Annotated in this window: 53 protein-coding genes, 6 tRNA genes and 1 other RNA gene (1 of these 60 cut by a window edge); 29 read left to right on the top strand and 31 right to left on the bottom strand. The window is 57.1% G+C overall.

Annotated features, from left to right (window positions below; genetic code table 11):
- Positions 1–283: 283 nt before the first annotated feature.
- From B3797_RS11450 to B3797_RS11490, 9 genes are all read right to left on the bottom strand, one after another.
- Complete coding sequence (locus tag B3797_RS11450) at positions 284–1048, bottom strand: DUF4123 domain-containing protein (RefSeq protein ID WP_311791129.1); 765 nt, start codon at positions 1046–1048, stop codon at positions 284–286.
- Positions 1045–3432, bottom strand: a complete 2388-nt coding sequence (locus B3797_RS11455; RefSeq protein WP_311791130.1) for a type VI secretion system tip protein VgrG — start codon at positions 3430–3432, stop codon at positions 1045–1047. Before B3797_RS11455 ends, B3797_RS11450 begins: the two co-directional genes overlap by 4 nt.
- Before the next feature lie 211 nt (positions 3433–3643).
- Positions 3644–4135 carry a type VI secretion system tube protein TssD gene (gene tssD, locus B3797_RS11460; RefSeq protein WP_311791131.1) on the bottom strand — a complete coding sequence of 164 codons (492 nt, stop codon included), beginning with the start codon at positions 4133–4135 and terminating at the stop codon, positions 3644–3646.
- A 6-nt stretch (positions 4136–4141) separates the two neighbouring features.
- Positions 4142–5845, bottom strand: coding sequence for an OmpA family protein (locus tag B3797_RS11465; RefSeq protein ID WP_311791132.1), 1704 nt, complete (start codon positions 5843–5845; stop codon positions 4142–4144).
- The gene (gene tssL, locus B3797_RS11470) at positions 5842–6534 is read right to left on the bottom strand and encodes a type VI secretion system protein TssL, short form (protein ID WP_311791133.1); all 693 of its coding nucleotides are present in this window, start codon (positions 6532–6534) and stop codon (positions 5842–5844) included. Before tssL ends, B3797_RS11465 begins: the two co-directional genes overlap by 4 nt.
- Complete coding sequence (gene tssK, locus B3797_RS11475) at positions 6531–7871, bottom strand: type VI secretion system baseplate subunit TssK (protein ID WP_311791134.1); 1341 nt, start codon at positions 7869–7871, stop codon at positions 6531–6533. Before tssK ends, tssL begins: the two co-directional genes overlap by 4 nt.
- Before the next feature lie 11 nt (positions 7872–7882).
- Positions 7883–9430, bottom strand: a complete 1548-nt coding sequence (tssC, locus tag B3797_RS11480) for a type VI secretion system contractile sheath large subunit (RefSeq protein WP_311791135.1) — start codon at positions 9428–9430, stop codon at positions 7883–7885.
- 30 nt (positions 9431–9460) lie between these two features.
- A complete protein-coding gene (gene tssB / locus B3797_RS11485) occupies positions 9461–9955 on the bottom strand; it encodes a type VI secretion system contractile sheath small subunit (RefSeq protein WP_311782840.1) in 495 nt (164 codons plus the stop codon).
- An 847-nt stretch (positions 9956–10802) separates the two neighbouring features.
- Positions 10803–11654, bottom strand: coding sequence for an AraC family transcriptional regulator (locus B3797_RS11490; protein ID WP_311791179.1), 852 nt, complete (start codon positions 11652–11654; stop codon positions 10803–10805).
- Positions 11655–11856: 202 nt separating this feature from the next.
- Between B3797_RS11490 and B3797_RS11495 the strand changes: the two genes are divergently transcribed.
- A complete protein-coding gene (locus tag B3797_RS11495) occupies positions 11857–12756 on the top strand; it encodes a DMT family transporter (protein WP_311782842.1) in 900 nt (299 codons plus the stop codon).
- A gap of 35 nt (positions 12757–12791) precedes the next feature.
- Here B3797_RS11495 and B3797_RS11500 read toward each other — a convergent pair whose 3' ends face one another.
- A complete protein-coding gene (locus B3797_RS11500; RefSeq protein ID WP_084882889.1) occupies positions 12792–13028 on the bottom strand; it encodes a hypothetical protein in 237 nt (78 codons plus the stop codon).
- A 275-nt stretch (positions 13029–13303) separates the two neighbouring features.
- Here B3797_RS11500 and B3797_RS11505 point away from each other — a divergent pair, with 275 nt between their 5' ends.
- Positions 13304–14524: an L-lactate MFS transporter gene (locus B3797_RS11505; RefSeq protein WP_311791136.1), complete on the top strand. Its 1221-nt coding sequence runs from the start codon at positions 13304–13306 to the stop codon at positions 14522–14524.
- A gap of 120 nt (positions 14525–14644) precedes the next feature.
- Here the strand turns inward: B3797_RS11505 and B3797_RS11510 are convergent, their stop codons facing one another.
- The 5 genes from B3797_RS11510 to B3797_RS11530 all read right to left on the bottom strand — a co-directional run bounded on the left by B3797_RS11510 (position 14645) and on the right by B3797_RS11530 (position 18573).
- The gene (locus B3797_RS11510; protein WP_311791137.1) at positions 14645–15520 is read right to left on the bottom strand and encodes an SMP-30/gluconolactonase/LRE family protein; all 876 of its coding nucleotides are present in this window, start codon (positions 15518–15520) and stop codon (positions 14645–14647) included.
- Between the two features lie 464 nt (positions 15521–15984).
- On the bottom strand, positions 15985–16266 hold the full coding sequence (locus tag B3797_RS11515) for a hypothetical protein (RefSeq protein ID WP_311782845.1): 282 nt from the start codon (positions 16264–16266) through the stop codon (positions 15985–15987).
- Between the two features lie 248 nt (positions 16267–16514).
- Positions 16515–17318 carry a hypothetical protein gene (locus B3797_RS11520; protein WP_311782846.1) on the bottom strand — a complete coding sequence of 268 codons (804 nt, stop codon included), beginning with the start codon at positions 17316–17318 and terminating at the stop codon, positions 16515–16517.
- Between the two features lie 10 nt (positions 17319–17328).
- Positions 17329–17781, bottom strand: coding sequence for a universal stress protein (locus tag B3797_RS11525; RefSeq protein ID WP_311791138.1), 453 nt, complete (start codon positions 17779–17781; stop codon positions 17329–17331).
- 6 nt (positions 17782–17787) lie between these two features.
- Positions 17788–18573: an IclR family transcriptional regulator gene (locus B3797_RS11530; RefSeq protein ID WP_311782848.1), complete on the bottom strand. Its 786-nt coding sequence runs from the start codon at positions 18571–18573 to the stop codon at positions 17788–17790.
- A gap of 146 nt (positions 18574–18719) precedes the next feature.
- On the opposite strand from B3797_RS11530, the gene B3797_RS11535 reads away from it, so the two are divergent.
- From B3797_RS11535 to ypdK, 3 genes are all read left to right on the top strand, one after another.
- Entirely contained in the window at positions 18720–20324 is a 1605-nt protein-coding gene (locus B3797_RS11535) for an MFS transporter (RefSeq protein ID WP_311791139.1), read from the top strand.
- 4 nt (positions 20325–20328) lie between these two features.
- Positions 20329–21357, top strand: a complete 1029-nt coding sequence (locus B3797_RS11540) for an HlyD family secretion protein (RefSeq protein WP_311791140.1) — start codon at positions 20329–20331, stop codon at positions 21355–21357.
- 199 nt (positions 21358–21556) lie between these two features.
- Complete coding sequence (ypdK, locus tag B3797_RS11545) at positions 21557–21628, top strand: membrane protein YpdK (RefSeq protein WP_120458224.1); 72 nt, start codon at positions 21557–21559, stop codon at positions 21626–21628.
- Positions 21629–21668: 40 nt separating this feature from the next.
- Here the strand turns inward: ypdK and alaC are convergent, their stop codons facing one another.
- Positions 21669–22904 (bottom strand): alanine transaminase, encoded by a 1236-nt coding sequence (gene alaC / locus B3797_RS11550; protein ID WP_311791141.1) that lies wholly within the window; start codon positions 22902–22904, stop codon positions 21669–21671.
- A gap of 118 nt (positions 22905–23022) precedes the next feature.
- Entirely contained in the window at positions 23023–23547 is a 525-nt protein-coding gene (locus tag B3797_RS11555; protein WP_311791142.1) for a GNAT family N-acetyltransferase, read from the bottom strand.
- A gap of 263 nt (positions 23548–23810) precedes the next feature.
- Between B3797_RS11555 and B3797_RS11560 the strand changes: the two genes are divergently transcribed.
- Positions 23811–25502: a sensor histidine kinase gene (locus B3797_RS11560; RefSeq protein WP_311791180.1), complete on the top strand. Its 1692-nt coding sequence runs from the start codon at positions 23811–23813 to the stop codon at positions 25500–25502.
- A complete protein-coding gene (locus B3797_RS11565; protein WP_120458197.1) occupies positions 25499–26224 on the top strand; it encodes a LytR/AlgR family response regulator transcription factor in 726 nt (241 codons plus the stop codon). Before B3797_RS11560 ends, B3797_RS11565 begins: the two co-directional genes overlap by 4 nt.
- Before the next feature lie 83 nt (positions 26225–26307).
- Here the strand turns inward: B3797_RS11565 and glk are convergent, their stop codons facing one another.
- Together glk and B3797_RS11575 are read right to left on the bottom strand one after the other, a co-directional pair.
- On the bottom strand, positions 26308–27273 hold the full coding sequence (gene glk, locus B3797_RS11570) for a glucokinase (RefSeq protein WP_120458196.1): 966 nt from the start codon (positions 27271–27273) through the stop codon (positions 26308–26310).
- A 157-nt stretch (positions 27274–27430) separates the two neighbouring features.
- Entirely contained in the window at positions 27431–29083 is a 1653-nt protein-coding gene (locus B3797_RS11575) for a thiamine pyrophosphate-binding protein (RefSeq protein WP_311791143.1), read from the bottom strand.
- A 217-nt stretch (positions 29084–29300) separates the two neighbouring features.
- On the opposite strand from B3797_RS11575, the gene mgrA reads away from it, so the two are divergent.
- Together mgrA and B3797_RS11585 are read left to right on the top strand one after the other, a co-directional pair.
- A complete protein-coding gene (gene mgrA / locus B3797_RS11580) occupies positions 29301–30290 on the top strand; it encodes an L-glyceraldehyde 3-phosphate reductase (protein ID WP_311791144.1) in 990 nt (329 codons plus the stop codon).
- A 170-nt stretch (positions 30291–30460) separates the two neighbouring features.
- Complete coding sequence (locus tag B3797_RS11585) at positions 30461–30802, top strand: DUF2502 domain-containing protein (protein WP_311782856.1); 342 nt, start codon at positions 30461–30463, stop codon at positions 30800–30802.
- Positions 30803–30831: 29 nt separating this feature from the next.
- Here B3797_RS11585 and B3797_RS11590 read toward each other — a convergent pair whose 3' ends face one another.
- Both B3797_RS11590 and B3797_RS11595 read right to left on the bottom strand, forming a co-directional pair.
- Complete coding sequence (locus B3797_RS11590) at positions 30832–31425, bottom strand: NAD(P)H-dependent oxidoreductase (protein WP_311791145.1); 594 nt, start codon at positions 31423–31425, stop codon at positions 30832–30834.
- A 142-nt stretch (positions 31426–31567) separates the two neighbouring features.
- Positions 31568–32806, bottom strand: coding sequence for an Nramp family divalent metal transporter (locus B3797_RS11595; protein ID WP_311782858.1), 1239 nt, complete (start codon positions 32804–32806; stop codon positions 31568–31570).
- Between the two features lie 368 nt (positions 32807–33174).
- On the opposite strand from B3797_RS11595, the gene B3797_RS11600 reads away from it, so the two are divergent.
- The 5 genes from B3797_RS11600 to B3797_RS11620 all read left to right on the top strand — a co-directional run bounded on the left by B3797_RS11600 (position 33175) and on the right by B3797_RS11620 (position 38911).
- Complete coding sequence (locus tag B3797_RS11600) at positions 33175–34365, top strand: NupC/NupG family nucleoside CNT transporter (RefSeq protein WP_311782859.1); 1191 nt, start codon at positions 33175–33177, stop codon at positions 34363–34365.
- A 287-nt stretch (positions 34366–34652) separates the two neighbouring features.
- Positions 34653–35738 carry an LLM class flavin-dependent oxidoreductase gene (locus B3797_RS11605; protein WP_311791146.1) on the top strand — a complete coding sequence of 362 codons (1086 nt, stop codon included), beginning with the start codon at positions 34653–34655 and terminating at the stop codon, positions 35736–35738.
- Positions 35738–36718, top strand: a complete 981-nt coding sequence (locus B3797_RS11610; RefSeq protein ID WP_311791147.1) for an ABC transporter substrate-binding protein — start codon at positions 35738–35740, stop codon at positions 36716–36718. The genes B3797_RS11605 and B3797_RS11610 overlap by 1 nt, the downstream gene beginning before the upstream one ends.
- A complete protein-coding gene (locus B3797_RS11615; RefSeq protein ID WP_311791148.1) occupies positions 36715–37305 on the top strand; it encodes a cysteine dioxygenase in 591 nt (196 codons plus the stop codon). Before B3797_RS11610 ends, B3797_RS11615 begins: the two co-directional genes overlap by 4 nt.
- Positions 37298–38911: a rhodanese homology domain-containing protein gene (locus B3797_RS11620; protein ID WP_311791149.1), complete on the top strand. Its 1614-nt coding sequence runs from the start codon at positions 37298–37300 to the stop codon at positions 38909–38911. Before B3797_RS11615 ends, B3797_RS11620 begins: the two co-directional genes overlap by 8 nt.
- Before the next feature lie 118 nt (positions 38912–39029).
- Here B3797_RS11620 and B3797_RS11625 read toward each other — a convergent pair.
- Positions 39030–39105 (bottom strand) — tRNA-Ala (locus B3797_RS11625).
- A 45-nt stretch (positions 39106–39150) separates the two neighbouring features.
- Positions 39151–39226: transfer RNA gene (locus B3797_RS11630), tRNA-Ala, on the bottom strand.
- 353 nt (positions 39227–39579) lie between these two features.
- On the opposite strand from B3797_RS11630, the gene B3797_RS11635 reads away from it, so the two are divergent.
- Together B3797_RS11635 and B3797_RS11640 are read left to right on the top strand one after the other, a co-directional pair.
- A complete protein-coding gene (locus B3797_RS11635; RefSeq protein ID WP_311782864.1) occupies positions 39580–40368 on the top strand; it encodes a formate/nitrite transporter family protein in 789 nt (262 codons plus the stop codon).
- A gap of 110 nt (positions 40369–40478) precedes the next feature.
- The gene (locus B3797_RS11640; protein ID WP_311791150.1) at positions 40479–40832 is read left to right on the top strand and encodes a YfeC-like transcriptional regulator; all 354 of its coding nucleotides are present in this window, start codon (positions 40479–40481) and stop codon (positions 40830–40832) included.
- Positions 40833–40868: 36 nt separating this feature from the next.
- Here the strand turns inward: B3797_RS11640 and gltX are convergent, their stop codons facing one another.
- On the bottom strand, positions 40869–42284 hold the full coding sequence (gene gltX / locus B3797_RS11645; RefSeq protein ID WP_311791151.1) for a glutamate--tRNA ligase: 1416 nt from the start codon (positions 42282–42284) through the stop codon (positions 40869–40871).
- A 271-nt stretch (positions 42285–42555) separates the two neighbouring features.
- On the opposite strand from gltX, the gene B3797_RS11650 reads away from it, so the two are divergent.
- The 6 genes from B3797_RS11650 to B3797_RS11675 all read left to right on the top strand — a co-directional run bounded on the left by B3797_RS11650 (position 42556) and on the right by B3797_RS11675 (position 43626).
- Positions 42556–42631 (top strand) — tRNA-Val (locus tag B3797_RS11650).
- A 38-nt stretch (positions 42632–42669) separates the two neighbouring features.
- Positions 42670–42745: transfer RNA gene (locus tag B3797_RS11655), tRNA-Val, on the top strand.
- A gap of 41 nt (positions 42746–42786) precedes the next feature.
- Positions 42787–42862 (top strand) — tRNA-Val (locus B3797_RS11660).
- Positions 42863–42866: 4 nt separating this feature from the next.
- A tRNA-Lys gene (locus tag B3797_RS11665) sits at positions 42867–42942 on the top strand.
- Between the two features lie 44 nt (positions 42943–42986).
- Positions 42987–43120, top strand: a non-coding RNA gene (locus B3797_RS11670) — RtT sRNA.
- Between the two features lie 158 nt (positions 43121–43278).
- Positions 43279–43626: a FlxA-like family protein gene (locus B3797_RS11675; protein ID WP_311791152.1), complete on the top strand. Its 348-nt coding sequence runs from the start codon at positions 43279–43281 to the stop codon at positions 43624–43626.
- Here the strand turns inward: B3797_RS11675 and B3797_RS11680 are convergent.
- Entirely contained in the window at positions 43623–44543 is a 921-nt protein-coding gene (locus B3797_RS11680) for a LysR family transcriptional regulator (protein ID WP_311791153.1), read from the bottom strand. The genes B3797_RS11675 and B3797_RS11680 overlap by 4 nt on opposite strands.
- Before the next feature lie 95 nt (positions 44544–44638).
- On the opposite strand from B3797_RS11680, the gene B3797_RS11685 reads away from it, so the two are divergent.
- On the top strand, positions 44639–45649 hold the full coding sequence (locus B3797_RS11685; protein WP_311782869.1) for a bile acid:sodium symporter family protein: 1011 nt from the start codon (positions 44639–44641) through the stop codon (positions 45647–45649).
- Between the two features lie 27 nt (positions 45650–45676).
- Here B3797_RS11685 and B3797_RS11690 read toward each other — a convergent pair whose 3' ends face one another.
- The 3 genes from B3797_RS11690 to zipA all read right to left on the bottom strand — a co-directional run bounded on the left by B3797_RS11690 (position 45677) and on the right by zipA (position 49046).
- Positions 45677–45895, bottom strand: coding sequence for a DUF3820 family protein (locus tag B3797_RS11690; protein ID WP_120458179.1), 219 nt, complete (start codon positions 45893–45895; stop codon positions 45677–45679).
- 1 nt (position 45896) lies between these two features.
- The gene (ligA, locus tag B3797_RS11695; RefSeq protein WP_311782870.1) at positions 45897–47915 is read right to left on the bottom strand and encodes an NAD-dependent DNA ligase LigA; all 2019 of its coding nucleotides are present in this window, start codon (positions 47913–47915) and stop codon (positions 45897–45899) included.
- A gap of 66 nt (positions 47916–47981) precedes the next feature.
- The gene (gene zipA / locus B3797_RS11700; RefSeq protein ID WP_311791154.1) at positions 47982–49046 is read right to left on the bottom strand and encodes a cell division protein ZipA; all 1065 of its coding nucleotides are present in this window, start codon (positions 49044–49046) and stop codon (positions 47982–47984) included.
- A 218-nt stretch (positions 49047–49264) separates the two neighbouring features.
- Between zipA and cysZ the strand changes: the two genes are divergently transcribed.
- The 6 genes from cysZ (at position 49265) to crr (ending at position 54224) form a co-directional block, all read left to right on the top strand.
- On the top strand, positions 49265–50032 hold the full coding sequence (gene cysZ, locus B3797_RS11705; RefSeq protein ID WP_311791155.1) for a sulfate transporter CysZ: 768 nt from the start codon (positions 49265–49267) through the stop codon (positions 50030–50032).
- 142 nt (positions 50033–50174) lie between these two features.
- A complete protein-coding gene (gene cysK / locus B3797_RS11710; RefSeq protein WP_311791156.1) occupies positions 50175–51146 on the top strand; it encodes a cysteine synthase A in 972 nt (323 codons plus the stop codon).
- Between the two features lie 15 nt (positions 51147–51161).
- The gene (locus B3797_RS11715; RefSeq protein WP_311791157.1) at positions 51162–51356 is read left to right on the top strand and encodes a hypothetical protein; all 195 of its coding nucleotides are present in this window, start codon (positions 51162–51164) and stop codon (positions 51354–51356) included.
- Positions 51357–51533: 177 nt separating this feature from the next.
- A complete protein-coding gene (ptsH, locus tag B3797_RS11720) occupies positions 51534–51791 on the top strand; it encodes a phosphocarrier protein Hpr (RefSeq protein ID WP_007889063.1) in 258 nt (85 codons plus the stop codon).
- Between the two features lie 159 nt (positions 51792–51950).
- Complete coding sequence (gene ptsI / locus B3797_RS11725; RefSeq protein ID WP_311782874.1) at positions 51951–53678, top strand: phosphoenolpyruvate-protein phosphotransferase PtsI; 1728 nt, start codon at positions 51951–51953, stop codon at positions 53676–53678.
- A 42-nt stretch (positions 53679–53720) separates the two neighbouring features.
- Positions 53721–54224, top strand: a complete 504-nt coding sequence (gene crr, locus B3797_RS11730; protein ID WP_033753703.1) for a PTS glucose transporter subunit IIA — start codon at positions 53721–53723, stop codon at positions 54222–54224.
- Positions 54225–54304: 80 nt separating this feature from the next.
- Here the strand turns inward: crr and B3797_RS11735 are convergent, their stop codons facing one another.
- From B3797_RS11735 to cysM, 3 genes are all read right to left on the bottom strand, one after another.
- Complete coding sequence (locus tag B3797_RS11735) at positions 54305–55672, bottom strand: ATP-binding protein (protein ID WP_311782875.1); 1368 nt, start codon at positions 55670–55672, stop codon at positions 54305–54307.
- Complete coding sequence (locus B3797_RS11740; RefSeq protein ID WP_311782876.1) at positions 55669–56349, bottom strand: response regulator transcription factor; 681 nt, start codon at positions 56347–56349, stop codon at positions 55669–55671. Before B3797_RS11740 ends, B3797_RS11735 begins: the two co-directional genes overlap by 4 nt.
- 167 nt (positions 56350–56516) lie before the next feature.
- Positions 56517–56707, bottom strand: partial view of a cysteine synthase CysM gene (cysM, locus tag B3797_RS11745; RefSeq protein ID WP_311791158.1) — the 3' end only. 691 nt of this gene lie beyond the right edge of the window; the window shows 191 of its 882 coding nt (coding positions 692–882); the start codon falls outside the window, past its right edge — the gene reads right to left on this strand; it ends in the stop codon at positions 56517–56519.

Raw genomic sequence — 56707 nt, forward strand, 5'->3', positions numbered from 1 at the left:
GCGTCGTCTTCCGCAAAAGGATTGCAGCCGGTCAGCATCAGTAATAAAAGCAATGCCGGTAAAAGCCTGATAGTCATTTCAAAGTCCCTTTATTTAAAAATTTAGCTGACAGGAAATTTGTTTTCCTGGTTATTCCTGTCGTAAATTTTTATTAGCCTTATTTAATGAAAGAACTTAACAGAACGCCGATTCCAATCGAAATACTACTTATTGCCACCTCTATTTTTTACAAATATAACAAAAGACACCCCGCCTTAAAAATAAGACTAAGATAAAATGTTGTTCACTTTGATTGACATAGATAGTTACAGACCCAGGCATAACGATCTTTCTCTAAAAGAACACCTTGATTAGTTGCAGCAAGCATGGCCTCAAAGCAGGCACTAAATTCAGCTTTTTTTCCTGGAAAAATACCTTCTGGTAATACTTGGTCGGATAGAAAAACCTTCGCATCGCAAAGACACATTAGCATTTCAAACTGTTTATCGTTAAAAACTATCTTCTGTGGCTTTTCATTGCCTGACATATTATCTTGACCAGTAAATATTTCCGGCTCACCATCCTCATTCATCCAGCTCCAGCAAAGCACAGGTGTATGAAGTTGGTTCTGCTGAGTTTCATCAAGTATATGCGTAAATAAATAGCGCAATATCCGCGTATCCCAAAAGCGAAATATCCCTTCACGCATTTCATGACTGGCACTCACACAACTTCCCAGCCATGAAGAAAGCTCTGAGAATGGCCATGACGAACAGATAGCCAGTAACGGTGCGGTAAGATAAACGTTACGAGCAAGATCGTATAACCACATTACCTGCTGATCTTCGTTTAAATCAATACGCATTAGCAGGGGAGCATCCTCAAGAAAGATATTCTCTGGTAAGCCTTCATAAAGAGAATGCCATTCTAACTCAGGAAACAAAAAGTCAAATGCAGGGATAACTGAAAAACTCAGACCACACTGATCAACAATAATATCGATATATTCCAGCCCCATCTGCCGGCAGTTTTCCTGGACTTTATCAAGCCAGCAATTTACCTCTCTCATGAGTTATTCTCCCTTGGTACGAAACCCTGCGCCCTTGCCTGCGCTCTTTCTAAACACTCTTTGCAAACAGATGATGGCAACTCAGGTAATGCAAAGTCTTCACTTGCTGGCCCCTGAAGATCATGTTGTCCTTTTAAACTTATTTTCCCCGGCCCATGAATCTCAATCTCTCCCTCAGGAGTAAGCCGTATATAAGCCCCGCCACATCCAATCGTAATGCCATTTTTCGACGTAATTTGTAAATGTCCCTGTGTAGACTGGACAGTAATATCTTTTAGAGATTTCAGGGCCAGCGTATCTGCATGCGATTCAATGGCCAGTGGCCCTTTTGCAGAAACCAGACGCATTCCTTCCTGTTGTGCCAGCATAGATACCGCTTTACTGGCATTCACCGCGTGTCGTTGCGCCGTAGTTATATTTACCTCACCCAGACTTTGTAGATAGAGGCCTTTCCCACTATGGAGTAACGTAGCTTCCGCAGAGACGGCTGAAAAACCTTTTGGGGCAGAGAGTAAAATAGTGGGTTCATTTAGCTGGCTCGTCCCCTGTACAAGTTCTTTCAGTGAGTTCGCATCAGGTGAAAAGTTGTGGTGCGTCTGTGTAATGTTTCCCCACGCCGTAACCTGATTAACGGCACCTTTTAACAGGCTAATGGCTGAGGCCATCTCCAGCACATCGCCCTGCGCCTTCGTCTGACCATCTGCGCTGATAAAGATGCCCTTCTGCGCTCTTATGGCGCCCCAGGCATCAGTGCGTAATTCAAAGCCCTCGCCCCGCTTCTGCCGCTCTGCATCCACCAGATGTCCCAGGTTAAGCTGGCTTTTACCTCCATACTCCGTTGAGATTTTGACGTGCTCTTTTTCCCGCGTATCGTCGAGCCGGATTTTGTTATTCGCCGGGGTGCGCAGCACGTTGCGCTTATAGTTGCGGATGGTGACGTGATCCGGGTGCGCTGAGTCATGCAGCACACCGGCAATGTAGGGGCGATCCGGGTTGCCATCCTCAAACCCTATCGCTACTTCTGTGCCTGCCAGTAACGGCAGGTGCAGGCCGTAAGTGTCTCCGGCATAGGGCCGCGACAGGCGCACCCACAGGCTCTCGAATCCGCTTTTCCACTCATCCCGGTCAAACAGCATATTCACCCGATAGCGTCCGTCCCGGTCGATATGCGCGTAGCTGTCGTTCTCTGTGGTGCTGGTCACTCGCGCCGGCAGCGTGCCGGCCATCACGGGACGTGGGCCAGGCTCCGGACGGAAGCTATAGGTTGGGCTGTCCGGGATCCCGCTCAGGTAAACTTCCAGGCCCCGGTCACGGCGGGCACGACTGCTAAGCCCGGTGATAAGCATGCCACTGCTGAAGGCCTCGGCAACTTCGTAGCCGCCGGTAATTTTCAGCACCTGCCCCGGAGACAGCGTTGGGCAACTGGTAATGGCGGTCAGTCTGGCCTGGCCATTCAGATAACGTTCGTGGCGAATCCGCGCGTAAAACGTGCCGGTCTCTGGCGCAGGGTTGCGGTCATAAGCGTCGCCCCGCGTCAGGTAGTTGTCGGCGTAGTGGTAGGCATCGCCGTAGGTTGTGGCGTCCTCTCCGGTAACTTCCGCCTGGCCGTCCATCTCCTCGGTCGCCAGCCGATAGTTATAGTCGCGTGTGCTCACCTGCTTCGGTACTACCCTGTGATGACATTTCATCCCCCAGACAGAATCCATCCCCGCTGAGTGCTGGCCGGACGGTGGTACTGACGGCAGAGTCAGCCCTCTCTTATAGCTCGCCTGGCTGTCGTAAAATTCCACTACGTCGATGTTCAGCCGCGTGTCGGTAGTGAAGCGGAACCAGATGCCCACCTCACCCAGTAGACGGGTGATGAATGCCAGATCCTCCTCCCCGTACTGCATCACCTGCTCCCGGCGCGGATACGTCTGCGCCAGCGAAAAGAGAAAGTCCTGCCCGCGCATCCCGTGGCGCTCGCGCAGGATCTTTTCCACGATTTGCGGCACTGACATGTCCTGATAGATAGCGTTCTGACGAGAGCGATCAAGCAGCGCCAGGCGCGGCTGTAAAGTCAGGGCGTAGTGCGTCTCATCTTTTGACGTGCCGAATCGCTCAAAGCTGGTCACCACGCCCTGCACTACCCGCAGCGGCTGTTGAAGGCTGTCGCCGGAAGCGGGCGAAACCGGCGCCTGCAAAGTCAGCGAGGCGGGCTTCATCAGCATCATTTTCTGGCTGATAGCGTGGTCGGGAGACGTGAACTCAATGCGGTAGCGGAAGGGCTGGCTCAGGGCTTCCTCACCTTCAAAAGCGAGTATGTCCAGTAAAGAGGCGCACTCTTTTACCGTCAGCAGGTGGTGGTTATGGCTGAAAAGAAGGGAGAGTGGAGTGGTTGTCATGTTCATTCCTTGAATAAAATGCGTACGCGCGGATGCTATACGCCGTATTCGAGCAGATCTTCCCGTGTTATCGCCGCGGCAGTCGGACACGCTACCGCCCGTCGCCGCAGCCCAGACGCATCGGGTCAGATTTTCAGGATATTTTTGGCCGGAAACCCGCGACGCAGGCGTCCGGCGAAAAAGCGGGCAGGTTGCCCTGCCCGCAGCCGAGCTACGCCGTAGCGCGTTCGTTCCAGGAATCGGAATGAATGATGTTGCCGTCTTTGTAGGTCCAGGTGATTTTTTCGTAGCGCAGCTCAACCAGTTCCAGATGGTTATGCTTCTCGTAGGCGGGGTTTTTTACGTCATACATCACCGGGTTGACCTTCACGACCTTCACGTTTTCGAGTTTGGTATTGAAGTACTCCACTTCCTGGCCCGCATCATCAATGCAGTACCACTTAAACTCCGCCGACGTCAGGGTCTGGCCGGTAGTTACGGCCTTATAGAGGTAAGGGCTGGATGAGTCGGTCTCCTTGGTGAACTTGAAAGGGGTATGGATGCGCGTACCGGTCAGCTTGCCGGTATTGTTGTCAGTCGGGATATAGATGTTGTGCTCCTGTCCAAGCACCTCAATGCTGCCCTCACGATCCTGCACGTCCACTGAACCTTTAATGTCCGCGCCGCCGTCATCCTTCAGCCACAGATAAACAGGAATTGCCATAATGATTTACTCCGTTTCATGGTTGTTAACGCCGTCCTCCGACGACGCCTGGGGGGGATCTGACACCAGACAGGCGTCTGCCTGTGGCACCAGACTGATTTCGACACGACGGTTGAGCGCGCGCCCTTCCGCAGTGTTGTTGTCGGCCACCGGGCGGCTGTCGCCGTAACCCTGCACCGCAAAACAGCTCTCCGGCACGTCGCCGGTGTCTCGCATCCAGCCGCGTACCGCTTCAGCGCGCTTCAGGGAGAGCGCCTGGTTTAATTTGGGGTTACCGGTGTTATCAGTGTGTCCCGCTATCACTATCAGCCAGCCGGGTCTGGCCTTGATATCGACCAGGGCGTTCACCAGCACTTTCGTCGATCCGGGCCGCAGCTCGGCTTTGCCGGGATTAAACAGAGAGAGGCTATCGAGACGCACAATGGTGGGATGCGGCGCAGGTTTCGCAGCAGGCGCAGGTGATGCAGGCGGCACGTATGAGCGGATGGCGTTCAGCAGCGGTTTGTACAACCGTTCGCCATGATAAAGCCCCAGACTCAGGCGGATCGGCTCGCCGTTACGCGCCCACAAGTCCAGCTGCGCCGCATCCTGGCGCAGTTGCTCAACGGCCGCGCGTTTCGCGTCGAGATCATCCATCGCGATACGGTTGTAATACCGGATATCAGCGCTCACCCGTTGCAGAAGCTGGTGATTATTCCAGCCGCTGCTGCATAGCGCGGCGGTTGCAGCCAGGATAAAAAGCGTGAAGCCAGCTCGCCATGCGCGCTGCCACGACGTTATCCCCTTCCCTTTTGGAAGCAGCGGCAAAATAAAGTCAGGCAGCGCAGTCTGTAGCGGCGGGTGATTTACGGCTGGCTGCCAGCCCGCGGCCTGCGCGATTGCTGTGCGCTGTTGCAGCCAGTTCGTCCAGAGAGAAGATGGCAATACATCCGGGCGATACGGTTCAATTCGACAAAGCATCGCCGCGGGCGTCAGGCTCGGAATATCGGGATGCGGCTCGGTAAACCGCGCCACGATATGCTGGCGGAACCACGCCGTCAGGCTGTTCATCAAGACCTGTTGTTCTATTTCCACTGTGCTGCCAGTAGCGATCCACGGAGCGACAGAGGATGAAAGTTGCCCCTCACGCCAGACGTGGCTACCTTCTTCGGGGGTGGTGCTGAGCCAGATCGTCTCATTCACCATCCGCATGCCCACCAGGCCATGCAGTATCAGCGGCACGCTTTGCCTTGTGATGCGTCGCAGCCGGGCAAATTGCCAGCGCAGCGCCAGCAGATGGCTGGTCAGGCGATCCATATCAGCGTGCTGCTGAGGCGAAACGGTAATCATCACCGACAGCTGGCGTCCCCACTCGGGCCGCTGTCGCAGCAGCTGCTCAACTGCCTGATCCAGCGCCTGGCCGTCACGTATCTGGATCCAGCAGCCTCGCGACGAGGTTATGACGGGCGCCTTATCTGGCCAGCTCTGTGCCAGATCGCCACAAACCAGCACCACTGGCTGCCGGTACGCCGCGTCCGGCAGCGCGGAGAGGTCGCTGCTCGCCAGCGACTGCTGACGCCTGGCCCAGAACCATGCCGCGCCTGCCAGCAGCCAAATGACCAGCAACAGGCAATAAGAGGCGCGGTGGGAGAGCGGCAAAAAAGCCAGGCAAACCAGGCTGGCCAGTACGGCGAACCACAGCGCCAGGATACGATGCTGTGTCGCACTCATTTCATCGCCCCGGCTGGCAACAGCGCGATCAGGATGTGATCGAGCCAGTAATCAAGCCCCAGCCACAGCATTCCCAGCAGCAGAACGCCAAGACCGATACGTGCTGGCCAGGCCGCCAGCCAACCGCCAAACCGGCGTCTGGTTCGGGATGGAGCGAGGATCGGTTCTGCCTGTTGATACCTGAAAGGCTTAACGCGTTTGCTTAAGGCGTTTATCAGTTTTACGCGTTCAGGATCGTCAGGCCGGGAGTATTCGCCGAGAAACCCCAGCAGCATGACCCGATGAAAACAGGTGAGTACGGCCAGGTTTGATGCGGGATCGCGCAGCGCTTCTCGCATACGCTCGCACAGCTTGTCGCCAGCCTCCATCGTGCCGAGGAAATGTCCCTGTAGCGGGATGTCATACCATTGCAGGCAGGCATCATCCTGTACGCCGCGCCCTTTCACCACCTCGTCAAGCAGCGCACACTGAGCGTAGAGAATATGTTGACGGCTTACTTCATCCAGCCCGGCCGCTTGCAGCGACTCCTGAACGCGCGCCACATCCTCCACGCAGCGCTCCCACAGCAGACGGCCCTCTCCTTCGTTGATTTTCAGGCCGTGACGCAGGCCGATCGCTTGCAGCCAGGTATCTTGTAGCAACGCATCAATATCAACGGGCGCAACGGCTCTGTTTTTGCTTTCATTCATGTTCTCAGCACCGCAAAAAGTTCAAGTTCAGGATCGCCCAGCGTGCCCGGCATATAGAACATGCAGGCGCCGCTCTCCAGCATCTCCCGGGCAGCGGGGTGCGACAGATCGAGCATGAAATATTGATTCTCCAGACGCAGCGGAATGGCGGCTGGCACATGATGAAGGGGCTTGAGCGGGATCCCCTGACGGGACGCGTTCACCAGGCTGGTGACATAATCGGGACTGCCGATCTTGCACTGCCGTGGGAACTGCTCCTGTACCTGAGCGGCAGGCAGCGGAGAACGTACTGAAAGGTAGTAATCCGCACCTTCGCGCAGGCGTGGATCGTGCAGCCGGGCAAGCCACTGGCGCATTCGCTTGTCATGCTCCAGCTCAATCGCCACGACGCGCGACGGCAGGCTCGCTTCAAGCAGATCGTTCAGCAGATTAAACAACGGCGGAAAGACGCTGTTCAGCTGGGTATGCTGCCAGAGGGGGATCGCACTGGTCTGGTGCTCCAGCGAAAAGGTCAGCAGGCTGCCCGCCAGCCGCGCCAGTTCCGGGTAGAGACGTTCTGGCGCGCTTTGCGGACAGCGCTGAAACAGACCCAGCACCGGTTCGGCGCTGTTTAAAGCATTCAGCAGCCAGAACAGAGAAACGTCCGCCACGGCAAAATCCGCCATACGTTCATTGCTCTCGCGGCGCATCGCCATCAGTCGGCTAAGCCGCGCGCGCAGCTGCGTCATAAGCTGATCAAGATGAGCGACGAGCCAGCCGCTGCTGCTAATCGTCAGGAGCGGCGGTAAAAACGTGTCATCCAGCGTCCAGCTACCCTGAGAATCCTGTTGCAGCCGCGCAACCGGGCAGGTCAGATATTCGCTGTTATCCTGGTGCGCAAATCGCAGCGTCAGCTCCGGCTGCATAACAGCGATTTGCTGATTGTCATCGCCGAAAAGATTACGAATATCCCGCCAGCGCTGGCGATAGCGCACCGGCCGTTCCGCCACCTGATCAGGCTTCAGACAGTTGCCACCGTTGGCGCGCATCAGCGGTAGAGCCAGCACTACAATAGCGTTATGCGCGGCGTCATCCAGCGGAAGCGCGGGCGGCAAGGCATCCGCATTGTTCGTATCAATCAGCGTGCCGTCCTGAAAGCGCAGATGCAGATGCCGGGCCTGTAAACGGCCCAGCTTCAGCATCTCGGTTTCAAAAGAGGAAGCGATGATGCCCCAGGGATGACTAAGCCCCATCTGCGCAATACATTCCGTTGTCCAGGCCGCATAAGCGGCCTGCTGCTGAAAATGCTGGGGCGAGATCAAAATGCCTCTTCCCCACAGCGGTTGTTCTGTTTTCACCTTTTACCGCCTTACGCTTTCGCCTTCGGCATCTGAGAAACCAGCGACAGATTGACGTCCATGCCTTCTACCTGGAAGTGCGGCACCGCATACAGCTTCACGCGGAAGAAGCCGGGATTGTCCTCGATATCTTCCACCACCACTTTTGCGTCGCGCAGCGGGTGCGAGGCCTGAAGTTCATCGCCCGGATCGGTCATTTCAGTGACCAGGCTGCGCACCCAGGTGTTGAGCTCAAGCTCCAGCAGGCGGCGATCTTTGGTGGTGCCGATGTTTTCCCGCTGGATCAGCTTCAGGTAATGAGCAATGCGTGACAGCAGGAAGATGTAAGGCAGGCGCGCATTGATACGGCTGTTGGCGGTCGCGTCAGCGGTATCGTAGATCGCAGGTTTTTGGGTAGAGTTCGCCGAGAAGAAGCAGGCGTAGTCGCGGTTCTTGTACCAGGAGAGCGGGATAAAGCCAAGGTTGGCGAACTCAAACTCCCGGGTTTCCGGGATCATTACCTCTGATGGGATCTTGACCTGGTTGCCGGTGCCGAGATCGTAGAGATGAATCGGCAGATCCTGCACTGCGCCGCCCGCCTGCGGGCCACGGATCTGTACGCACCAGCCATTGTTGATAAAGCTGCGCACCATATTGGCGGCGAAGGCAAACGAGGCGTTGGTCCACAAATATTTGTCGTGATCGGGGCCTTTGACCTCCTCGACATAGTTAAAGCTGCGCACCGGGATGGTATCGGGGCCATATGGCAGACGCCCCAGCACGCGCGGCATCACCAGTCCGATATAGCGAGAGTCGTCAGTTTCGCGGAAAGATTTCCACTTAATGTATTCGGCGCGGTCAAAGTAGTTGCCGATATCCTTAATGGCTGCCACCTCTTCCATTGACTCTTTCAGGAAGAATTTCGCGCCAGCGGAGCCAATAAATGGCATATGCGCGGCGGCGGCGACTTTGGAGATATTGCGTAGCAGCGCGACGTCCTGCGCGGAGGCGTCAAACTCCCAGGCGGAGATCAGCGCGCCGATGGGTTCGCCGCCCGGCGTGTCGTACTCCGCTACGTAAGTTTGCAGATAGAGTCCGCTCTGGACAATTTCCGGGCTGTCCTCAAAGTCTCGCCGCAGATCCTCTTTAGAGAGATCGAGCAGCTCGATTTTTACGTTCTGACGAAAATCGGTTTTGTCTACCAGCGACTTTACGCCGCGCCACAGCGACTCCACGGCCTGGAAATCTTCATGATGCATCACCGCATCAAGCTGACGGCTAATCTGGTAGTCCAGCTCGGCGATATGGTGATCGATCAGGGTTTTATCCAGCTTCCTGACGGTTGAGCCTGCTTTGCTCAGGCACTCCAGAAAAACCTGCATGCCGGCGGTCAGACGTTCATCGGCGGTAGCGTCAGACATGGCTTGCGCATCCTGCCAGATATCCAGCGCGCTCAGTTTTGAGACGGGGTTTAAATTGATTTTCCTGAACAACGAAGCGTAAACGCTGCCCGCTTCCGGACGCTCCTGCACCAGGCTTTCGCCGCCAGCCGCATTTTCATTTTGAAGAGTCATAAGCATTCCCTTTCATTCATTAACTTGTTGATGCCGTTAAGCCTTCGGTGCCAGTGCTGACAACTCGCTGCGTAGTTCCGCGCTCAGCGCCGGGTCGAGCAGGATTTTTTCCAGCTCTTTACGGAAAGCCTGGTTATCCAGCAAATTCGCTTTCAGATCGCGGAGCAGATTACGCATCGCAAGCATCGCTTTAAGCTGTGGGATCTGCCGCGCCACCTGCTCCGGCGTAAAATCTTTCATATCCCGAAAACCCAGGTGGATATTCTCCTCGCTGCCGTCGTTAGCCAGCGTATTCTTAATGGTGAGATTCACTTTTGGAAAATATTCAGAAAGCGCGCTGTTAAAGTTGTTTTTATTTACGTTTATTTTCTTCCGCTCCGATAATGGCGCGGTTTCCTGACCATGACTAAAATCGCCTGCAATCAGTAACTTCAGCGGTAATTCCGTCTTTTTAGTTGCCCCGCCCGTATGGAGATCGAGCTTAAGGTTAATACGTGCTTTAGGCACTTCGCTCTGGAAGCTATCAGCCATTATTCTGTTCCTCATTGAATTGCTATTTGACAGGGATCGCAATGCTTTTGCAGCCGAGATAATAGAGCAATGAATCTCCAGGAATCAAACCACCAAACATTTAACCCGTTATTAGAAACTATTAAATGTTTTGCACACGAAGTTAATAAAAAGTTATTAGCCCGGAGAGATTACCTGACCACTTTAAAACTTCTGCTTAGCGCTCTGACCTGCAAAAAAGACCCTGATTAAAACCCTGCCGCATTGCGCTTTACTTACTGAAATAAATAGAAAAATACCACTGTACAGGTAAGCAGATACGCCCCACCACTCGTTGCTAACCAGCAGATTCTTTCCAGCCAGGATTAAGGGGCTCCCTCTTATAAAATAAGCCATAATTTGAAGTTACCTGAATCAATAACTTATTATCAGTCGCGTCCATGACCGACCAAAAGCCATCACAAACGGAAAACTCATTGCCAAAAGACAATCATTTTCCCGCTTCGGGATAATAAATATTGCAAAATGAGAATGCAAATATTCAGACAGCTACACTCTCTTTAAGTTCGAGCTGTAATTTGAATGGATATTTTTCTATCTGCAAAATGCTATTATTCCGCATGTATAAAGAAAGGCGGACGAAAGGATAACGTTAAGAATAAGAAATATATTTAACCCACCCAGCTTCAGAATATAATGATTCTATGCGTTTTTATCTGGCAAGAAGGCTAACGGGTTTTGTTAAGCGTTGAATTAATTTCGTTTTTCTGAACAGGGGAATATCAGTTTAAAGGCTACTCTCGGCGGGATTACCCTTCTCAGGCGTTATATCCGCCCTGCTCAGAGTTCAGAAAGAATAGCGTCCGGCTTATACGCCACGCTGGCTGTTGCGATAGACCGAAGGCGAGACGCCATGTATCTGCCTGAAGCGGTTGCTGAAATGGCTGGGCGAATGAAACCCGCAGCTGAAAGCGATAGCCGTCAGAGAGAGCGAATTGTCTGCCAGCATCTCTTTTGCGCGCTTCATGCGACGCCGCATCACATACTGATGCGGCGCTTCGCCCAGCGAATGGCGAAACATACGCGCAAAGTGAAACTCGCTCAGCGACGCCTGCTGGCTAAGCTGCGCCAGCGTCAGCGGCTGATCGAGGTGCGCTTCAATAAAGGCCAGCAGATGACGCAGCACAGCAGGCGCCAGACCGCCCCGCGTCTGCGGCGCGCGCCACCGCACATCGCTGTAATGCTGTAGCAAATGGGTCAGCAGCAAGGTCGAGGCGCTGCTCAGCATGAGCTGATTGGCGGGCTGTGCCCAGTCGCAGCTGAGCAGAAAATGACGATAGAGTTGCGTAATGCGATCGTCGCTGGCAAATACCTTCTCGTGCAGCTGAAGGTGCGCCGGGCTGCGGTCCCATATCTCTTCCGCCATCTGGCGCAGATGCGCTTCAGTACAATAGAGATGAACAAATGAGAGATCGGAACGCAGATCCCAGGTGGACTCCACGCCAGACGGCATCAGGCAGAAGCGATCCGGGCCGCCACCGTTCCGCCAGCCGTAAGGTGTTTTATGCCAGGTATCATAGCCGTCAGCGATATAGAGGCTGAGAGTATGGTGATTGCTGAGATTAGTGACCCGATCGCCGCTGTTGAACCAGTGCGCCAGCTGAGTGCCGTCATTAAGCCGGGCGTGATGGCGCAGCTGGGCTTTATGGCGTTGCAGCATATCAAAAGTCTGATAGGTCGGGGTGTTCACGGGCGCTCTCCTGCTGACAGATCCCCAGTGTATGAAGAGCCGCATAAAGAAAACAGCCTTATCCGGCGCGACGGCGAAAAAAGCGCAAGAATTTGCAAGTGCGCCGCAAGTCCATGTAAGCCGGTTCCTCCTTTACTGGCGATACTGCTGCCTCAGCTCAAGGAGGCGTGCCATGAATCTCTGTTTATACCTTTCCGTCGTGCTTATCTGGGGCACCACCTGGATCGCGATTTACGCGCAGCAGGCCGCAAGCAGCGGCAGCGTCGGCGCGGCGGTGTTCTGGCGTTTTATCGTGGCGTCGCTGGTGATGCTGATTGTGCTAAAGGTAGTTAAGCGTCTGCGTTCGTTGACGGCGCGCGATCACCTCTTCTGTCTGCTGCAGGGCTGCTGCGTTTTCGGCCTGAATTTTCTCTGCTTTTATCACGCGGCTGCCTGGATCAACAGCGGTCTGGAGTCGGTTATCTTCTCCATGGCGGTGCTTTATAACGCGCTTAACGGCTGGCTTTTTTTCCGGCAGCGCCCTTCCGTACGCCTGCTGCCGGCTGCGATGCTCGGCATCGGCGGAATAGTTGCGCTTTTCTGGCACGATCTACACGGCAGCGAAGCCTCTGCGCAGCTTTTATGGGGCGTCGGCCTGAGCGCTCTGGGTACGCTGGGGTTTTCGCTGGGCAATATGATTAGCCTGCGCCATCAGCGTTTGCAGCGCGATGTGCTGACGACCAACAGCTATGCGATGCTCTATGGCGCGCTGATGATGGCATTGCTGACCTTATCGCAGGGCGAATCACTGCAGCCGGTCTGGAACCGGCAATGGATGGGTGCGGTGGCGTATCTGGCCATCTTTGGCTCTGTCGTCGGCTTTGGCGCCTACTTCACCCTGGTCGGCCGCATCGGCGCCAGTCAGGCTGCCTACAGCACGCTGCTGTTTCCGCTGGTGGCGCTGGCGCTCTCAACGATCTATGAAGGGTATCAGTGGCATACAGGAGGGTTTGTGGGATTAGCGATGATTCTGGCGGGTAATCTGGTGATGTTTGCGCGCTTGCCAGCGCGGCGATCCCGCGTCCCTGCGTGAAGCGAAGAGCGGGCTGCTGCCCGCCCCGCTTAGCGTCATGCCCGGCGCTGCACAGGTGTCAGTTGATGAGGCCGATTAATTGCCTTGCGCGCTATCCAGTAAAGCAACACGCGCTCATCGTCATTATCCTGGTCGGCCATGGAGAGCAGTTTCAAAGCCAGTGTAGATTTGGTCACAGGCTGCTGCTCATCGCTGAGCTCAATCACTGCCTGACCGATAATGCAGCGTACCTCATCCTCACAGCTAAGGGATTCATATGCTCGGTCTTTCATATTTCCTCCTGTTAAGTGAGTTGTAAGCCTGGCAAATATTCTGTCACTCTGCTGCTGAAACCCGTCGAGAGACACATCTGCTTACGTCAGGTAACCAATGATTATCAGGTTGTCGCATTGGTCATATATTAGCGAAGCGGATTCGCTGCCGTTCATACCCTGAAAGCGGCATTTCATGACGCGTTTCCCTCCATTCATGCCTTTTTTTACGCGCGCGCGTAGCCTCGCCCTAATCTGGCGTTAGTTTCCAGATTCCCAGACGGGAGAGAAAAATCATGAAGCAGATAACAGCATCCTCTTATCAACGCACCCGGTGGCTGACCCTGATCGGCACAGTCATCACCCAGTTTGCGCTGGGCTCGGTCTATACCTGGAGCCTGTTTAACGGTCAGCTGGCCTCTAAACTCGAGGCATCAGTCAGTCAGGTCGCCTTCTCTTTCGGGCTGCTCAGCCTGGGACTGGCGGTGGCCTCATCGCTGGCGGGCAAACTCCAGGAACGTTTCGGGGTGCGTCGGGTCGCTATCGGCGCGGGCGTTCTGATGGCGGCCGGTTTCTGGCTGACTGCCCATGCCGATAATCTGATGATGCTCTATCTCAGCGCAGGCGTAATGGTCGGGTTAGCCGATGGCGCTGGCTATTTAATGACGCTGTCGAACTGCGTGAAGTGGTTCCCCGAGCGTAAAGGGGTGATCTCCGCCTGCGCTATCGGCGCTTACGGGCTGGGCAGCCTGGGTTTTAAATTTATCTGCGGCGCGCTGCTGAGCGCGGTCGGTCTGGAGCAGACCTTTATTATCTGGGGCCTGGCGGCGATGAGCATGATTATTCTGGGCGCGCTGCTGATGCGCGATGCGCCTGTTCAGCGCGCAGCGGATCAAACCGCCCGGCAGGCGCGTGACTATACGCTGGCTCAGGCGGTGCGCCTGCCGCAGTACTGGATGCTGGCGCTGATGTTTTTAACCGCCTGCATGAGCGGTCTCTATGTTATTGGCGTTGCAAAAGATATCGGCGAAGGGCTGGTGCATCTTAGCGCGCAAACAGCAGCCAACGCGGTAACGGCGATTGCCATCGCCAACCTGAGCGGCCGTCTGGTGCTTGGCGTCCTGTCCGATAAGATGGCGCGTATTCGGGTTATCACCCTGGCGCAGATTATTTCGCTGGCGGGAATGGCCATTCTGCTGTTTACCCGCATGAATGAGACCACCTTTTTTGTTTCGCTGGCCTGCGTCGCCTTCAGCTTCGGCGGCACTATTACCGTCTTCCCGTCGCTGGTAAGCGATTTCTTCGGTCTTAATAACCTGACCAAAAACTATGGCCTGCTCTACCTGGGCTTTGGCATCGGCAGCGTACTCGGTTCGCTCATCGCCTCGCTGTTCGGCGGCTTTACCGTGACTTTTAGCCTGATTATGACGCTGCTGGTCATGTCGCTGCTGCTGTCACTGATGATTCGACTGCCGCAGCGCGAACCGCTGACCGAACAGGTGCTGCAGCGCAGTTGAGGTTAATGCCAGGCTGAAGCGCAGAAGTAGAAAGCGGCCCGCGCCAGAAAAGGCGCGGGCCGCTTTTGCGTCAATACGATGGGCCGAGCCGTCCGCCCGGTGAATCACAGTCGCTGCGCGTTATCCCGGAAACAGCGGTTCCGCGACGCCCGCAACCTCAACCTCGACCGCGAAAATATCTCCCGACTGCGGATAGCGCGCCAGCTCCTCGGCGGTGCGATCCTCGCGCGAGCTGGTGATATAGAGCGTCTTCAGGTCAGCGCCGCCGAAGGCGACCATCGTCGGCCAGCGTACCGGCAGGGCAATCTCATCCACAATCTGCGCGCTGACGGGATCGATACGCACGATGCGTCCGCCATCAAACTGTGCAGACCAGTAAAAGCCTTCGCTGTCTACCGCCGCGCCGTCCGGCAAACCGCCGTCGGCGTCAAACTGGCGGAAAAGCTCCCGCGCGCCCGGCTCGCCATTTTCATCCAGCGGATAGCGATAGAGCACTTCATTTGGCGTATCGCTGTGGTACATCCAGCGGCGGTCGGGTGAAAAGGCAATGCCGTTGGAGATTTTAATATCGCGCGCCTTCACTTCCAGCTGCAGCGACGGCGTTACGCGACAGAGCAACGCGCCATCCTTGTCCTGCGGCTCCCACAGGCTGCCGCACCAGAAATTGCCCCAGGGATCGACGCGCCCGTCGTTGAAGCGGCTTTTCGCCGCCTCGCCTGGATTATCCGCAATCTTACGCTGCGGCCTGCCCTGCTCATCCAGCAGCCAGACGCCGCTGCGCAACGCCGCAATCAGCCCGCCCTGCTCGCGCAGGCCGATACAGCCGACCTCTTCCTGCTGCGGAAAGCTCTCCAGCGCGCCGCTGCGCGGATCGAAGCGATGAATAGCAGGCGCCAGAATATCAACGCACCACAACACCTGTTCGCGCGTCGACCAGGTGGGACACTCTCCCAGCTCCGCCTGCAACGCCAGTACATTTTTTACTTCGCGCTTCATACTCGCCTCTTTTTATTTCGCATCAACATACTTTAGCCTGAATTCGATACTGCGGGGGAGAACGTCGCGCTTGCTTTTCAGAATTATCTTGTCAATAATCTTTTTTATTCAGCCTGTTCCGATAGGCTTATTTAAAGCGCCTCTGGCTGCTGCTGGCGCTGAAATATTCCGAAATATCTCTCTAAATAACTCTACATTTGCTGCATCATCACTCCACTATTCCGGCGTAATGTCATACCTATCGGAAAAGAGGAGAACTTCCTGTGAAAAAAATCGTTAAAGTTGCAACCGTTTTTGCCGTTATCTCTATGCTAAGCGGATGTATCATTGACAGAGGGCATGGCGGCGGATGGCATCACGGCCACGGTCATGGCTGGCACCATTACCGCTAAGGGCAAAGATTTCACACAGCAAAAAATAAAAAAAGGGCGGGATATTACCCGCCCATTTCACTATTTTATCGTTTAGCTTTTTACTGCATAGTTGCACTGGAACCAGCTGGTTTTCAGTCCTGGAATATGACTGTCTTTTGGCGTCAGCGCCTCAACTTTATCAAATCCTTTCCTGCTGCAATAATCTGCCAGATCCAGCTGCATCGCATCTTTGTTTAATTTCTGCGGATCGTAACGATACTGTACGGTATTTGCGCTTGGATCTTCATCGACGCGTTCAAATCCCCCCGGCTTGCTGACACTACAACCGGTCAGCAATAACAGCGCCATTGCGCTGACGATAATAGATTTCATTTTTCTTCCTCACAGTGCTGCCGCAGTTTAAGCCGCGTCGCTTACGTCGGCTATCGGAAAACTGCCCAACATAAATCATTTTTCTAAGTTTTTACCGATTAATGCGATACAACCAAACGTTTATCGCTATCAATCAAAGGGTGCGATGATGCACTCAGACAAAACAGCGTCTGCACCACACCAGGTGATACTCAAGAAGACATTCAGATTGATTTTAGGCCCGCGCTGAGCGGGCTTTTTTTCGCCCCTCAGCCAGAGAGAGCCACCATTCTACGCAACAGATTCGCGGCGCGTTTGTCCGGCAATGCGAGAATAGCGCTGTAGAGATCGACAGACATCGCGCACATAGACGAGCGATCGACCGCCGTATCGGCGGGCATATTGAGCTGCTGCAGCTTGTCGCCCCATTTTTTATAGAGCCTGCCAACGATGCGCTGCAAATCCTGCTGCGCCTGCGGCTGATCTACGGGCAAATCCGCACCGCGGCTGGCCAGCAACAGCTGCTCCGTCGCCGCCGCGTCCTGGGCGTTAAGCGCAGGCGGCAGCGTCTTCACCAGATTGATCCCGCCACTGACCTGCGGGTAGAGAAAGCGAAAGCAGAGCTGCGGATCCTGCTGTCCCAGCGCCTGCATCTCATTAACCGAGACGCGAATATAGCTGACCACGGCATCATCCGGCGCGCGCATCAGCCGCTGGTTAATGATATCGGCCAGCCAGCCGCGCAGCTCGCCCGTCGCCTGCTGCGGTGATTCTCCGAGACGCAGCTTGTGCTGTAACTCCTGCACCAGCAGCTGCCACAGCGCAGGCTCCTGGGTTTGCAGCACGCGATAGCCCGGCGTTTGCGCCAGGTAATCTATCGCCGCCTGCCGCTGCGCGGCGCGCTGCTGCTGCGGTTTCAGCCAGCTGAACCAGAGCAGATTCGCCAGCATAAGCGGCAGCAGGAAAAGCACAACACCCTGCCAGGCGCGCAGCCGGGTGGTTTTTATCAGGACAACGATGATAAGCGCCAGCAGCGCAAAGGCTGCCAGCGTGACGATCCACAGCGAGGTCATGCGAAGTTGCTCAATCCTTACGAACGTCAATTAATACCGGACAGTGGGCGCGCTCGATAACCGCCGCGCTTACCGATCCTTTCAGTAGTCGATTAAAAGAGGAGAGATGGCGGCGTCCCATGATGATCATCTGCGCGTTAAGCTGCTGCGACTGGGCAACAATCGTATCCGCCGCTTCGCCACCGACAATCAGCCCGCGCGCGACGACGCCGGCGCGCAGCAGCGGCGCCAGCGCATGGCGCACCACCAGCTCGGCGGTATTCTGCTCATCCTGCGCCACGGCGAAATCTTGCGGATCTTCTCCGGCGGTAATATCTATCGGCTGGTTGCAGGAGGAGTAAGCGGGATCGACGCAGCACAGCACCACAACCTGCGCCTTGTGCGCCAGCGCCTCTTCTATCGCCGTCGCGATCACCTTCTCGGCGACCGGCGAATTATCAACAGCCATCAGCAGTGTTTTCATCAGAGTTTATCCTTCAACAGCGGCGATTTTGCCAATTTCGCGTATCAGCGCCTCTTTGCATCTGAGCATCTCTTCACGGTACGCCTCTTCATTTTTCTGAAAACGCGCCGTCGGCACCAGCAGAGAGACAGAGAAACGGCCAAACAGCGTATCCAGCGCCACCGCCATAGTGGAGATGCCTTCAAGCGTTTCGCCGCGATCGTAAGAGATGCCGGTTTTACGCACTTCATTAATGAGCGTCAGCAGCTGCGGCAGCGTTTTTACGGTTTTATCCGTCAGCTCGCGCCAGGCTTCGCCCACCATTACGCGTACGTCGTCGTCGCACTCCAGCGCCAGCAGCGCGCGGCCGCCCGAGGTGCTGTAAAGCGGCAGGTTCAGCCCCATGCGCGGCACAACGCGTAGTTCGCGCGACGCCACCACATAGTGAATGATAGTCAGTTGCGTGCCGCTGGCGCGCGACAGCGAGACCGTTTCATTGGTCGCCGCGCACAGCGCTTCCAGCTTGGGCCGCACCAGATCGACGACGTCAGTATGCACGCTTGAGATAAGCTTCAGCAGCGCCGGGCCAAGACGCAAGCCGCCCGCGCCGCTGCTGCGCACCAGCTGGGCGCTGTCGAGCGCGGCGACGATGCGCTGTACCGTTGAGCGCGGCAGATCCACCGCCTGCGCAATTTCGCCAAGACTCATGCCGCCGGGATGCTCTCCCAGCGCGTTGAGGATTTTTGCCGCGCGCGCGATGACCTGAATACCACCTGATTTTTCATCTTCGCGGCTGGATGGAAGTTTTGCCATGGGTCGTCCTTTTCAGCTGCCTTACTCTACCGCGAAAAAGGCACAATTTACAGCATGTACCACATTGCAATACAGCATATCGGAATGTAAGATCGCGCCCTGTATCACATCGCAATACACTGCATCATAATAACGAGAAACCTGCTATGACCGCTCAGCCTGCCGCTGCGCCGCCGCCGCACCCCTTTACGCTTCGCCTCGCCCTGGGGCTGATCGGCGTGCTTATCGCCGCGCTGACATCGGGCCTTAATGACCGCGTGACCGATATCGCGCTGGCTGATATCCGCGCGGCCATCGGCGTCAGCTATGACCAGGGCAGCTGGATCGTCTCCTCTTATCAGGCCGCCGAAGTGGCGGCGATGATGATCGCGCCCTGGTTCGCCGTCACCTTCTCACTGCGCCGCTTTTCGCTGACGGTTTCAACCGGCTTTCTGCTGTGCGGCATTCTGCTGCCACTGGCGCCCTCGCCCGGCAGCTTTATCGCCCTGCGCGTTCTGCAGGGGCTGTTCGGCGGCGCGCTGCCGCCAATGCTGATGACGGTCGCGCTGCGCTTCCTGCCGCCGCCGCTTAAGCTTTACGGGCTGGGCGGCTATGCGCTTACGGCCACCTTCGGCCCCAATATGGCCGCCTCGCTGGCGGCGTTCTGGACGGACGACGTCAGCTGGATGTTTGTGTTCTGGCAGGTGGTGCCGCTGATGCTGATCGCCATGCTGCTGTTCGGCTGGGGCCTGCCGCAGGATCCGCTGCGCCTGGAGCGTTTTAAGCAGATCGATCTGTTCGGCATGCTTACCGGATGCAGCGGCATGGCGCTGCTGGTGCTGGCGCTGACGCAAGGGGAACGTCTGGACTGGTTTGACTCGCCGCTGATCGCCGCCATGCTGCTGGCCGCCCTGCCGCTGCTGCTGGTGTTTCTGATTAACGAGTGGTTTCATCCGCTGCCGCTGTTCCGGCTGCAGATGCTGTCGCGCCGCAACCTGACCCACGGCCTGCTGGCGCTGGCCACCGTACTGATTGTCTCGCTTTCCGGCTCGGCGCTCCCTTCCGCCTATTTCGGTCAGGTAGAGGGGTTCCGCACCCTGCAGTTCGCGCCGCTGGCGCTAACCGTCGGCCTGCCGCAGCTGCTGATCGCGCCGCTGGTTGCCGCGCTGCTCAATATTCGCTGGATCGACTGCCGCTGGGTACTGGCGGCGGGCGTCGCGCTGCTGATTACCGCCTGCCTGCTCGGCTCGCAGATCACCAGCGACTGGGCGCGTCAGAACTTCTGGACGCTGCAAATTTTACAGGCGTTCGGACAGCCAATGGTGATCCTGCCGATTCTGATGAGTGCCACCAGCGTGGTCGCGCCACCGGAAGGGCCCTTCGCCTCGGCGATGTTTAATACCGTACGCGGCTTCTCCAGCGTGGCGGCCTCGGTGCTGGTAGAGGTTTTTCTCAGCCACCGGGAGAAGATCCACTCCAACGTTTTGCTGGACCAGGCCGCCAGCCGCCCCTGGCTGATGAGCGCGACGAGCAGCGCCGACGCAGGCGCCAGCCACCCGCTGCTGATGGATGGCAGCGTCAGCAGCAGCGAGAATCTCAGCGGCTTCGCCACCCTGGTCAGGCATCAGGCTACGGTGCTCGGCCTGAGCGACAGCTGGCTGCTGCTGATCGCCTTCGCTGTGCTGCTGCTGCTGCTGACCGCCTGGCTGCCGAAGCGCGTCTGGCCGCCACAAACCCTGATTCAACCTGCCTCTTCGACATCGAGAAAATAAGATTATGCGTGCTTTAGTAATGAGAAAAACCGTGCTGCTGAGCCTGTTGTTGCTGGTTCTGCTGGCCATCGCGTTTTTTATCTGGTCAACGATGACCGGCAACGATCACCGCACCAATGATGCTTACGTCAACGCCGACTACACGCTGGTGGCGCCGAAAGTTTCCGGCTATATCGCCGAGGTGAAGGTGCAGGATAACCAGCAGGTGAAAGCGGGCGACGTGCTGGCGACGCTGGATGACCGCGACTATCGCGTGGCGCTGGAGAGCGCCGAGGCGGATTTGCAGGTCAGCCAGGCGAAGTTACTCAGCAGCCAGGCGCAGCTGGAGCAGCAGCAGTCGGCTATTGAGCAGTCAAAGGCAACCCTGGCGGCTAACCAGGCGACCGCGCAGTACGCCGGTCAGAACGCCGAGCGCTATAACCGCCTGTATAAAAGCGGCACCGTTGCCGCCGACGATCAGCAGAAGGCAAGCTCGACCCAGCGCTCTGCCGCGGCGGCGGTGCGCCAGAGCCAGGCTGCCCTACTCTCCGCTGTGAAAGAGATCGGCGTGCTGCAGGCGGCGGTTCGTCAGGCGCAGGCGGATGTGGCGGCGGCGCAGGCGAGCGTGGATCAGGCGCGCCTCAACCTCTCCTACACGCGCATCGTTGCGCCGGTGGATGGCATGGTGGGTCAGCGTGCGGCGCGCGTCGGCGCTTACGTTTCCGCCGGGACGCGTCTGCTGGCGGTCGTACCGTTACAGCAGACCTATATCACGGCGAACTATCTGGAGACGCAGCTCAGCGACGTGCGTCAGGGACAGCGGGTGAATATCACCATCGATGCGCTGCCGGGCAAGCGTTTTACCGGCCATGTCGACAGCATCGCGCCGGCGACGGGCGCGACCTTCTCGGCGATTTCACCCGATAACGCAACAGGTAACTATACTAAGGTCGTCCAGCGGCTTCCGGTTAAAATCGCGCTGGATACGAACCAGCCTGGCCTGTCGCTGCTGCGGGTTGGTATGTCGGCGATCCCGGAAATTGAAGCTGAGTAAAACGTGATGCATCTCTCACAATGGTCCTATTTATTTTAGGATCGATTACGCGTAAATTAGCGCTCGATCCTGTTCTGAGTTACTCAGAACGACCTGAGAAAATGCCTGAGGCGATGATGACCTGATGCGTTTTTCTCATTCTGTTCGCGTTGCGCTGGCCTGGGATCGCTCTCGTCGTAACCGCTCAGAGGAGTTGTTTGTGAAATACGCCTTGATGGGAATCTCTTTCTTTGTGTTGCTGTGGGTCGGCACCTTTGTGCTGATGATGTAGCGCAAGCACCGGGGCGACAGCGTTGTCGCCCCGATTAGTTTTATTCAGCTTCTTCCACCGCTTTTACGCTGCCCGGCAGAATACCGTCCGCGCGGAACATCGCTTTAATTCCCCGCACCGCCTGACGAATGCGATCGCTGTTTTCTATCAGCGCGAAACGCACGTGGGTGTCACCGTAATCGCCGAAGCCGACCCCCGGCGAGACGCAGACTTTCGCCTCCTGCAGCAGCTTTTTGGCGAACTCCAGCGAGCCGAGAGAAGCGTAGCGGTCAGGAATTTTCGCCCAGACGTACATTGACGCTTTGGGATTCTCCACCATCCAGCCCGCCTCATGCAGCCCTTTCACCAGCACGTCGCGGCGACGCTTGTACTGTTCGGCGATATCGCGCACGCACTGCTGGTCCCCTTCCAGCGCGGCGATAGCCGCGACCTGCAACGGGGTGAAGGTGCCGTAGTCGTGATAGCTTTTGATGCGCGCCAGCGCGGCGACCAGCTCTTTATTGCCCACCATAAAGCCGATGCGCCAGCCCGCCATGTTGTAGCTTTTCGACAGCGTGAAGAATTCAACCGCCACGTCGCGCGCGCCAGGCACCTGCATAATCGAAGGCGCTTTCCAGCCGTCGTAGACGATATCGGCATAGGCGAGATCGTGTACCACCAGCACGTTGTACTGTTTCGCCAGCGCGATTACCCGCTCGAAAAAGTCCAGTTCGACGCACTGCGCGGTGGGGTTTGACGGAAAGCCGAGGATCATCATTTTCGGTTTCGGATAGCTTTCGCGGATCGCCCGCTCCAGCTCGGCAAAGAAGTCGATACCCGCCACCAGCGGCACCGAGCGCACCTGCGCGCCAGCGATTACCGCGCCGTAGATATGAATGGGGTAGCTTGGATTGGGCACCAGTACGGTATCGCCGTGATCCAGCGTCGCCAGCATCAGATGCGCCAGCCCCTCTTTCGAGCCGATGGTGACGATAGCTTCAGATTCCGGATCGATCTCCACCTGATAGCGTTCGGCGTACCAGCGCGAAATGGCGCGGCGCAGACGCGGAATACCGCGCGAGGTCGAGTAGCCATGCGTATCCTCACGCTGCGCCACCTGACAAAGTTTTTCCACGATATGCGGCGGCGTAGGGCCGTCAGGGTTCCCCATCGAGAGATCGATGATGTCTTCGCCGCGCCGACGCGCAGCCATCTTCAACTCAGCGGTAATGTTAAACACATAGGGGGGAAGGCGATCGATACGCGAGAAACGACGGGGTGTGCTGTTGTCAGCCATAATGTCCTCTTGATTACGTAAGCGCCCGGACCGTCCGAGCGACGCAGGTCACTGCTGTGACCGAAAAAAGAACATAACGCGGCGATGACAAAGCTGTCGAGAGGAGAATAAAATTTTTTTAATTTTCCGGATTCAGGCGGCCAAACACCCAATCGTTCACCCACTCGCCGTTTAGCAGATAATTATCCCGTAATGTACCCTCAAGCACATAGCCATTCTTCTCCAGAATACGGCGCGACGCCACATTTCCCTCTACCACCATCGCCTTGAGCTTGTGGAAACCCGCCTTCAGCAGAAACTCGCTCAGCCCGGCCAGCGCTTCGCTGCCGTACCCCTTGCCGCAGAAGCGATGCAGCAGCATATAGCCCACCTCAGCCTGGCGGTAGGGCTGCCATTCCGGGCTGCAGCCGAACAGACCGATCGGCTCGCCGCTGTCGCGCAGTCGCGCCACTACGCAGAGCATATGAAAACTGCTGACCTGCCAGGGTGCGAGGCGCTCATTGAATCGCTGGCGCAAGTCGGCTTCGTCCGGGATTTCGCTGACCCAGGTCATGGTGGCCGCATCTTCATGTACGGCGCGGAACAATAGCCAGTCTTCGGGCTTGAGGGTCGTAAGCGTAAGACGTGGCGTGGTTAACTGCATGTAATTGCTCCTGGTGCGGACAGCCATAATGGCTGTCAAAACATAACAAACACAATGCCTGCTCACCAGCCTGCGACCGGCAAAAAGGCTTCCCCGTTTTACCAGTCAGGTTTCCTCTTTTTACTATTTTACCGGACAAAGTTGATCCAAAACATGAAGGTGGCGCGCACCCTTGTAGCAGGCTGGCGCATCGCGATCACATTTTTTATGATAAGCCTCTCTCTGTTGCTACCTGAAGGCTGGCTGTGATCTCTCACTTCGATATGCTGTTAGCGGTGTTCGACCGCGCCGCCCTGATGCTGATCTGCCTCTTTTTCCTGACCCGCACCCCGCTTTTCCGTCAGCTGCTGCAAAAAGATGAACATACGCCGCTGGAGAAAGGTGCCGTTATTGCTATTTTCTCGCTGTTTGCGCTCTTCAGCACCTGGTCAGGCATTAACGTTGACGGTTCACTGCTGAACGTGCGGGTGATCGCCGTAATGGCTGGCGGCATCCTGTTCGGTCCCTGGGTCGGCATCACTACCGGCGTTATTGCCGGGCTGCACCGCTTTCTTATCGATATTCACGGCGTTACCTCGGTGCCCTGCTTAATTACCAGCATTATCGCGGGCTGCGTTTCCGGCGCCATTAACCGTCGCGTACCGAAAGCGCAGCGCTGGCGCATCGGCATTATCGGCGGCATGCTGTGCGAAAGCCTGACTATGCTGCTGATTGTGCTGTGGGCGAAGCCGATGTCGCTTGGGCTGGCGATTGTGTCGGAGATTGCCCTGCCGATGATTCTCGGCGCGTCGAGCATCGGTCTGATTGTGCTGCTGGTGCAGAGCGTCGAGGGAGAAAAAGAGGCGATTGCGGCGCGTCAGGCCAAGCTGGCGCTGGAGATAGCCAACAAAACGCTGCCGCTGTTCCGCGACGTCAACAGCGACTCGCTGCGCCGCATCTGCGCGATTATCTGCCGCGATATCAACGCCGACGCCGTCGCCATTACCAATAAAACGCATATTCTCGCCTATGTCGGCTATGGCGAGCAGAACTATCAGAACGGCGACGACGGTATCAGCCCCACCACCGCGCAGGCGATGTCCAGCGGGAAGATCATCATCAAAAACAATGATGAAGCGCATCGCACCAAAGATATTCACTCGATGATCGTTATCCCGCTGCGAGAGAAAGGCAAGGTCACCGGCACCCTGAAAATTTACTACCGCCGCGCGCACCGCATTACCGGTTCGCTGAAGGAGATGGCGATCGGCCTGTCGCAGCTTATCTCTACCCAGCTGGAGGTCTCACGCGCCGAGCAGCTGCGCGAAATGGCCAATAAAGCGGAACTGCGCGCCTTGCAGAGTAAAATAAATCCCCATTTTCTGTTTAACGCACTGAACGCCATTAACTCCTCTATTCGCCTTAACCCTGATACTGCGCGCCAGCTGGTTATCAATCTTTCTCGCTATCTGCGTTACAACCTTGAACTGAACGATGATGAAACCATCGATATCAAACGCGAACTGTGGCAGGTGAAAGACTATATCGCCATTGAGCAGGCGCGCTTCGGTGACAAGCTGTCGATGATCTATGACATTGACGACGATCTTCACTTTTCGCTGCCCAGCCTGTTAATTCAGCCGCTGGTGGAGAACGCTATCGTGCATGGCATTCAGCCCTCGCGGGGAAAAGGCGTGGTAACGCTGAGCGTTAAAGCGATCGGCGATCGGGTACGCATCGCGGTACGCGACACCGGGCCGGGCATCAGCGATGAGGTGATGCGCCGCGTGGCGATGAATGAGATGCCGGGCAACAAGATCGGCCTGCTGAATGTGCATCACCGCGTCAGGCTGTTGACCGGTCAGGGGCTTGAAATTACCCGCCTGCAGCCCGGCACCGAAATCGCCTTTACCCTGAGCAGAAGCGGACAGCTGCTGACCGAATCGCCTCTTAGCGTCGTGGAGAATATCCAGTGAAGGCCATTATTGTAGAAGATGAGTTTCTGGCGCAGCAGGAGCTAAGCTGGATGATCCAGCAGCATAGCCGGATCGCTATTGAGGCCTGCTTTGACGACGGGCTGGAGGTGCTGAAATATCTGCAGCAGCATCGCGTGGACGTTATCTTTCTTGATATCAACATTCCGTCGCTGGACGGTATGCTGCTGGCGCAGAATATTCGCCAGTTCGCGCAGCGGCCGCTGATTGTGTTTATTACCGCGTGGAAAGAGCATGCGGTAGAGGCTTTCGAGCTGGAAGCGTTTGACTATATCCTCAAGCCCTATCATGAGGCGCGCATCGTCACCATGCTCAACAAGCTGGAAGCGGTCGGGCAACAGCAGGCTGTCACGCAGACGCCGGTTTCCGGCAGCCCGCAGACCGTCAATCTGGTGAAAGATGAGCGTATCATCGTGACGGATATCAACGATATCTACTACGTGGAGGCGCATGAGAAGCTGACGTTCGTCTATACGCGGCGCGAGGCCTATGTGATGTCGATGAGCATCAGCGAGTTCTGCGCCCGGCTACCGGAGCAGAGCTTTTTCCGCTGTCATCGCTCTTACTGCGTTAACCTGAGTAAAATCTCCGAGATAGAGCCCTGGTTTAACAATACTTACCTGCTCAGGCTGCGCGATCTGGCGTTTCAGGTGCCGGTCAGCCGCAGCAAGGCAAAGCGCTTCCGCGAGCTGATGCGCCTGTAGCTAAACAGGCTTTGAAACTTATGCGCGTAAAGATGTCAGCCGCCATCTAAAAAAAACGGCCCGCAGGCCGTTTCAGAAGCGTATTACAGGATACGTCCCAGCGTCTGGCGCAGATGCGCGCCTGCGCCCAGCAGGCCTGGCTGATCGTGGGTGATCATATAAACCGGAATGCGGGAAACGTAGTCGCGGAAGCGTCCTTTATCTTCAAAGGCGGCGCGGAAGCCGGAAGCCTTGAAGAACTCCAGGAAGCGCGGCACGATGCCGCCAGCGATATAGACGCCGCCGAAGGTGCCGAGGTTCAGCGCCAGGTTGCCGCCAAAACGGCCCATAATGACGCAGAACAGCGACAGCGCGCGACGGCAGTCGATGCAGCTGTCGGCTAGCGCACGTTCGGAGACATCCTTCGGCTTAAGGTTTTCCGGCACGCGATTGTCCGCCTTCACGATAGCGCGGTAGAGGTTCACCAGACCGGCGCCGGAGAGCACGCGCTCGGCAGAGACGTGGCCCAGTTCGGCGCGCAGCACCTCCAGAATCAAATCTTCCTCATCGCTGTTGGCGGCGAAATCGACGTGGCCGCCCTCGCCCGGCAGGCTGACCCAGCGGCGGTCAACGTGCACCAGATGGCTGACACCCAGCCCGGTGCCCGCGCCATAAATCGCGATAGGCTTATCCTTCACCGGCTCGCCGCCGCCGAACTGAATCACATGATCGGCGGTCAGCATCGGGATCGCCATCGAAACGGCGGTGAAGTCGTTAATGATTTCAAGGTGATCGAAGCCAAGGCTGGCTTTCATTTTGCTGGTGGAAAAAGCCCAGTCATGGTTGGTCATTTCGACCCAGTCTTCCGTGATAGGGCAAGCAATAGCGATGCAGCCGTCTTTAACGTCTTTCAACTGCTCGCCAAGATAGTGGCGGATGACGGCTTCGAGGCTGTCATAATCTGAAGTTGAGAATGTTTGGGCCTGGGAGATGCTGCCGGTTTCCACCTCACACAGGGCGAGTCGCGCGTTGGTGCCGCCGACGTCGCCGACCAGGGCATAAGTTGTCATTCTTTTGTTGCTCCGCTTGGGGTCCCTAAGATGCAGGACACTATAAAAGTCTGCCGGTAAAACAACAACGCTCGCCGCGACAAAAGACGAGCGTTGATGGTGGTGCGCACAGCCTACCCGTCCGGCAAGCCGCTTGACAGCGGCAACACTCCGAATCTTATCCCCCGTTGCGTTGCGCCAGACAAGCCGTAACCTTACGCAACAACGGCGGCAGATCGTCTTTGTGCATTGCCACCTCGATTAGCGTCAGGCAGTCGGGCGCCTGCAGGCGCGCCATCACCTCTTCCAGCTGCACGCACTCGGTGACGCGCCAGCTCTGCGCCTGCCCATGCAGACAAAACGCCTGCGGCAGCGCGGTCCAGTTCCACTGGGCAATATCATTATAACGCTGCGTCGCGCCGTGGATGGCGCGCTCCACCGTATAGCCCTCGTTGTTCAGCAGGAAAATCACGGGCCTCTGCCCGTCCCGCAACATCGAGCCTAGCTCCTGAATGGTCAGCTGTGCCGAGCCGTCGCCTGTTATCAGAATTACCCGCTGCGCGGGCGCGGCGGTCTGCGCGCCAAAGGCTGCGGGTAAAGTATAGCCAATAGAGCCCCAGAGCGGCTGCACCAGCAGCTGCGCGCCGGGCGGCAAACGCAGCGCCGCCGCGCCGAAGGCGGCAGTACCCTGATCGGCAAGGATAATATCGCCCGGCTGTAAAAAGTGCTGCATCGCGCGCCAGAAGGCGGTCTGACTGATATACGCCGCCTCATCCTCCGCTTCGACAAGCGGTGCGTGCGGCGCCAGCGCCCAGCGTTCGCCGTAACGCGCGAAAAGCGTTTCCAGCTCGCTTAGCGCATCCGCCATAGTGAGCGGCGCAAAGCGTTCGCCCGCCACGCTGGCGGCAAAAGGCTGGAGATCGATTAGCTGCGAAGGGGCAAAGTTTTGAGTAAAGCCCGCCGTCAGAGTATCGGTGAAACGCACGCCGACGCAGAGCGTCACATCCGCCTGCTCAATCGCTTCGCTGACTCCGCTCTCGCTGCCCGCCGCGGCGTAGGTGCCGACGTAGCCTGGCTGCTGCTCGTCCAGCACCCCTTTGCCCATCAGCAGCGTGGCGCAGGGTATGGCGCGCTGCTGGCGCAGACGGGCCAGCGCCTGCTGCTGCCTCCAGCGCCCGGCAAGAAAATCAGCCAGCAGCGCGACGCGACGCGCCTGCCCCAGCAGCCGTTCGGCAGCGGTACGGAACGCCAGGCGCGCCTGCTCGCTGGAGAGCGGCGCGGCGTCGAGCGGCGCGGCTGGCGGCGCGACCTCCGCCTCAGCGACATCTACCGCCAGCATCAGATAGCCGGGACGCTTTTCCCGCATCGCCGTGGTCAGCACCCGATCGATCTCTGCCGTGGCGTTGCCCGCGCTAAGCTGCGCCGTCGCCGCGTTAACCTCGCCCGCCATACGCAAAAAATGACGAAAATCGCCGTCCCCCAGCGAATGGTGCACGCAGTCGCCCCGCTTTTGCGCCTCGCTCGCGGGTGCGCCCACAATCTGGATCACCGGCACATATTCGGCGAAGCTGCCGGCGATGCCGTTGATGGCGCTCAGTTCGCCGACGCCGAAGGTGGTCAGCAGCGCCGCCGCGCCGCGACAGCGTGCGTAGCCGTCCGCGGCGTAAGCCGCATTGAGTTCGTTGGCGCAGCCGACCCAGCCAATATCCTGATGCGCAATAACGCGATCGAGAAACTGCAGGTTATAGTCGCCCGGCACGCCAAACAGATGGCCGATGCCTATCTCCTGCAGGCGCGTCAGCAGATAATCTCCTACGGTAAAGCGTTCCATATGCCACTCCTTTCACCAGATGTCTGATTTGAGTATCTACTATGCTGCCAGACCGGCTAGAAAGCAGCGCAATCCACTGAACAAAAAAGTGGCAACCCGGCGTTACGATGGGGGATTATTCTGTAAGTAAGCGATCTGCGACGCGTTGTGACTGTGTGTAAACGTATACACTGCTATTCTTGCGCTTGAAAATTCTTCCCTGAGACAGGAACGCCGTATGACCTACCTTCCGCATCCCGGCCGTTATCAGCAGATGGAATACCGCCGCAGCGGCCGCAGCGGGCTTAAGCTGCCCGCGATTTCGCTTGGCCTGTGGCATAACTTCGGCGACAGCACGCGCGTCGACAACAGCCGCGAACTGCTACGCCATGCGTTCGATCGCGGCATTACCCATTTTGATCTGGCGAACAACTACGGCCCGCCGCCTGGCTCGGCGGAAGAGAACTTTGGCCGCATTCTGCGCGAAGATTTTCGCGCCTGCCGCGACGAGCTGGTGATCTCCACCAAAGCGGGCTACACCATGTGGGACGGCCCTTACGGTGACTGGGGCTCGCGTAAATACCTTATCTCCAGCCTCGATCAGAGCCTGAAACGTATGGGGCTGGAGTATGTCGATATCTTTTATCACCATCGCCCCGACCCGGAGACGCCGCTGGAAGAGACCATGCGCGCGCTGGATCAGGTGGTGCGTCAGGGCAAGGCGCTCTATGCCGCTATCTCTAACTATCCGGCGGATCGCGCGGCGGAAGCGATCGCGATCCTGCGCGATCTGGGCACGCCCTGCCTGATCCACCAGCCGCGCTATTCGATGTTTGAACGCGGCCTGGAAAACGGCCTGCTGGATACCTTAGGCGACAATGGCGTCGGCTGCATCGCCTTCTCTCCTCTGGCGGGCGGCGTGTTGACCGACCGTTATCTGCAGGGCATTCCGCAGGATTCACGCGTTGCCAGCGGCAGTAAATTCCTGCGCGAGGAGCAGCTCACTGATGAGAAAATGGAAAAAGTGCGCAGGCTGAATGAGATTGCGCAACAGCGCGGCCAGAAGCTGGCGCAGATGGCGCTGGCGTGGGCGCTGCGCGACGACCGCATGACCTCTGTGTTGATTGGCGCAAGCAAAACCGCGCAAATCGACGATGCGGTGGATATGCTGGCGAACCGCCACTTCACCATCGCCGAGCTTTCCGCTATTGAAGGCGTACTGCTGTAACTGTTTGTCCGCCCGGTTCGCGCCGGGCGTTTCTGCAGCCGGAATTGTCTCAATCCCCCTTTTCTTCAGATTTTCCTCACAATTGTCAGCGACACTCTACTTGTCACACAGGCAATGCGCGGGCATAACGCCTGCACCACAGCGGCTCTGCCGCTGATAAGGAGAAGAAAATGAAACCTGCGATAATTTTTGCTGCTTTGCTGACTATGCTGTCGCCTTTGGCGATCCAAAACGTCCAGGCTGCCGGCGCCTCTATTAGCCTGGCGCCCGGCGTAACGCTGCATCTGGGAGACCGCGATCGCCGCGGTTACTACTGGGATGGCGGCCGCTGGCGCGAGCCGCGCTGGTGGAACGACCGCTACCAGTACAATAATCATCGCTGGTGGCGCCATGAAGAGTGGCGACGTCAGAAGCAGTGGGAGCACGAGCGCCGCTGGCATGAGCGCGAACGCCGTCACCACTGGCGCGAGGCGCAGCGCTACCACGAGCGTTACGATCGCCACCATTACTAAGCTGGCTTATTCGCCTTTGCGCTATGCGCTCAGAGAGGCTTTTCTCCGGGGAACAAACGGCGTCCCGTCTGCCGCGCCGTTTCCAGATGCGTTTCAGGCGAGTCGGCGTCAGGCAGTAAAATCAGCTCCGACGTTTTCACCGCCGCGCCAACATAGTCAAAAATCCCTTCGTCGATCTGCGTGCGCATCGCGGCATAATAGCCGCGGCGCGCATAGGTACGCAGATTCGCCCCGCCTATGCCCAACAGATGCACCTGCAGACGACCCAGCTTTTTGTTGATTTTGCCTTCAGGCGTCTCCCCATACGCCCATCCGCTGGTAAATACGCGGTCGATCCAGCCTTTCAGCACGCCAGGGAAAGACCACCAGTAAACGGGATAAACCAGCACCAGCGCGTCGGCGCGGTCAATGCGCTTTTGCTCGGCCAGCACGTCGGCAGGCGGCGCAGACTGGTTGCGGAACAGCGCCAGGTCAGCCTCGCCATAGCGTGGATCGAACCCCTCCGCTATCAGGTCCGCGATTTCAAAAGTATGCGGGGAGCGGATCTCGTTTGCCACCGCCCTGGCAACAGCGTGCGTGAATGAATCTCGATCGGGATGGGCGACCACTATCAGAGCATGCATATGCTGACTCCTGTTCGAAGAAGAGGAAACGACTGCATATCGATAGTAGATGAGTTGAGACGGGCCGCAGAGACAGGCGCACATGCGGTTAAAGAGAGAGAAACGCTGGCCTGTGATAAGTCAGGCCAGCTTTTTAGCAGCTTTACAGACCGAGGATCTCGCCAACCAGCAGATAAGCATTGAGCGCCACCACCAGCACCACGATGGCGCGGCCGGTGTTCTGCATCAGGCGCGAGTTAACCATCTCACCCATAATTTCGCGGTTGCCGGTAAAAGAGAGCAGCGGCACCAGCGCCAGCGCAATGCCGAAGCTCAGCAGCACCTGGCTCATCACCAGAATGCGCGTCGGGTCCCAGCCCACCATAATCACGATAAAAGAGGGCAGCATAGTAACCAGACGACGCACCCACAGCGGAATATGGAAGCGGATAAAACCCTGCATCACTACCTGGCCGGCCAGGGTGCCGACTACGGTAGAAGAGAGGCCCGCCGCAACCAGACTCAGGCCGAACACCGTTGCCGCGGCATGGCCGAGCAGCGGCGTCAGCGTCAGGTAAGCCTGATCAAGCTCGGCGATGCCGCTGTGGCCGCTGAAGTGGAACGCAGCGGCGGCGGTCGCCATCATCGCCAGGTTAACAAAGCCTGCAATGGTCATGGCGATCGCCACATCCAGCTTGGTCGAGGAGTAGCGCTGACTTTTATTGCCGCTTGCCCCGAACTGCGTCAGCGCCGAATGGAGATAGATAACGTGCGGCATAATGGTTGCCCCCAGCACGCCCGCCGCCAGGAATACCGCATCTGAAGTCGGCAGCGACGGCAGCGCCATCCCCATCACCAGCTCGCTGACCTTTGGCTGCGAAAAGAACAGCTCGACGATATAGGCCGCCGCCACGAACAGCAGCAGGCCGCCAATCACTACTTCCAGCGGCTTCTGGCCGCGGCTTTGCAGCATCAGAATTAAAAAGGTGGCCACGCCGGTCAGCACCGCGCCCTGCAGCAGCGAAATGCCGAGCAGCAGCTTAAAGCCGAGCGCCGCGCCGATAAACTCCGCCAGGTCGGTCGCCATCGCGATGATTTCCGCCTGTACCCAGTAGAACCACACCGCCGGACGCGGAAAGCGATCGCGAATATGTTCAGCAAGATTTTTACCGGTAGCGATACCCAGCTTGGCGGACATCAGCTGAATGACCATCGCCATGATATTGGCCCAGACCACCACCCACAGCAGCTTGTAGCCATAGGCTGCGCCAGCCTGAATATTGGTGGCGAAGTTGCCTGGATCGATGTAGCCGATGGCGGCAATAAAGGCCGGCCCCAGCAGCGCAAGCTTGATTTTTCTGGCTCCGCGAGCGGCACGCTCGGCGGTACGGCTCTCAAACATAATTATCTACCTGTCTGAACGCGTTTTAACCCTGCCAGATTATGGCCTGATCGCAGCAAGTGAAATGTGGTTGTCGTTATTGCTGTAATAGATAGTGCTATGAAGTATAGCCATTGCTATACCTTGCGGTAAAGCAAGACTTGTTAAAAAATGTGCAACGCATCTCACTCTACGCTCTGGGTATATTATAGACAATATTTTTGTGGATATTTGATGTGAACGTTTTGTGAACAGGCTGTGACGGGTGAGAGTTTTCTGAGAAAACAGGTGATAGCGAATCCTTATAATGTGGATTTGATCTCGTTTTTAAGTAACGCGTTACATAGAATACGCAGCAAATTACAACCCTCCTCAAATCTGGAGCAAGCATGTCCCATATTTTGCACTTCCTTTTAGCACTGGTGGTGGTAGGCGTGCTGGCGTTACTCGTCAGCCATGACCGTAAAAGTATTCGTATTCGCTACATTGTCCAGCTTCTGGTCATTGAAGTGCTGCTGGCGTGGTTCTTCCTGAATTCCGAGGCAGGGCTCGGGTTCGTTAAAGGTTTTGCTGGTCTGTTCGACCATCTTCTTAAGTACGCGGGCGAAGGCACCAACTTCGTGTTTGGCAATATGAACGATAAAGGCCTCGCGTTCTTCTTCCTTAACGTGCTGTGTCCGATCGTCTTTATCTCTGCCCTGATCGGTATTCTGCAACATTTCCGTATTCTGCCGTGGGTGATCCGCGGTATCGGCACCGTGCTCTCTAAAGTCAACGGCATGGGCAAGCTGGAATCCTTTAACGCCGTCAGCTCTCTGATTCTGGGACAGTCAGAAAACTTTATCGCCTATAAGGATATCCTCGGCAAAATGTCGCAGCGCCGCATGTACACCATGGCCGCGACCGCGATGTCGACCGTTTCTATGTCGATTGTCGGTGCCTATATGACCATGCTGCAGCCAAAGTATGTGGTCGCCGCGCTGGTGCTTAATATGTTCAGCACCTTTATCGTGCTGTCGCTGATTAACCCCTACCGCGTCGACAGCGAAGAAGATCTGCAGCTGCAGGATATCCATAAAGGCCAGAGTTTCTTTGAAATGCTGGGCGAATATATCCTTGCCGGTTTCCGCGTGGCAATTATCGTCGCGGCAATGCTGATCGGCTTTATCGCGCTGATTTCTGGCCTGAACGCGCTGTTCGACTTTATCTTCGGCATCAGCTTCCAGGGCGTGCTGGGCTACGTCTTCTATCCGTTTGCCTGGGTGATGGGCGTGCCGGCTCACGAAGCGCTGCAGGTCGGCAGCATTATGGCCACCAAGCTGGTTTCCAACGAGTTCGTGGCGATGATGGATCTGCAGAAGCTGGCGGGCCATCTGTCACCGCACTCCGAAGGTATCCTGTCGGTGTTCCTGGTCTCCTTTGCCAACTTCTCTTCAATCGGCATCGTTGCAGGCGCTATCAAAGGCCTGAACGAGGAGCAAGGCAACGTGGTGTCGCGCTTCGGCCTGAAGCTGCTCTACGGCTCAACGCTGGTTAGCGTGCTTTCCGCCGCCATTGCCGGTCTGGTGCTGGCGTTCTGACGGACAGGCGAGAGAGAACGGAAAGCAAAGCGCCCCGCGACAGGATGTGGTGGAGCGCTTTGTTAAACCACTCACTTTCGCGCTGCCTCCGGGCAGAGCGTTGCAGGGCGAGACCATGTCTCGCCCTTATTCTTAATTATTCCTGCTTGTTATAACGCCTTTCGCCTCGTCTCAGCCGCGCTGCGCCGCCCTTCCCCGTTTCCCGCAAATCCTTTGCACAATATCGAATTTCATCTCACGCCCGCCGCCCCGTAGTTTTTCTGGTAACTCAACATCAGGAGAAGCGCATGAGCATTCAGTTTCTGGGCATGATCGGCCATCGTCTGGCCTCTGAAATCATTCCGGCCAGCGGGCCGTTATTCGATAAAAAGTACATTGCTGATTTCGCCCGCGCCCATGAAGAGGCGGGATTTGATCGGGTTCTGGTGGGCTACTGGTCCGATCAACCAGACGGCTTTTTAGTCACGGCACACGCCGCCGCCAGCACCTCGCGCATTAAGTTTTTACTGGCGCATCGTCCGGGCTTTGTGTCGCCGACGCTGGCGGCGCGTAAGCTGGCGTCGCTCGATCACCTCACCGACGGACGCCTGGCGGTGCATATCATCAGCGGCGGCAGCGACAGCGAGCAGCGCCGCGACGGCGACTTCCTCAATAAAGCGGAACGTTATGCGCGCACCGACGAGTTTCTCAGCGTGCTGAATAAAAGCCTGACCTCGGCGGAAGCCTGGGATCACCAGGGCGACTTTTACCGCGCCGAGCAGGCCTTTTCCGCCATCAAGCCGCTGCAAAGCAAACTGCCGGTCTACTTTGGCGGCTCTTCGCCAGAGGCGATTGAGGTCGCCGCGCGCCACGCCGATGTTTTCGCGCTGTGGGGCGAGCCGCTGCAGGGCGCGGCGGAAACTGTGCAAACCGTACGCGCCGCCGCGGCGAAAAGAGGCCGCGAGATTAAATTCAATATCTCTTTCCGCCCGATTATCGGCAAAACCGAGAAAGAGGCCTGGGAGCGCGCGGAACATATTTATCAGACGGCGCAGAAGCAGCTGGCCGAGTCGGGCTACTCCTTTGGCCTGCCAAAACCGCAAAGCGTGGGCGCGCAGCGCTTGCTGGCGGCGGCTAACGAAAGCGACCGCCACGATAAAGTGCTGTGGACCGGCATCACGAAGCTAGTGAGCGGCGGCTACAACTCCACTGCGCTGGTGGGCACCGCGGATCAGGTTTCCGACGCGCTGCTGGATTACTACAACCTCGGTATCGACAGCGTACTGATCCGCGGCTTCGATCCGCTGAACGACGCGGTGGAGTATGGCCGCGAACTGCTGCCGCTAACGCGCGAAAAAGTCGCCGCCCTGACGCGCGGCAAGAGGATCGCCTGATGCGTCTGGCCGCCCTGTTTGCCGGTATCACGCTGGCGTTAAGCCTTCATCACGCCCTCGCCGCCGAAAAAGTGACGCTGCGCCTTGGCGACGTGAAAGGAGATCGTTTCGCCGCGCTGAAGGCCTCCGGCGAGCTGGAAAACCTGCCCTATGAGCTGAAGCTCACCGCGTTCGACGCTGGCGCGCCGGTGCAGGAAGTGCTGAATGCGGGCGCGCTGGACGTCGGCTTTACCGGCGATCTGCCGTTCCTGTTTGTCTATGCCGCAGGCGCACCGGTTAAAGCGGTCGGGGCGTGGCAGAACAATCCAGACAGCATCGCGCTGCTGACGCGTCCTGACGCCGGGATCCACCGCCTGCAGGATCTGAAAGGGAAGCAGATCGCCGTTAACCGCGGCGGCTGGGGACACTATCTGATCCTTGGCCTGCTGGAGCGCGCCGGCCTGAAGCCCAATGTGGTGACGCTGCGTTTCCTCGGCCCGGTGGACGGCCGCGCGGCGCTCACCTCTGGCGCGGTTTCCGCCTGGGCGCCCTGGGAGCCTTATATCGCCACCTCAACCCAGGTCGACGGTACGGTACGCGTGCCGCAGGGCGGCGGCAGCGGCATTATGTCCGGTTACTCCTATGCGCTGGCGCGCAAAGAGGCGCTGGGCGATCCAGAGAAACGCAAAGCTATCGCCGATCTGCTGACGCGACTGGCGAAGGCGCAGATCTGGGCGGCGCAGCATCCGCAGCCGTTCGCGCAGGCGCTGGGAAAATCGCTCAATATGCCGACCGCCATTACCCGCAGCTGGATCGACGACGCGCGCATCCGTCCGCTGGTATTCGACTCCTCGCTTATCGCTACGCTGCAAAAATCCGCCGACTTCTTCCATCGCTATCAGGTGCTGCCCAACGCGGTGGACGTCAGCGGCGCCTTTGATTTCAGTCTGGCGGAGGGCGCTAACCAGGTGGCGCGTCACTATCAGGAGAACAAATCGTGAGCGATCTTAATTATCATCGGCTGCGCGATTTTGTGGCGCAGCTCGCCGCCCTGCTCGACCAGCAGCCGGATGAGGCGACTCTTCTGGCGCGCGGCAGCGAGCTGCTGCGTCCGCTGCTGCTGCACGACGACTGGCTGGACGAGGCGTTTACCCAGCCGCATCCGCAGCATTACCAGCAGTATCTGCTGCATGCCGACGCGCAGCAGCGTTTTTCGGTGGTGAGCTTTGTCTGGGGGCCTGGTCAGCAGACGCCGGTGCACGATCACCGCGTCTGGGGATTGATCGGTATGTTACGCGGTGCGGAAGTGTCGCAGGGCTTTAAGCAAGCCAGAGACGGGCTGGTGCCGGACGGCGCGCCGGTACGCCTGGACCCCGGCCATATCGAAGCGGTATCGCCGCGCGTCGGCGATATCCATCGCGTGAGCAACGCCTTCGACGATCGCGTATCCATCAGCATCCACGTTTACGGTGCCAATATCGGCGCGGTAAAACGCGCCGTATACCGGGAAGACGGCAGCGAAAAACCCTTTATCTCCGGTTACAGCAACCGCTACTTACCTAATATCTGGGATCTCTCACATGGCTAAAACCTTTCCTCTGCGCGACGCCGCAGAGATTCAGCAGGCGCTGCGCCAGCAGCATGAAGTGGCGCTGGTCGACGTCCGCGACGAGGCACTCTATGCGCAAGGACATCCGCTGTTTGCGGTGAATATTCCGCTCTCAAAACTGGAGCTGGAATGGCTGGATCGCCTTCCGCGTCGTGATACCGCGATTACCCTTTACGATAACGGCGAAGGTCTGGCGCAGACGGCAGCGGCGCGCGCGGCGGCATGGGGCTACAGCAATATCACCCTGCTTAAGGACGATCTGGCAGGCTGGCGTGCAGCGGGCGGCGAGCTGTTTATCGACGTGAACTCGCCGAGCAAAGCCTTTGGTGAGCTGGTGGAACACCATAACCATACGCCGTCGCTGGCGGCGGAACAGGTTGATGCGCTGCTGCGCGACAAGGCTGACGTGGTGGTGCTCGACGCGCGCCGTTTCGATGAATATCACACCATGTCCGTTCCCGGCGCCATCAGCGTACCGGGCGGAGAACTGGTGCTGCGCGTGCGCGATATCGCCCCCTCCCCCGATACCACGGTGATTGTGAACTGCGCAGGGCGTACGCGCAGCATTATCGGTACGCAGTCACTGGTTAACGCCGGGATCCGCAATCCGGTCTATGCGCTGCGCAACGGCACCATCGGCTGGACGCTGGCCGGTTTACCGCTTGAGCAGCAGCAAAGCCGCCGCTATGGCGCCACCAGCGACACCGCTCATCGTCATGCCGTCGCGCAGGCGCGTCAGGTGGCGGATCGCGCGGGCGTCGCGCGCATTGATGCCGCTCAGCTGGCGCGCTGGCAGCAGGAGGCCCGCACCACATATCTGTTCGACGTGCGTGACGCCGATGAGTTCGCCGCCGGTCATCTGCCGGGCAGCCGTCACGTTCCGGGCGGTCAGCTGGTGCAGGAAACCGATCACTACGCCAGCGTGCGCGGCGCGCGTATCGTGCTGATCGACAACGACGGCGTGCGCGCCAGCATGACGGCCTCCTGGCTGGCGCAGATGGGCTGGGAAGTAGCGGTGCTTGAGGGTTTACAGCCGCAGGATTTCAGCGCGACGGGCGGCTGGACGGCGCAGGTGCCCGCCGTAGCGCCCGCAGAGCACGTATCGCCGCAGCGGCTGGCCGACTGGCTGAATCAGGGCGACACCCAAGTGCTGGATTTCACCACGCGCGCCAACCATGTTAAAAGCCATATTCCCGGCGCCGCCTGGCTGCTGCGCTCCACGCTGCAACAGCAGGGAAAAGCGCTGCTGCCAGAGGCCGAACGCTATGTCTTAACCTGCGGCAGCAGCCTGCTGGCGGGCTATGCGGTAGAACAGGTCGCGGCGCTGACCGGCAAGCCGGTTTATCTGCTGGAGGGCGGCAATAGCGCCTGGCGCAACGCCGGACTGCCGACGGAGGCTGGTGAGGATACGCTGCTGTCGCCTGCCATCGATCGCTATCGCCGTCCTTATGAGGGCACCGATATTGAACCAGAGGTGATGCAGGCCTATCTCGACTGGGAGTATGGGCTGGTGGCGCAGCTGGATCGCGACGGCACACACGGCTTTCGCGTTCTGCGGCCTGAAACGCAAAGCGTGACGGCGTAGACATTGAGGGCATGAAAACAGGGCGGCAGCGATGTCGCTCTTTTTCTTGCGCGCGCAAATGCGTTAAATGACTGGTCTGCTGCTTAAGGAAGTTGCCTGAGAAATCAGGTCTTTAAAATGGTGGAGATAAGCGGGATCGAACCGCTGACCTCTTGCATGCCATGCAAGCGCTCTCCCAGCTGAGCTATACCCCCACATCTGGAATCGTTTTTTCAGTGCCAAATCGTTGGGATGCGATTTGGTGGAGCTAAGCGGGATCGAACCGCTGACCTCTTGCATGCCATGCAAGCGCTCTCCCAGCTGAGCTATAGCCCCGAACCGAAAAAACCGTCGTGTTACTCGACGGACGGCATGATATGAAACCGTCCTCAGGGTGTCAACGGCAAAATCAAAAACTGCGTTTAATCGCTGAAAAAGGCGGCAAATAGCGGAACACGCTGTTTTCAGCCGCTTTTATTCAGCCATTACAGAAGGCACTAACCAGCGCAGTTACGCACCCGGTTTTATCTGCTTTGACAGGTTAAATTACGGTTAAACAGCCTTTAGGATTTTTCTTGTTTTCCGTTAAAAGCCGTGTAAAACTTAGCCCGCTAACCAAGTGGTCATCGCTGCCCACGCCTTAAAACAACACCATCCCTGTCACAACTATCAATAATATTCGAGATACTATGTCGCTGCATTCACCTAAAGAGATCGCTCAACTGGCGATTCAGGCTGGCGTCACTAAAAGCCGCGCCTCCATTCCGACGTTATTAATTCTTGGCTTTATGGCCGGCGCCTTTATCGCCACCGGCTTTCTGCTTGATCTGCATGTGATCAACTCATTACCGGCTGAGTGGGGCTCATTTGGCGGCCTGCTGGGCGCTGCCGTGTTCCCGGTCGGCCTGATCCTGACCGTACTGGCGGGGGGCGAATTGCTGACCGGCAATATGATGACGATGCCGGTTTCCTGGTTTGCGCGCCGTATTAGCGGTTTCGCCGTACTGCGCAACTGGTTCTGGGTCACTATCGCTAACTTTATCGGCAGCCTTGCTATCGCCTGGTTCTTCGGCCATATGCTGGGCATGACCGAAGGCGACTATCTGAAGAAGACCGTCGCTATCGCCAGCGCCAAAGTACACGCGGACTTCCTGCACGCCTTTATCTCCGGCATCGGCTGTAACTGGCTGGTTTGCCTGGCGGTATGGCTGGCCTTCGCCAGTAAAGATGTGGTGGGCAAAATCTTCGGCATGTGGTTCCCGGTTATGGCGTTCGTCGCCATCGGTTTTCAGCACGTCGTCGCTAACATGTTTATCGTGCCTGCGGCCATCTTCGCCGGCCAGCTGACCTGGGCGGATTACCTGCCTAACTTCGTTGCCGTGTTCCTGGGTAACGGCGTCGGCGGCGCTGTTTTTGTTGGCCTCGCCTACTTCCTCGCCTTCCGTCCTTCTGCTGAAGCAGTAGGTACCGCGCAGTAATTTTTTTTGCCTTTTGTCGCCAGGCAAAAGGCAATTTCCCTTCGTGTTACTTTCACGCATTACGTTTTGCTGTAATATGTATGGCTAATGTATTACACAGGGACAGCATCGTGAAAAAGGAATGGTTAACCCCCGAAGAACTCGCGAACGAAACAGGTTACAGCCGTCAAACGGTCAATAAATGGATCAAGCGCGAAAACTGGACCACCACGCCGAAGCCCGGCGTACAGGGCGGTAAAGCGAGATTGATTCATATTGACGAGCGCGTGAAAAACTTTATTCAGTCCATGCGCAACCTGAACGAACCCACCGCCTCCTACACCACGCAGCAGAACTCTTTACCTGCGTTACTATTAAGTTCTGTACAGCAAATGTCGCAAAGTGAGCAGGATAAGCTTGTCGCGCTGATTTTGCGTGAAGGGATTAAAGGCGTGCTTCAGCGGCTGGGGATTAGCGAAGAATAAAAAAACCGGAAGCATCGCGCTTCCGGTTTTTGTCTGTCAGGCCTGCGCTTCGCGTTCAGCGATAAAAGCCAGCGCTTTGTCGATACGCGCTACGCTACGGCGCTGCCCGATGGCTTCAACAGTGACGTCCAGTCCTGGCGACTGGCCTGCGCCGGTGACGGCGACGCGCAGCGGCATGCCGACCTTGCCCATCCCGACTTCCAGCTCATCCGCCGTACTTTGAATCGCATGGTGCACGTTTTCCGCCGTCCAGTCGCTGATAGCGGCCAGTTTATCGCGCACCACCTCCAGCGGCTGCCGCGCAACCGGGCGCAGATGTTTTTTCGCCGCGTCAGCATCGAACTCATCAAACTCTTCATAGAAGTAACGGCAGGAAGCCGCCATCTCTTTCAGCGTTTTGCTGCGCTCGCCCAGCAGCGTGACCAGCTTCGCCAGTTCCGGGCCGGTGCGGGTGTCGATATTCTGCTGTTCGATATGCCACTGCAGATGGGTCGCCACATATTGCGGCGGCATGCTGTTAATGTAGTGATGATTGAGCCACAGCAGCTTTTCGGTGTTGAACGCGCTGGCAGATTTGCTGACGGCGTCCAGCGTAAACAGCTCTTTCATCTCTGGAACAGAGAAGATCTCCTGATCGCCATGGGACCAGCCCAGACGCACCAGGTAGTTAAGCAGCGCTTCCGGCAGGTAGCCGTCTTCGCGGTACTGCATAACCCCTACCGCGCCGTGACGCTTGGAGAGCTTTTTGCCGTCGTCGCCCAAAATCATAGAGACGTGCGCGTAGATCGGCACCTGCGCGCCGATCGCTTTAAGGATGTTGATCTGGCGCGGCGTATTGTTGATATGGTCTTCGCCGCGAATCACATGGGTGATGCCCATATCCCAGTCGTCAACAACGACGCAGAAGTTATAGGTCGGCGAACCGTCGGTGCGGCGGATAATCAGGTCGTCCAGCTCCTGGTTGCTGAACTCGATCGGGCCGCGGATCTGGTCGTCAAAGATAACCGACCCTTCCTGCGGGTTGCGGAAGCGCACCACGCAAGGCTCGTCCGCCGCGTGATGTTCATGGCTGTCGCGGCAGTGACCGTCGTAGCGCGGCTTTTCGCCGTTCGCCATTTGCGTTTCGCGCAGCTGCTCCAGGCGCTCTTTCGAGCAGTAGCATTTATAGGCGGTGCCCGCTTCCAGCATGTCGTCGATAACCGCGTTATAGCGATCGAAGCGTTTGGTCTGGTAGTAGGGACCCTCGTCCCAGTCCAGGCTCAGCCAGTTCATGCCATCCATAATGGCTTCGATGGCTTCCGGCGTGGAACGCTCCAGATCGGTGTCTTCGATACGCAGGACAAATTCGCCCTGGTTATGACGTGCGAAAAGCCAGGAGTAGAGCGCGGTGCGTGCGCCGCCAACATGCAGGTAGCCGGTCGGGCTGGGCGCGAAGCGAGTTTTGATTTTCATTCAGCAGTGCCTTAGATGCGCAGGTTCTTTGTCTGGATGACAAAAAACGGGTTAGACGCGAAAAACTGTGCGCACATTCTAGCACCTGGCGTTGAATCCTCAATGACTGCGCGCCTGCGCAAAGGGGGAAAGCGGCCGGTTTCTGCTAATAAAACCAGCACATTGGCTAAAAGCAGCGCGGGATGTCTAATTTTGAAGCGAACGCGCATTTTAGTTTTAAAAAGCGTTGACTCACTTCGAAGGATCCCTATAATGCGACTCCACACAGCGGGGGTGATTAGCTCAGTTGGTAGAGCATCTCCCTTACAAGGAGGGGGTCGGCGGTTCGAGCCCGTCATCACCCACCACTCTAAAGGTGGCCCGCAGTGAACAAGAGATAAGATATGGGTGATTAGCTCAGTTGGTAGAGCATCTCCCTTACAAGGAGGGGGTCGGCGGTTCGAGCCCGTCATCACCCACCATATCTTAGTCAGATGACACTCTTGTTAAGCAGTACCGAAGTGGGTGATTAGCTCAGTTGGTAGAGCATCTCCCTTACAAGGAGGGGGTCGGCGGTTCGAGCCCGTCATCACCCACCACTTCGGGTCGTTAGCTCAGTCGGTAGAGCAGTTGACTTTTAATCAATTGGTCGCAGGTTCGAATCCTGCACGACCCACCAAATTCAGAGAAAAGCGCCCAACGGGCGCTTTTTTCGTTTCTGTGCGCCTGAGCTTAACGTGCAGGATGAGAACCTGCGCAGGTTCGACTGAATCGCCGGAGCGATTCAGGCTGATGCAAAGCATCACCCGCAGGGCGAGGCCCCGGACGGGCCGAGGCAAATCCTGCACGACCCACCAAATTCAGAGAAAAGCGCCCAACGGGCGCTTTTTTCGTTTCCGGCCACTGCGCCGCGGCCCCGACAATACCTTTTCCAAACCTTAACGCTTTCTTGCCTCAAGCCTTTTTCTTCTGAACCGATAACGATTTTGTCTATTTGCATGCAAGGAGAAAAAAGATGTCAGCAATATCCGCTTTATCTGGCAGTACAGGCAGTAGCGCCGGTAGCAGCAACGCCAGCGTCTCGTCGCAGATTTCCGCGCTCAATAAGCAGATCCAGAGCATCACGAAGCAGGTTAAAGAGCTGTCGGATAATCAGGATATGACCGACGAGCAGAAATCTGAAATGGAGCAGATGTACCAGTCGCAAATCGCCATGCTCGAAGCGCAGATCGCTCAGCTTGAACAGAAGCAGACCGAACAGGCGCAGCAGAACAGCGAACCGGCGAAACAGGCTGCAAGCGTTCAGGCTGCCGACGGCATTAATCGTCCGACCGCCACCAATCAGGTTAACGTCTATATCTAAAACGCTGGATTTATCGCGCGTTGTTGCGTCAGCAGCGTCGCCTGCTGACGCGCTTCCTGCCAGATCGCCTGCGCCGCAGGCGTCAGCGACCGGTTCTTGCGCTTAACCAGCACCAGGCTGCGGTTGATTTCAGGATAGAGTCGGCGCACGGTCAGCGCCCTGCCCGCCGGAAGCGGCAGCGCCAGCGCCGGTAAGATACTGATGCCGATGCCCGCATCGACCATGGGAAACAGCGTCGCCGGATGTCCAATTTCCTGCACGACGTTTACCTTGACCTGCTGCTGTCGCAGCGCCGCGTCGATTAACACCCGGCTGCCAGAAGCGTAATCCTGCAACACCATGGTGCGTCCCGCCAGCATGCGCCACTGCGCTTTTTCCACCGAAGCGAGCGGATCGTCGCTGCGGCATAACAGCAAAAAAGGCTCGTCCAGAATCGCCTGGCAGTCGAGATCGCTGTCGTTAAGCGGGCCGATAACAATACCGAAATCGACTTCGGCATTGCGTACGCTCTGCAAAACCATCTCCTGCACTCGGTCATGCAAAATAATCCTGATGTCGGGATAGCTTTGCTGGCTCGCGGCGAGGCATTGCGGCATCAGATGCGCGGAGATGGTCTGGCTGGCGGCGATGCGCACCGTACCGCTGCGCTGTTCGCCGTAGCTGCGAATATCCAGCAGCGTAGAGTTCATCTCTTCCAGCAGGCTTGCCATGCGCGAGGCGAGCTGCTGCCCCGCTTCCGTCAGCATCACTTCGCGGGTCGTTCTGTCGAGCAGCCGCACGCCGATAACGGCTTCCAGCTCTTTAATGCTGTGGCTGACGGCGGACTGGCTTAAACCAATCGCCTGTCCAGCCTGGCTGAATCCGCCATAGTGGGCGACGGCGACAAAGGTGCGCAGCTGGCGTAAAGTATAATTCATCGAAAGTGCTCATAGATTGATGCAATAAATCAATTTTATTTCTAAACCCGCATCCCGCACAATCACACCATGTAAATTTTAACCGGATTTTAACAATGGGATTTCTGCGACTCGATCCGATGATGATCAAACTGATCATCACGGTGCTGCTGGCCACCTTTCTGCCTGCTAAAGGCGTCTTTGTCGATATTTTTGAATACCTGACCACTGCCGCTATCGCCCTGCTCTTTTTCATGCACGGCGCCAAGCTGTCACGCGAAAAGATCATTGCGGGCAGTAGCCACTGGCGGCTGCATTTGTGGATTATGTTCAGCACCTTTGTGCTCTTTCCGATTATCGGCCTGCTGATCGTCTGGTGGCACCCGGTTAAGGTCAGCGCAGAGATCTATACCGGCTTTATCTATCTCTGCATTCTGCCCGCCACCGTACAGTCCGCTATCGCCTTTACCTCAATAGCGGGCGGCAACGTAGCAGCGGCGGTATGCAGCGCCTCGGCGTCGAGCCTGCTGGGCGTCTTTATCTCTCCGCTGCTGGTGAATCTGGTTATGGACGTGCACAGCAGCGCGCCCACCAACGGGCTTGAGCAGGTCGGCAAAATTATGCTGCAGCTGCTGGTGCCCTTTGTGCTGGGTCACCTGTCGCGCCGCTGGATTGCCGGCTGGGTGGAAAGGCATCGCAGCCTGATCGGCAAAACCGATCAGACTTCAATTCTGCTGGTGGTCTACTCCGCCTTTAGCGAAGCAGTAGTTAACGGCATCTGGCATCGCGTCGGCATTGATACCCTGCTGTGGATCCTGGCGGGCTGTCTGCTGCTGCTGGCGCTGGTGTTGACAATTAATCTCTGCGCCTCGCGCCTGTTCGGCTTTAACCGCGCTGATGAAATCGTGGTGCTGTTTTGCGGTTCGAAAAAGAGCCTGGCGAACGGCGTGCCGATGGCAAACATTCTCTTCCCGGCCAGCGCGGTGGGGATTATTGTGCTGCCGCTTATGATTTTCCATCAGGTGCAGCTGATGATCTGCTCTTATATCGCGCAGCGCTACAAAGCCAGCCATGAGAAGAAGCAGAAGCAAGAGATGAGGCCGACCGTCGTGGAGTCGCAGAAGTAATAAAAAAGCCCGCCGAAGCGGGCTTTTTTACGCGTTGCGTTTAAGCGGTTTGACCAGACCTTCCAGGCCTTCAATTTTGATAGCGAGCGTCATCTGCATCAGCTCGCCTAAATGGCCGGAGGGAAACTCCGCTTTGCGCGCGAACCACAGCAGGTAAGGCTCCGGCAGATCGATAAGCAGGCAGCCTTTATACTTGCCGAACGGCATCGCCGTATTGGCGATCTCTACCAGGAACGCCTTGTCCATATCAGGCATCCAGCAGCCGAATCATTTCGGCTTCGTCGATAACCTCAATGCCTAGCTCCTGCGCTTTAACCAGCTTGGAGCCAGCCGCTTCGCCCGCGATGACCAGATCGGTTTTCTTCGATACGCTGCCGCTCACCTTCGCGCCAAGCGCGGTCAGACGATCTTTAGCCTCATCGCGCGTTAGCTGCGTCAGCGAACCGGTCAGCACCACGGTTTTACCGGCGAACGGGCTGTCGATCTCTTCCGCCTTCACCACCTCAATATTGGGCCAGTGTACCCCCGCCTCTTCCACCAGCTGGCGAATGACTTCGCGGTTGCTCTCTTCTTCCATAAAGTTGCGCACGTGGGTGGCGACAACGGTGCCGACATCCTGAACCGCAATCAGCGCCTCCAGGTCGGCATCCATCACTTTTTGCAGCTCGCCGAAGTGATTCGCCAGATTGGCGGCGGTCGCTTCGCCCACTTCACGAATGCCGAGCGCGTAGAGGAAACGCGCCAGCGTAGTCGATTTCGCTTTCTCCAGCGCGTTTACCACGTTTTGCGCGGATTTCGGCCCCATGCGATCCAGGCCAAGCAGCTTCTCCGGCGTCAGGCGGAACAGATCCGCAGGCGTTTTGACATATTCGGTCTCCACCAGCTGATCGATAATTTTATCGCCCAGGCCATCGACGTCCATCGCGCGACGCGAGACAAAGTGCTTCAGCGCCTCTTTGCGCTGCGCGCCGCAGATTAGCCCGCCGGTACAGCGCGTCACGGCCTCACCCTCGACGCGCTCAACGTCAGAGCCGCATACCGGGCAGTGCGTGGGGAAAACCACTTCGCGCGCATCGGCCGGACGCTCGGAGAGCACCACGTTTACAACCTGTGGAATGACGTCGCCCGCGCGGCGGATCACCACCTTATCGCCAATGCGCAGGCCAAGACGCTCGATTTCATCCGCGTTGTGCAGGGTCGCATTGCTCACCATCGCGCCCGCCACCAGAACCGGCTCCAGACGCGCTACCGGCGTCACGGCGCCGGTACGCCCTACCTGAAATTCTACGTCGCGCACGAACGTCATCTGTTCCTGCGCGGGAAACTTGAACGCCACAGCCCAGCGCGGCGCGCGCGCCACAAAACCGAGGCGCTCCTGCAGCGCCTGCGAATCGACTTTAATCACCACGCCGTCAATATCGAATCCCAGACCGGGACGCGTCTCTTCTACATTCCGATAAAACGCCAGCGCCTCTTCCGCGCCCTGTACCAGCCTGATCCGGTCGCTGACCGGCAATCCCCAGGCTTTAAACTGCTGCAGTCGCGCATAGTGGCTGCCCGGGAGTTCCCCCCCTTCCAGCAGGCCGAAGCCGTAGCAGAAAAAGGTCAGCGGGCGCTTCGCGGTGATGCGCGGGTCGAGCTGACGCAGCGATCCGGCGGCGGCGTTACGCGGGTTGGCAAAGACCTTGCCGTCGGTGCGACGCGCTTCGGCATTGAGCTTTTCAAAGCCGCGCTGCGTCATAAAGACTTCGCCGCGCACTTCCAGCCGCGCGGGGAAATCATCGCCCTTCAGGCGCAGCGGGATCGCGCCGATGGTGCGGACGTTAGCGGTGATGTTCTCTCCTGTAGTGCCGTCGCCGCGGGTCGCGGCGCGCGTCAGCAGGCCATTTTCATAGAGCAGGCTTACCGCCAGGCCATCCAGCTTCAGTTCGCAGCAGTAGGCGATATCATCGCTGCTTTTCAGGCGATCCTGTACGCGCTTGTTGAAGGCGAGGAAACCAGCTTCGTCAAAGGTATTGTCCAGCGACAGCATTGGCACCTCATGGCGCACCTGTTCAAATACCGTCAGCGGCGCCGCACCGACGCGCTGGGTCGGTGAGTCGGGCGTTATAAGATCGGGATGCTGCTCTTCCAGCGCGCGCAGTTCGCGCATCAGGCGGTCATATTCGGCGTCCGGTATCTCGGGCGCATCCATAACATGATAAAGATATTCATGATGGCGCAGCGTGGTGCGCAGTTCGGTGATCTGGTCCTGAACGGATTTCATATTGCCCCATCAGATAAAAAACCCCCGACAGGCGGGGGTTTGGTTAATCAGGATTAATGGCCTGGATTATTCTCTGGATTCAATGACCTCGCGGATGCGGGTCTTGTAGGTTTCCAGCTTCTGCGGCGTCATCATACGACGCTCATCGTCCAGCACCACGCCGCCGACATCATCGGCGATACGCTGCGCGGACTGCAGCATTAGCTTAAAGTTTTGGTTCGCATCGCCGTAAGAAGGCACCATCATAAAGATAGAGATGCCCGGCGTGGAAAAGTCAGACATCTCGTCCGGATTAAACGAGCCAGGCTTGACCATATTGGCCAGGCTGAACAGCACCGGGCCGCTGCCCGCTGGGCTGAGATGCCGATGGAAAATATTCATTTCGCCAAACTGGAAGCCCGCCTGCAGAATGCCCTGCAGCAGCGCTTCGCCGTTCAGCGTGCCGCCGGTATGCGCGGCGACGTGCAGCACCAGCACCGTTTCCTTCGGCTTGCCCGGCGCTTTCGGCGCCTCCTGGCGAACCGGCTCCTCGTGCTGAGGCTCCTGATATTCCGGCTGGTGATGAACAGCGTGCTGCGGCTGCGGCTCATATTCCGGCTCGGCCTGGAACTCCGGCTCAGGCTGGACAGCTTCCAGCGGATCTAAATCAAGCAGCGGATCGGCCTGAATAGGCTGCGCTGGCGCAAAGCGCGGCGCAGGTTGCTGCGGCGCTGGCGTCTGAACAGGCTGAGGTTGCGGTTGCGGACGCGGCTGCTGAGTACGCGGCTGTTGCGGCGTCAGCAACGGATCGTTTTCCGGCTGCGGCTGAGGACGCGCGGCTGGCTGACGCGGCTTCTCCGGCGTCGCGCTGAAAGGAGGCGTATCATCCTGCGGCTCGTCGCGGAAATTATCGATGCGCGGCTCCTGATGCGGCCGTTCATGGCGCACGCGAACGTCGCCGACGCCCTCTTCATCGTCAGTCAGGCTATCTTCATCATCGTCGCGCTGGTCGCGCTGTTTGAGCCGTTTGTGCGGGCGATCGCGGAACACTGACGAGCGCTCTTTACGGCTGGTCCACAGCCCGTGAAGAAGGAGCGCTATAATGGCGATCGCGCCAACAACGATTAATATCAGACGCAAATCCTGCATCATTGTATTCTCTGTTGTTCCAATACCTTGCCACCGCGGCAAACTTTATCCTCTAACTGTATTTGCCCAGCTAAACAAGTGCAAGCTCGTGCAGTATTTTCTGACAAATAAGATAGTCACCCCACGTTTTTTTGCTGTTTTTTCACACAATCGCCTCATGGTCAGGAGAAAAAGCCAGGTTATCATGGTCTCGCCTGATTATTTTCTGGAGAGTTGCCTGTATGGCCAACAAGAACACTGTCTCAAGTTTCAACGGCGTGCACTATTTTAGCGAAGGCTGGAGACTGGTTCGTCTGCCAGGCATCCGACGTTTCGTCATTATCCCGCTGCTGGTCAATATCCTGCTGCTGGGCGGCGCATTCGTCTGGCTGTTTTACCGGCTGGGCAGCTGGATCCCGCAGCTTATGGCGCATATCCCCGAATGGCTGCAGTGGCTGAGTTATCTGCTCTGGCCGCTGTCAGTTATCTCTATCGTGCTGGTATTCAGCTACTTCTTTTCTACTATTGCCAACTGGATCGCCGCGCCGTTTTGCGGACTGCTCGCGGAGCAGCTGGAAGGTCGCCTGACAGGCAAAGCGATGCCGGACAGCGGCTGGCTGGCGATGCTGAAAGATGTGCCGCGCATTATGAAGCGCGAACTGCAAAAGCTCGGCTACTATCTGCCGCGCGCGCTCGGCCTGCTGCTGCTCTACTTTATTCCAGGCTTTGGTCAGACGGTGGCGCCGGTGCTGTGGTTCCTGTTCAGCGCATGGATGCTCTCTGTGCAATATTGCGACTATCCGTTTGATAACCATAAGGTGAGTTTCCAGCAGATGCGCAGCGCCCTGCGCAGACATAAAACGGCCAATATGCAGTTCGGCGCGCTGGTCAGCCTGTTTACCATGATCCCGATTCTTAACCTGGCGATAATGCCGGTCGCGGTGTGCGGCGCAACGGCGATGTGGGTCGATCGCTATCGCGGGCAGCTGGCTCGCAGTGAGCTACGCTAGTACTCATCAGAACGCCTTATGCATTTTTTGCAGAGGCTTATTGCGCGGGGACATATAGATATGCGTTTTCTTTCCTTCCGCGCGCAGACAGAAAGGGTATGCTCAGAGGGCTCCCAATAATTCATACAGTTAAGGACAGGCTATGAGTAAGATCTATGAAGATAACTCGTTGACAATTGGTCATACGCCACTGGTTCGACTGAACCGCATCGGTAACGGCCGCATTCTGGCGAAGGTAGAATCCCGTAACCCGAGCTTCAGCGTAAAATGCCGTATCGGTGCCAATATGATTTGGGACGCAGAGAAACGCGGTATTTTGAAACCAGGCGTCGAACTGGTCGAGCCGACCAGCGGCAATACCGGCATCGCGCTGGCCTATGTCGCTGCGGCGCGCGGCTATAAGCTGACGCTGACCATGCCAGAGACCATGTCCGTTGAGCGCCGTAAGCTGCTGAAAGCGCTGGGCGCTAATCTGGTGCTGACCGAAGGGCCAAAAGGGATGAAAGGCGCAATCGCCAAAGCGGAAGAGATTGTCGCCAGCGACCCGGACAAATATGTGCTGCTGCAGCAGTTCAGCAACCCGGCCAACCCGGAAATCCACGAGAAGACCACCGGCCCTGAAATCTGGGAAGATACCGACGGCGCTGTGGACGTGTTTATTGCTGGCGTCGGTACCGGCGGCACGCTGACCGGCGTATCCCGCTATATCAAGAATACCAAAGGCAAAAAAGATCTGATTACCGTGGCGGTTGAGCCTACCGACTCGCCGGTTATTGCTCAGGCCATCGCAGGTGAAGAGATCAAACCCGGGCCGCATAAGATTCAGGGCATCGGTGCCGGCTTTATTCCTGGCAACCTGGATTTGAATTTGGTTGACCGCGTGGTAGCTATCACTAACGAAGAGGCGATCAGCACTGCGCGCCAGCTGATGGAAGAAGAAGGCATTCTTGCCGGTATTTCATCCGGCGCAGCCGTTGCGGCAGCGCTGAAGCTGCAGGAAGATGAGGCGTTCGCCAACAAAAACATCGTCGTCATTCTGCCCTCCTCCGGCGAGCGCTATCTGAGTACCGCACTGTTTGCCGATCTTTTCACTGAAAAAGAGCTGCAGCAGTAACGCCAGATTCTGAAAATGCTGAAAAAAGCACCCGAACGGGTGCTTTTTTGTGGCGGAGATCTCACTTTCGCCACCGCCCACATTGATTTCAGTGACGCTGCTCTGGTATTTAAGCTGCCAATTATTTCGGTGCCTGAAATTAATCCGCCTTTGAAGTGGATCAAGCTGAATCGATTTAAGGATTTGGCGATATGGCGAATCACGGCATAATTAGCAGCTGAAGCGCTCGACAGGGAATTTGACCCTTCAACTGGAATGACGTACTCATTCAAGCGCATTTATTGGTCAGCGTAACGCTATACCCGCGCACCTACACAGGCTAAAGTTACGGCTCCAGGCTAGACTTTAAGTCCATAACACCAAACCTGATAACGTTGGGGAAACAGAATGTTCCAGCAAGAAGTTACTATCACCGCGCCTAATGGTCTTCACACTCGCCCTGCCGCGCAGTTTGTTAAAGAAGCGAAAGCGTTCCAGTCAGAAATCACCGTCACCTCTAACGGCAAATCCGCCAGCGCCAAGAGCCTGTTCAAACTGCAGACGCTGGGTCTGACTCAGGGTACGGTTGTTACACTCTCTGCCGAAGGCGAAGATGAGCAGCAGGCCGTAGAGCATCTGGTTAAACTGATGGCTGAACTGGAGTAATCCACTCAGCTTTTGCTGTATACCGACTCCTTTGCCCCATTGAGTGCAAACATCTTGATCGCGGACAACTTGTCCGCGTTATCACATCCGTAGAGTACAGCTCCCGCGACAATGGCAACGCATTGGGTCAAAGAGCCATCGTGATTAAAAGGTAGGGTTATGATTTCAGGCATTTTAGCATCACCAGGTATCGCTTTCGGCAAAGCTCTGCTGTTGATTGAGGATGAGATCGTCATCAACCGCAAGAAGATTTCTGAAGACCAGGTCGACCAGGAAGTAAAACGCTTCCTCGACGGCCGCGCTCAGGCTGCACAGCAGCTGGAAGCGATCAGAGTGAAAGCGGGTGAAACGTTTGGTGAAGAGAAAGCAGCCATCTTCGAAGGCCACATCATGTTGCTGGAAGACGAAGAGCTGGAGCAGGAAATCATCGACCTGATCAAAAAAGATCACGCGTCGGCCGACGCTGCCGCCTACTCCGTTATCGACGGTCAGGCAAAAGCGCTCGAAGAGCTCGATGACGAATACCTCAAAGAACGCGCCGCTGACGTTCGCGATATCGGCAAACGTCTGCTGCAAAACATTCTCGGTCTGCATATCGTTGACCTGAGCGCAATCCAGGACGAGTCGATTCTGGTAGCAAAAGATTTAACGCCGTCGGAAACCGCACAGCTGAACCTGAAAAAGGTGCTGGGCTTTATTACCGATCTCGGCGGCCGTACGTCGCACACGTCGATTATGGCGCGCTCGCTGGAGCTGCCGGCGATTGTCGGTACCGGCAACGTGACCGCGACGGTGAAAAACGGCGACTTCCTGATTCTGGACGGCGTTAACAATAAAGTTTACGTCAATCCGTCAGAGAGCGAGCTGGAAGAGCTGAAGGCCGTTCAGACCCAGTACCTGAGCGAAAAACATGAGCTGGCTAAGCTGAAAGATCTCCCGGCGATTACGCTGGACGGACACCAGGTTGAAGTGTGTGCCAACATCGGCACCGTACGTGACGTCGCTGGCGCAGAGCGCAACGGCGCGGAAGGCGTCGGCCTCTACCGCACCGAGTTCCTGTTTATGGACCGTGACTCACTGCCAACCGAAGAAGAGCAGTTCCAGGCGTATAAAGCAGTTGCTGAAGCCGTTGGTTCGCAGGCGGTTATCGTGCGCACCATGGATATCGGCGGCGACAAAGATCTGCCTTACATGAACCTGCCGAAAGAAGAGAACCCGTTCCTCGGCTGGCGCGCGATTCGTATCGCCATGGATCGTAAAGAGATCCTGCATGCCCAGCTGCGCGCGATTTTACGCGCCTCCTCTTTCGGTAAGCTGCGCATTATGTTCCCGATGATTATCTCTGTTGAAGAAGTACGCATCCTGAAGGGCGAGCTGGAGCTTTTGAAAGCGCAGCTGCGCGAAGAAGGCAAAGCGTTCGACGAGACTATCGAAGTTGGCATTATGGTGGAAACCCCTGCTTCAGCAGTTATTGCGCGCCATCTGGCTAAAGAAGTGGATTTTTTCAGTATTGGGACAAACGACCTGACGCAGTATACTCTGGCAGTCGATCGTGGTAATGATTTGATTTCGCACCTCTATAACCCGATGTCGCCGTCGGTGCTGGGCTTGATCAAGCAAGTGATCGATGCCTCTCATGCCGAAGGTAAGTGGACCGGCATGTGTGGTGAGCTGGCTGGTGATGAACGTGCTACACTACTGTTACTGGGTATGGGGCTGGACGAATTCAGCATGAGTGCCATTTCGATCCCAGGCATTAAGAAAATTATTCGTAATACGAATTTCGAAGATGCGAAAGCTCTGGCGGAGCAGGCTCTGGCTCAACCTACAGCGGAAGACCTGATGAACCTGGTCAACAAGTTCATTAAAGAGAAAACACTCTGCTGATCCACGAGACGCTGGCCCAACAATACTGTTTAGGAGAAGAATATGGGTTTTCTTGACAAGCTTTTTGGCAATAAATCAGAAAGCACATCTGGGACGATTGATATTGTTGCGCCTCTGTCAGGCGAGATCGTAAACATTGAAGACGTACCGGATGTGGTGTTTGCCGAGAAGATCGTTGGCGACGGCATCGCCATCAAACCAACCGGCAACAAAATGGTTGCGCCGGTCGATGGCACCATCGGCAAGATTTTCGAAACCAACCATGCGTTTTCAATCGAGTCTGACAACGGCATTGAGTTGTTTGTGCACTTCGGCATCGATACGGTCGAGCTGAAAGGCGAAGGCTTCAAGCGCATCGCCGAAGAGGGCCAGAAGGTCAAGAAAGGCGATGTGGTGATCGAGTTTGATCTGCCGTTGCTGGAAGAGAAAGCCAAATCGACACTCACGCCTGTTGTGATCTCCAACATGGATGAGATCAAAGAGCTGGTTAAGCTCTCTGGTCAGGTTACCGTTGGCGAAACGCCGGTGATCCGCATCAAGAAGTAACAGATTCAGCTAAAAGAAACGGCACCCTCAGGGTGCCGTTTTTATTTGTCTGTTCCGGACGCTGACAGCGCGCAGCCCTCTTACGCGCTCTTGCTCTGAGACTGCCAGCGCGGCAGGCGGATAGTCAGCTCCAGCCCGCCTTCAGGACGATTCACCGCCTGCACCTCGCCGTGATGCGCCAGTACCACCTTACGCACGATAGCCAGTCCCAGACCATAGCCTTTACCCAGCAGCGGTGAGTTAACCCGCACAAAGGGATCGAAGATGCTGGAGAGCTTTTCATCATCCACGCCCGGTCCCTGATCGCGTACTCGGATCGCCAGCCACTGCTGCTCCGCCTGAAGCCTGACCTGAATATGCTGACCAGGCAGCGAGAAACGCAGCGCGTTGCGCAGCACATTCTCGATGCCGCGGCGGATCAGCTCGGCGTTGCCGCGCACCGTGTAATCGGCGCTTTCATCAACCTGAAAATTAACGTTTACGCCGGGAATCTGCGCCTCGTAGCGCACGTCAGTGACAACCGCGTGCACCAGGCCGGTCAGATCAAAATATTGCTCGTCAGGCATACTCTCATGCCCGGCGCGCGACAGCGTCAGCAGCTCGCCAATCATCTTATCCAGCCGCCGCGCCTCTTCGTCGATGCGATCGAGAGAGGCGTTAACGCTCTCCGGCGTCTGGCGCGCTAAGCCGGTCGCAAGCTGCAGACGCGCCAGCGGCGAACGCAGCTCATGCGAAATATCATGCAGCAACTCCTCGCGCGCGCGAACCAGCGTATCAAGCCGCTCTACCATGGCGTCAAACGCCTCCGCCACGTTAGACAGCTCATCATGACGCTTGCGCATCATAGGATAGAGCCGCACGCTGAGATCGCCGTTCGATACGCGTGTAAAGCCCTCGCGCAGCTGGCGCATCGGCCGCGTCAGGTTCCACGCCAGCAGCAGACTAAAGAGCAACCCGACTGACCCGGCAAACACGAACATCGGCTCAGGGATATTAAGAATGTGTCGCGGCCCGGTCATTCCCATCGAGCTGTCTTCCCGCAGGCCTTTGACGTCATAGCGCAGCTCATACTGCTTGCCGTCTGCGCCTTTCACCCAGCGCACAATAACGTCAGGGAATTTGCCCTGAAAGGGCGGGTTAAAGGTTTCCGGCAGCGGCTCGCTATGGGCAGGCCGCGCATGTTGGATAACGGAAAAGAACTGACGATCGTTCGGCTCCCAGTCCGCCATCATATTGTCCAGCGAGCTAAGACCGCCGCGCTCCAGCACCGATACCGCTGATGCCATCTGCAGATTAACGATGCGGCGCGTAGCGATAATCTCCGGCGGCTCATGGTGATTCCCGGCAAAGGTAAAACCGAGCCAGAGCAGCTGACTGATAATAACGAACACGATCCAGAAGCCGATTAAGATCTTCCAGAACATGCGTCCGCGATAGTTTTGCTTCATCGAATGCGATAACCGATGCTGCGCACCGTTTCGATATTGACGCTGTCAGCGGTAAGCGCCGACAGTTTCTGACGGATATTGCTGATATGAACATCTACGCTGCGGTCGTAGGCCTCACGCGGACGGCCCAGCCCTTTTTCCGACAGCTCATCTTTTGACACCACGCGATCCGGCGAACGCATCAGCAGCTCAAGCAGATTAAATTCTGAGGCGGTGAGATCGAAGGGCTTGCCCTGCCACTCGGTAATGCGCGTAGCGGGATTAAGCGTCAGTTCACCCCAGCGCAGCAGCTCTTTTTTGTCCGGCAGGGGCGCCTGCTCTTCAAAGCGTCGCAGTACCGCGCGCAGACGCGCTACCAGCTCGCGCGGGTAGCAGGGCTTCGGCATATAGTCGTCCGCGCCCATCTCCAGCCCGATCACGCGGTCGATATTGTCGCCTTTGGCGGTCAGCATGATTACCGGCAGGCGGCTGTTTTGCCTCACCTGCCGCAGCACGTCGATACCGCTCATATCCGGCAGCATAATATCAAGGATCATTGCGGTGTAATGGCCGGAAAGCGCGCCTTCAATGCCTGCGCTGCCCGTTAATACCAGCTGGGTTTCAAAGCCTTCTGCAATAAGGTACTGGCTGAGCATGGTGCCCAGCTCCACATCGTCATCAACTAACAAAATTTTCATGGTGGTCTCTCGCCTGTATTGACGCTATTTTGTCCTGAGCGAGCGCCGGACGCAGCCGGTTTTACGCGTTCCTTACAGATTCGACGTCAGACGATGCTCAGGATGACTATAGACAAAAACGGCCCGGCCCCACCACTCTGGCGCTGCCGGGCCGCTCAAGAGAGGATTTACCGATAGATGCCGGTTGAGAGATAGCGGTCGCCGCGATCGCAGACGATAGCGACAATCACGCTGCCTGGCTGCGCCTGGGCGATGCGTAAGGCACCCGCCACCGCGCCGCCGGAACTGACGCCGCAGAAGATCCCCTCACGTCGCGCCAGCGCCCGCATCGTCTCTTCCGCCTCGGACTGTCCCATAT

Origin of the sequence: Pantoea sp. UBA5923 (assembly GCF_002431095.1) — a bacterium.
Lineage (GTDB): Bacteria > Pseudomonadota > Gammaproteobacteria > Enterobacterales > Enterobacteriaceae > Pantoea > Pantoea piersonii.

Coding starts and splice junctions, on each gene's coding strand:
- B3797_RS11535 (WP_311791139.1), top strand. CDS start 18,720: ATGACCGCTCAGCCTGCCGCTGCGCCGCCGCCGCACCCCTTTACGCTT.
- B3797_RS11685 (WP_311782869.1), top strand. CDS start 44,639: ATGGGATTTCTGCGACTCGATCCGATGATGATCAAACTGATCATCACG.
- B3797_RS11560 (WP_311791180.1), top strand. CDS start 23,811: ATGCTGTTAGCGGTGTTCGACCGCGCCGCCCTGATGCTGATCTGCCTC.
- cysZ (WP_311791155.1), top strand. CDS start 49,265: ATGGCCAACAAGAACACTGTCTCAAGTTTCAACGGCGTGCACTATTTT.
- B3797_RS11595 (WP_311782858.1), bottom strand. CDS start 32,806: ATGTTTGAGAGCCGTACCGCCGAGCGTGCCGCTCGCGGAGCCAGAAAA.
- B3797_RS11530 (WP_311782848.1), bottom strand. CDS start 18,573: ATGGCAAAACTTCCATCCAGCCGCGAAGATGAAAAATCAGGTGGTATT.
- B3797_RS11500 (WP_084882889.1), bottom strand. CDS start 13,028: ATGAAAGACCGAGCATATGAATCCCTTAGCTGTGAGGATGAGGTACGC.
- B3797_RS11555 (WP_311791142.1), bottom strand. CDS start 23,547: ATGCAGTTAACCACGCCACGTCTTACGCTTACGACCCTCAAGCCCGAA.
- B3797_RS11675 (WP_311791152.1), top strand. CDS start 43,279: ATGTCAGCAATATCCGCTTTATCTGGCAGTACAGGCAGTAGCGCCGGT.
- B3797_RS11495 (WP_311782842.1), top strand. CDS start 11,857: ATGAATCTCTGTTTATACCTTTCCGTCGTGCTTATCTGGGGCACCACC.
- B3797_RS11610 (WP_311791147.1), top strand. CDS start 35,738: ATGCGTCTGGCCGCCCTGTTTGCCGGTATCACGCTGGCGTTAAGCCTT.
- B3797_RS11605 (WP_311791146.1), top strand. CDS start 34,653: ATGAGCATTCAGTTTCTGGGCATGATCGGCCATCGTCTGGCCTCTGAA.
- B3797_RS11740 (WP_311782876.1), bottom strand. CDS start 56,349: ATGAAAATTTTGTTAGTTGATGACGATGTGGAGCTGGGCACCATGCTC.
- B3797_RS11465 (WP_311791132.1), bottom strand. CDS start 5,845: ATGAGTGCGACACAGCATCGTATCCTGGCGCTGTGGTTCGCCGTACTG.
- B3797_RS11520 (WP_311782846.1), bottom strand. CDS start 17,318: ATGACCTCGCTGTGGATCGTCACGCTGGCAGCCTTTGCGCTGCTGGCG.
- B3797_RS11490 (WP_311791179.1), bottom strand. CDS start 11,654: ATGCTGCAACGCCATAAAGCCCAGCTGCGCCATCACGCCCGGCTTAAT.
- B3797_RS11690 (WP_120458179.1), bottom strand. CDS start 45,895: ATGGACAAGGCGTTCCTGGTAGAGATCGCCAATACGGCGATGCCGTTC.
- B3797_RS11600 (WP_311782859.1), top strand. CDS start 33,175: ATGTCCCATATTTTGCACTTCCTTTTAGCACTGGTGGTGGTAGGCGTG.
- ptsI (WP_311782874.1), top strand. CDS start 51,951: ATGATTTCAGGCATTTTAGCATCACCAGGTATCGCTTTCGGCAAAGCT.
- gltX (WP_311791151.1), bottom strand. CDS start 42,284: ATGAAAATCAAAACTCGCTTCGCGCCCAGCCCGACCGGCTACCTGCAT.
- ptsH (WP_007889063.1), top strand. CDS start 51,534: ATGTTCCAGCAAGAAGTTACTATCACCGCGCCTAATGGTCTTCACACT.
- B3797_RS11455 (WP_311791130.1), bottom strand. CDS start 3,432: ATGACAACCACTCCACTCTCCCTTCTTTTCAGCCATAACCACCACCTG.
- B3797_RS11525 (WP_311791138.1), bottom strand. CDS start 17,781: ATGAAAACACTGCTGATGGCTGTTGATAATTCGCCGGTCGCCGAGAAG.
- tssD (WP_311791131.1), bottom strand. CDS start 4,135: ATGGCAATTCCTGTTTATCTGTGGCTGAAGGATGACGGCGGCGCGGAC.
- tssB (WP_311782840.1), bottom strand. CDS start 9,955: ATGGCTGATAGCTTCCAGAGCGAAGTGCCTAAAGCACGTATTAACCTT.
- B3797_RS11635 (WP_311782864.1), top strand. CDS start 39,580: ATGTCGCTGCATTCACCTAAAGAGATCGCTCAACTGGCGATTCAGGCT.
- crr (WP_033753703.1), top strand. CDS start 53,721: ATGGGTTTTCTTGACAAGCTTTTTGGCAATAAATCAGAAAGCACATCT.
- B3797_RS11735 (WP_311782875.1), bottom strand. CDS start 55,672: ATGAAGCAAAACTATCGCGGACGCATGTTCTGGAAGATCTTAATCGGC.
- B3797_RS11590 (WP_311791145.1), bottom strand. CDS start 31,425: ATGCATGCTCTGATAGTGGTCGCCCATCCCGATCGAGATTCATTCACG.
- B3797_RS11575 (WP_311791143.1), bottom strand. CDS start 29,083: ATGGAACGCTTTACCGTAGGAGATTATCTGCTGACGCGCCTGCAGGAG.
- cysK (WP_311791156.1), top strand. CDS start 50,175: ATGAGTAAGATCTATGAAGATAACTCGTTGACAATTGGTCATACGCCA.
- zipA (WP_311791154.1), bottom strand. CDS start 49,046: ATGATGCAGGATTTGCGTCTGATATTAATCGTTGTTGGCGCGATCGCC.
- B3797_RS11515 (WP_311782845.1), bottom strand. CDS start 16,266: ATGAAATCTATTATCGTCAGCGCAATGGCGCTGTTATTGCTGACCGGT.
- B3797_RS11680 (WP_311791153.1), bottom strand. CDS start 44,543: ATGAATTATACTTTACGCCAGCTGCGCACCTTTGTCGCCGTCGCCCAC.
- B3797_RS11585 (WP_311782856.1), top strand. CDS start 30,461: ATGAAACCTGCGATAATTTTTGCTGCTTTGCTGACTATGCTGTCGCCT.
- tssC (WP_311791135.1), bottom strand. CDS start 9,430: ATGCTTATGACTCTTCAAAATGAAAATGCGGCTGGCGGCGAAAGCCTG.
- B3797_RS11450 (WP_311791129.1), bottom strand. CDS start 1,048: ATGAGAGAGGTAAATTGCTGGCTTGATAAAGTCCAGGAAAACTGCCGG.
- B3797_RS11505 (WP_311791136.1), top strand. CDS start 13,304: ATGAAGCAGATAACAGCATCCTCTTATCAACGCACCCGGTGGCTGACC.
- B3797_RS11510 (WP_311791137.1), bottom strand. CDS start 15,520: ATGAAGCGCGAAGTAAAAAATGTACTGGCGTTGCAGGCGGAGCTGGGA.
- B3797_RS11715 (WP_311791157.1), top strand. CDS start 51,162: ATGCTGAAAAAAGCACCCGAACGGGTGCTTTTTTGTGGCGGAGATCTC.
- glk (WP_120458196.1), bottom strand. CDS start 27,273: ATGACAACTTATGCCCTGGTCGGCGACGTCGGCGGCACCAACGCGCGA.
- B3797_RS11540 (WP_311791140.1), top strand. CDS start 20,329: ATGCGTGCTTTAGTAATGAGAAAAACCGTGCTGCTGAGCCTGTTGTTG.
- alaC (WP_311791141.1), bottom strand. CDS start 22,904: ATGGCTGACAACAGCACACCCCGTCGTTTCTCGCGTATCGATCGCCTT.
- mgrA (WP_311791144.1), top strand. CDS start 29,301: ATGACCTACCTTCCGCATCCCGGCCGTTATCAGCAGATGGAATACCGC.
- B3797_RS11620 (WP_311791149.1), top strand. CDS start 37,298: ATGGCTAAAACCTTTCCTCTGCGCGACGCCGCAGAGATTCAGCAGGCG.
- tssL (WP_311791133.1), bottom strand. CDS start 6,534: ATGAATGAAAGCAAAAACAGAGCCGTTGCGCCCGTTGATATTGATGCG.
- ligA (WP_311782870.1), bottom strand. CDS start 47,915: ATGAAATCCGTTCAGGACCAGATCACCGAACTGCGCACCACGCTGCGC.